We start from the raw sequence: 57,671 nt of genomic DNA, 5'->3' as shown, positions 1-57,671 counted from the left end.
CGTCGCGGCGCCGGCCGGCCGCTCACGTTCGGCGCGCGCGGATCGGGGCTCATATAGAGGGCCGTGCCGTTCGCGCGCATGTTGTTGAGCGCCGAGCCCGAGCCGCCCGAACCACTTGAACCACCTGAACCACTGGACCCCGCCGCACCGGTGCCATAACCCGGGCTCGCCGCGGCCCTGACGCCGGGCATCGAATTGGGCCTCAAGCCGACCCCGCCGCCCATCGAGGTGCCGCCCATCGTAGCCGCGCCGCCGCTGTTGTTGCTACCGGGCGCCGTCGTGCCCGTGCCCGTACCCGCGGCGCCGCCCGGCGGCCCCGACTGCTGCGCACTCACCATGACGGGCGCGGCCGTCATCAGCAGCGCGGCCATCAGCCCCGCCCGCACGCCGCCATTCGCTTCAGGTTTCATCGCTTGCTCCCGCCTCGTCCGCCCACCGCGCCGACGCCGAACCGGCGCCCCGCTCCCACATTCTGAGCCGATCGCCGGCCCGCTGCAGCAGCACGTTACCGGGCTGCGCACGGAGCATACCCGTGCGCGTTATGATCGTTCGTCACGCCAGAACGGCCGATCGCGCACGATGGAGCACGCCTACATCCACCTCTTGCATCTGCTCGCGGGCCACTCGTCGTGGATGCTCGCGGTCGTGTTTCTCGCGGCGTTCCTCGAAGCGATCGCGGTCATCGGCACCTTCATTCCCGGCAGCACCGCGATGTTTCTCGCCGGCGCGCTGACCGGCACCGGTTCGCTCAGTCTCGGCTGGGTGTTTCTGTGGGCGATCCTCGGCGCGGTCGCCGGCGACGGCATGAGCTTCTGGATCGGCGCGCGCTACAAGGAACGCATCGTCAATCTGTGGCCGTTCCGCACTCACCCCGAGGTCCTCGACGCGGGCCAGCGCTTCTTCGTCAAACACGGCACCAAGAGCGTCGTGCTCGCGCGCTTCATCGGTCCGTTGCGGGCGATCGTGCCGGTCGTCGCCGGCATGATGGACATGCCGCCGCTGCGCTTCTACGCGGTCAACGTGCTGTCGGCGCTGCTGTGGGCGCCCGCCCATATCCTGCCCGGCGTGGTGTTCGGCGCGTCGGTGCTGCTCGCGGGCGCGGTGTCGTTCCGGCTGGTCGTGATCATCGCGATGCTGGTGTGCATCGTCTGGCTCAGCTTTCGCGGCGCCGGCTTTCTGGTCGCGCATGCGAACGCGTGGTCGAGCGCGGCCGGCCGCCGGCTCGGCGACTGGGCGTGCCGGCATCCGGGACCGCTCGGCCGGATCGCGCGGCGGATGCTCGACCCCGACACCCCCGACGCGACCCATATCCTCGTCACGTCGCTGATCGTGCTGGTGGCCGGCGCGCTGTTCTTCGGAGTACTGGAGGACGTGGTCAGCGGCGACCCGCTGACCGCCGTCGATCTGTCGGTCTATCACTTCATGCAATCGGTGCGCACGCCGTGGAGCGACACCGTACTGGCCAGTCTGGCGACGCTCGGCAGCGGCCTCACGCTGACCGCGCTGGTCGTCACCGTCGCGCTGTGGATGGTGTGGGAGCGGCGCTGGCACACGATCGGCTACTGGCTCGCGGCGGTCGCGTTCTCGCAGTTGCTGATCGCCGGCCTGCAACTCGCGATGCGCCGCGCGCCGCCCAACGAGCTGATGACGAGTCACTACGTATTCCCAAGCAATCACGTCGCCGCGACGGTGGTCGTCTACGGCTTTCTCGCGTTTCTGCTCGCGCGCCGGGTCGGCAAACTCGAAGGCGTGCTGGTCGCCGGCGCGAGCATCATCGTCGTGATCGTGGTCGCGCTCGCCGGCGTGTCGTTCGGCCGCTACTGGGTGTCCGACGCGATCGGCGGCGCCGCGCTCGCCTACGCGTGGGTCGCGATCGTCGCGCTGACCGCGATCTGGCGGCATCCGCGCCCGCCGCCGCAGCGCCGCTTCATGCCGCTGGTGGTGGGCGCGGTGGTGCTGACGAGCGTCGGCGTGCAGCTCGGCGTCGCGCGGCCCGCGCCGCCGGACCGAACGGCGCGTCCGGCGCCGGTGCGCTTCACCCAGGCGCAGTGGCAGCAGTCGGAATGGCGCCGCCTGCCGTGCTATCGCTCGGACATGGGCGGCGACCGCAAGGAGCCGTTCACGCTCCAATGGGCCGGCGAACCGGCGGCGCTGCGCGGCCAGCTGCTCGCGCAGGGCTGGGTCGAGGGCACCGACGTGTCCGCGCACAGCCTGCTGTCGCTGGCTTCGCCCGACGTCGCCGCGGTCGCGCTGCCGGTGCTGCCGAAGCTGAACAACGGCGTGCCGTCGACGCTGGTTTTCATGCGGCCCGGCGACTCGCGCGAGGAACGTTACGTGCTGCGCTTCTGGCCGAGCGGCTATACGGTCGACACCGGCAACGCGAACGCACCGCTATGGATCGGCGCGTTCGCGCACGAGCGGCTGACGCGGCCGTCGTGGCCGCTGAACCTGCTGCGGATCGACCGGCGCATCAGCCCGGTCGATCTGAGCGCCAGGGCGGGCGCCGGGCTCAACGCGACGCTGGTCGGCCAGGTGGATTGCGATGGCGTGCCGGTCTCGCTGCTGGTGTCGCCGCCGGACTGAGCGAGCGACGCGCGCCGGCGGCGCCGCGCCGAAACCCGGCTCAACTCAAACCCGACTCATACCAACCCGACTCATACCAACCCGACGATTCGACAAGGAGACATCCGTGGCCCGCTATTCGACCGAACAGCTCGATGAATTCGCAACGACCTTCGAGCGCGACGGCATGGTGATATTGCGCGGGCATCTACCGCGACAGACGCTGCTCGCGTGGCGCGACGCGTTCGCGCCGTTGCTGCAACAGCGGATCGCCGCGAACGCGACCGCCGTGCGCGGCGAACAGCGCCACTACATCACGCTGCCGTTCGCCGGCGTGTTCGCCGATCAGGCGATCTTCTGCGATCCCGACATTCTCGGCATCGTCGAACGCGTGGCCGGCGACGACCCGGTGATGTGCCAGCTCGCCACCGATACGCCGTTGCAAGGCTCGACCTGGCAGGAGGTTCACCGCGACACCCCGGCACTGTTCGACGGCGAAGCCGAAACGCCGTCGTTCCAGCTCGCGGTCAACTTTCCGTTGTGCGACGTCACGCTCGAGAACGGCCCGTTCGAAACCACGCTCGGCACCCACCGGCTGCGCGCGGACGACGCGCTGCAGGCGTGGCGCGACGGCCGCGCGCCGCTCCACGCAATCACGATGGAACTGGGCGACGTGATGATCCGCGACGTGCGGGCACTGCATCGCGGCACCCCGAACCGCACCGACGAGCCGCGGCCGATGGTTGTGATCGGCTATAGCCGCAGCTGGTACTTCCGGCCCGAGGTGCGGATCGACGTGCCCAATGGCGTCTATGACCAATTGAGCGCGCGCGCCAAACGGCTGCTGCGCCATATGCCGCGCGTCGCCGAACCCGATGGCGGCGCGACACCCGAGCAATACCGCAAGTTTGCTTATTGAAAGCCAGGTTATCCCGATTGCGCGACTCCGGAATACCAATTAAGAATTACCGATTGCGATTCGGAGAAGCGCCATACGGGGAATTACTTATCCCGTTTCCCATATAAAAGCGCTTGCCACGCCAATTCGCCGTTGTGACATTTAAACCTTCGTTGCGCCAATGCAACGAAGAAAACCCTTCCCGTCACGTTTGCCCTGCTATTTACGCGGATAACGTCGCTAATTCTTTTTCCCACTCGCAATTTGCAATTGCGCTGGCAGAATGGGCGAAACCATCAGCCGGTAATCGCGCTGCATGGCGATTGCCATACCGAAACGCGTCGGCCCCGTTATCTGTTTCCCAGTCGCATGCTTTAACGCTGTCTTCCCGTTGCGACCTGAATTCGTAGACCAAGAGGAGCTCCGTGTGCGGAATCGATTGATGTCTGGCGTAAAGAACGACCGCAAGTCCGCAGTAAGCAGCCCCCGCTCGCGTGTTTCCAGTTTGTCTCCCCGCCCGTTGTCGAAACGGCTCCCCAGTCTGTCGCTCTGCGTGAGCGCGCTGCTGCTCGGCGGCTATTGCGCGTCCAGCGTGGCCGGCGTGTCGGTGTTGCGGCCGCCGCGCGAAGCGTCGTCCAGCAATCCGCTCGAAGTGACGATCGTCTATTCCGGCGATCAGCCCGGCGGCACCGAAGTGGACGTGCCCGCGCAACTGAACATCGCGCTCAGCAATCCCGATCAGCTCCCGCAACCGCTCGCGCTGACGCGCGAGAGCGGCGCGCCCGAGCATCTGAAGCTCGCCGCGGGCGAACTGAAGGCGGTGCGCTATACCGGCGAATGGCCCAAATGGGCGCGCGGCGCGATGAAGATCGACGTGCCGGCGCTCGACGTGTCGCCCTCCTTCGTGATGATCACGCGGCCGGGCAAGGGCAGCGCGGTCGCGTCGGCTGAAGGCACTGCCGGCACCGCGGGCGCGGCGGGCACCGCGAGCGCCGCGGCCGAGGGGTCGTCGACGAGCCTGATCGCGACGTCGCCGGCGCCGGCCCGGCCGGATTTGCCGACGCCGCAACTGAACAGCTTCCTGAGCCGCTTCTCCTCCTACGATCCGATGTATTTCGCCGACGGCTCGAACGGCGAGAACCTCGCGAAATTCCAGCTGAGCTTCAAGTTCCGCATGGTCACGCCGGACGATCCGCGCTCGCGCGGCTTCCTCGACAATCTGTACTTCGCCTATACGCAGACCTCGCTGTGGGATCTGGGCACCTATTCCGCGCCGTTCCGCGACACCAGCTACATGCCGGCGATGATCTACCACCTCGACGACACTGGCTGGAAAAGCAAATGGTGGAGCAAGATGGGTCTGACGGCCGGCTACGAACACGAATCGAATGGCCGCGACGGTCCCGAGTCGCGCGGGGTCGACACCCTGTTCGTGAAGCCGATCTGGGAATTCGGCGACCTGAACGCGAACCACCTGACCATCGCGCCGAAGATCTACTACTACACGCACATTGCCGGCGAGAATCACGACATCACCGACTATCGCGGCTATGTAGACCTGCTGATCAAATACGGCAGCTACGAAGGCTGGCAACTCGCCACCACGCTGCGCAAAGGGACGAAGGGCGGCAAAGGCAGCCTCGATACACAGTTCACCTATCCATTGGCGAAGCTGATCAATAGCCGTTGGGGCGGGTTCCTGTGGGTCGGCTTCTTCACCGGTTATGGAGAAGACATTCTCGACTACAACCAGCACCGCTGGATTGCACGGATCGGCTATAGCATTGCGCGTTAATTCGAAGTTCTCCTGGCATGCAAACAAAGGGCCGCGCGACATTCGCGCGGCCCTTTGTCTATTGGGCGCCCGCCAATTGAACGCCCACGCGTTCACTCCCCGGCGGCGCTCCTCGACTTAAACGCGCGGTGAAGTCTGTGTGGACGAACAGACGGGCACGTTGGCGCGCTTTTCTCTAGAGTTGAAGGGTCGCCGGTCAATCAGGACCGGCCACGCCGCGCGCTGACTGTTTCCAGCGTCATCCCAAAACCAAGGAAAAGACCAATGAAAACCGCTCTCCTTCAAGACACGTCGACCGTTTCAAACGAGCCTACCCGTCTTTTAGTGCCTCGAAATAGTGCACCCCTCACGCTCAGACACGAAATCCACCCGGACGAGATCCGCGACAACCTGCCGGCCCGCCAAGGCGGCGTCGGCTTCCTGTTTCATGCGACCGACTGGGAAACCCTTTCATTTTCTTTTCACAACGTGCGCGAACGCGACGAATCGTTCGAAGAAGAACTGTGGAATACGAAACCCTTTATCGCGTCGCCGATCTTTTCGGGCTCGCAGGTGATCGGCGCCAATATCGCGTGTCCGGTGCCGCTCGAAATGTGGCTCGGCAGCGCGCGCGGCATCAAGCGCTTTCGCGAGAAGCAATTTTTTCCGGCTCTCGAATTAGCCAGAAAAGCCGGCCTGAACATGGTCGCGATGGGCGCGTCCACGCCTTACGCGTGCAATTACGGCGCACTGCCGCGACCGGTCAAACCGCCTCATATCACGACCGGCCACGCGGCCACCGCGGCGATGCTCAAAGACTGGGCAATGCACTGCTGCGAGCAACTCGACCTCGAGTTCGGCAACACCAAACTCGCGCTGTTCGGCGCGGCGGGCCGGCTCGGCACCACGGTCGCCAAGTACCTGCTCTATAAGGACGCGCCGCGCGAACTCGTGCTGATCGACCTGCCCGACAAACTGAATCTGCTGATCGATCAGGCGAACGAACTGCTTGCGTCGGACCTGCTCGGCAAATCGAAAGTATCGGTGCATACGTTCAGCCCGGATACGCCGTTGCCGGAATTCGACGGCGCGATTCTCGCGAGCAGCACCAGCGTGCCCTACCTCACCGCCGCCGATCTGAAACGCGCGCAGTTCTGGATCGACGATTCGCATCCGCGCGCGGCCAGCGTCGAAGCGGAACTCGCGTCGCGCGGACATACGCTCTATATTGAATGCTTCGCGCGCGGCCCCGCCGGACTCGATACCGCATTCCCGTTCAGGCTGCCGTCCACCCGCGACTGCTACACCTGTTTCGCCGAAGGCTATTCGGCATGGCACGAGGGAATTGCATCGGATTTCATCATCGGCAGTCCGCCTGTATGGTCCGTCTCTTATACTCATGGTCTCCTGAAGAAGTACGGTTTTTCGGTCGGTCCATTCCACGGCAAGAACGGCGAACCGATCCGCGACGAAGGGCTGGAAACCCAGAAATCCAATACGCATGAAATGATGGGGTCCTGATGAAAACGGAGGCCTGATGGCGATATCGCGCGACACGCTGCGGGATATGCTGGAAAGAAGCAGGTTTGCAATTCGATGGGGAGGCGCACTCGGCCTCCTGTGTCACCCCATCTATTACGTCATCTGGACCTACGTTCTTCCGCAGCCGTACGACAATCTGTGGCTACGGCTCAGCGCGGCGGCGGTGTGCATTCCGCTGCTGTTCCAGGCGCGCTGGCCGAAACGCTATAACCACTACCTGCTGATCTACTGGCATTGCTGCCTGATCTACGTGCTGCCGTTCGTCTGCACGTTCCTCACCGTCAGAAACGGTTTCTCCACCATGTGGATGATGACCGAGGTGATGATGATCTTTATTCTGGCGCTGTGTATCGACAGCCCGTGGCTGCTGATGGCCTGCATCGGCGTCGGCGTGTTTGCCGGCGGCTTCGCGGCGGTGCTCAGCGCGTCGGAGCCGATCGTGCTCAGCGCGGACGACAAATCGAATCTCGCGCTGCTGCCGGTGGTCGTGCTGTGCAGCATGGCGTTCAGTCACGCAATCAGCAAAGGCCGCATCTTCGTCGAAAAGAATCGCGCGCTGCAGGCACTCGCCGGCTCGATCGCGCACGAGATGCGCAACCCGTTGAGCCAGTTGCGCCACGTGCTCGACCGCGTCGAGGAAGCACTGCCGGCGACCACCGAACCGGGCGCCGCGCCCACGCTCAGCGAAGGCACCACGTCGCTGCTCTACAACCACGTCGCGCAAGGTCAGTTGTCGATCGAGCGCGGGCTGCGCATCATCGCGATGACGCTCGACGAAGTCAGCGCCAAATCGATCCGCGCCGACAGCCTCGGCTATCTGCACGCGGGCGCCACCACTCGCAAGGCGCTCGACGAATACGGCTTCGACAACGACAAGGAACGCGCGAAAGTGAGCCTCGTCATCAAGCGCGATTTCGCGTTCCGGGGCGACGAAACGGTCTATCTGTTCACGCTGTTCAATCTGATCAAGAACGCGCTCTATCACATCGCGCCGCATCCGCAGGCGACGCTGACGCTCACTGTCGATCACGGCGCGGTCAGCGTGCGCGACACCGGCCCGGGCATCGCGCCGGAGATCGTCCAGCATCTGTTCGAGCCGTTTCGCACGGCCGGCAATTCGAGCGGCACCGGCCTCGGGCTCGCGTATTGCCAGCGGACGATGCGCGCGTTCGGCGGCAGCATCGACTGCCAGTCGGAACTCGGCAAATTCACCGAGTTCACGCTGCGCTTTCCGCCGGTCTCGGCCGATGAACTCGCGCAGCACGAACGCCGCCTGTTCGAACGCGCGATGCCCGCGTTCAAAGGCAAGCGCGTGCTGGTGGTCGACGACGACAACACGCTGCGGGCCCGCACCCGCCACGTGCTGACCAAGGCCGGCGCGTACGTGAGCGAGGCGGCCAGCGGCGAACTCGCGCTCGCGACGCTGCGGCGCGCGACGCCGTACGACCTCGTGCTGATGGACATCAGCATGCCGGAGCTCGACGGCTATGCGACCACCGAGCGGATCCGCGCGGAGCGCGACAACCCGAACCGCAACGTGCTGATCGTCGCGTACACCGCCGAGCCCGGCAACGCGGTGCGGCTGCGCGCGCGGCGCGCGGGCATGGACGAGATCATCAGCAAGGCGTCGAACGTGCAGGAACTGATCACCGCGGTGCAGACGCTGTTCGAAAACGGTGCGCGCCACGATCCGGACGGCCAGCACGACGGCTTCGTCGGCAAGACAATCGTGATCGCCGACGACGACACCTACAGCCGGCTCGTCGCGAAGACCTATCTGGAGCGCTGCGGCGCGACCGTGCTGGAGGCCGAGCACGGCCAGGCGGTGCTGACCCGGCTGCGCGAAGACGGCTTTATCGCCGCGATCCTGATGGACGTGAACATGCCGGGGATGAACGGCATCGAGACCACCCGCGCAATCCGCGCGCGCAGCGATGCGTATGCGACGGTGCCGATCGTCGCGCTGACCAGTCATTCGGATGCCGAAGCAGTGCAGGCGTGCCTCGCGGCCGGGATGAACGAAGTGATGATCAAGCCGGTGCAGCCCGGGCCGCTGCATGCGTGTCTCGCGCGGCAGTTCGGTACGCGGAACGCCGCGGCAGTGGCGGCGGCCGGACATGTGGAGGCTGCGGTGGCGGCGGAGGCCGCGGTGGCAAAAGCGAGCGGCACGGCAAGCGTTGCTACAAGCGCGGCGACCGGCGCGGGCCTGGCCAAACAGGCGGATTTTGCGGTGACGCCGGTCGCGCTGGCCGGTTCGTCGGCAAGCACCTCCACCACCGCCCCCCTCACTTTCACCGACGACGACCTGCTCGACACCGATCACCTCGAAGAGCTGGCGACGCTCGATCTGCTCGACGAGTCGTTCGTCGACGGCATCGCGCAGATTCGCTCGCACACCGCGCGACTCGCGGCCGACAGCGCGGCGGCCGATATCAAGGCCGCGCACACCACGCTGCACGCGCTGCTAGGCGTGAGCGGCAATCTCGGCGCGCAGGCGCTGCATCGCTACGCGCGGCAGCTGTATCCGCGCGTCATTGCCGGCGAATGGCCGCAGCCAGGCGACTGGCTCGCGCAGCTCAGCGCGCTGAGCGCACGCTCGACCGACGCGCTGCAACGCTATTACTCGACGGCGAAGGCGCGCCGCGACCATCGCGATGCGCTGAGCGATTGAGCGATTGAGCGACGCTACAGAAGGTTTCTCGGCCCCGGAAAGCTCATCGTCACGGTGGTGCCCTCACCGGGCGTCGATTCGACGCCGAGCCGGCCGCCGAACGACTGCATGATCCGGTTGCAGAAGATCATCCCCATGCCGTGACCGCCGTTGCCCGCGTGCGTGGTGACCGGGTCCTGCAGCAGCCGCGCGTGGATTTCCGGCGCAATGCCGACGCCGTTGTCGCGCATGCGGATTTCCGGCTCGGCGCCGTCCACCACCTCTAGCCACAGCGACGGCGCGTTGACGTCGGCGAGCGCGCGCAGCGCATTCGACAGCAGCGAGGACAGCACCAGCGCGACGCAATTGGGCATCGTGCGCACGACGAAGTCGCCCTGCACGTCGACCTCGATCCAGTCGCGCTGCGCGCCGGCGAACGGATAGGTATCGAGCAGCGACGCGATCAGCCGCGTCGCCCGCACTTCGCGACCGCCCGCCTCCGCGGCCGACTGCTGGCCGCCGCTCTTGTGCACGGTCGCCCAGAACGACGACAGCAGCGTCAGGCAGAATTGCGCGTTGTTCAGCATCGAGCGCGCGGCCGCGCCGATGTCCTTCTGCCGCTCGGGATCGTACTCGGCGGCGACGTCGTTCTCGACCGAGCGCGCGAACAGCGAGATCGCCGCGAGCGGCGTGTTCAGTTCGTGGGCCAGAAAGCCGAGCGTTTCGCTCATCGCGAGCAGCCGCTGCTGACGGGTCTCGCGCTCCGCATAACGGGCGATCGCCAGTTGCAGCGCCTCGCGCACCTTGTCGGTACGCAGCGGCTTTTCGAGGATGCGGAACACGTCGCCGGTATTGACCGTTTGCAGCAGCATGTCCTTGTCCGCATACGCGGTCACGAGGATGCGCACGATTTGCGGATACTCGTGCGCGACCTGGCGCAGCAGATCGTCGCCGTCGCGGCCGGGCATCCGGAAATCGGTCACCAGCACGGCGATTTCGGCGCCGTGGCGGGCCAGGATTCCGATCGCCTCGTCGGCGCTTTGCGCGACGTGCACACGGTAGTCGGCGCGGATCGCGCGCGCGAAGTGATTGCGGGAGATCTCCTCGTCGTCGACGAACAGAACGGAAAACGGCGGCTGCGTGGTGTCGCTCATGGCATTTCCCGCGGATGGCGATAGGGACGGCGAGGACGGGGGCTGCGTCGATCATATACAAAGCCGCCGGATCGCGAAATTCGAGTTCCGGTAATCATTGCGCGTATACAGAAAGCGCGTACTACATTTTCACGTAGCGGCGCAGGTCGGCGCCCGCTATCGGAATCAACGCGTTGCCTCCCTTCCACGATTGCCTAAGTTATGAAACCAGGAAAGTTGGCTTGCTTATTTGGCAAATCGAAAACCGGATCATTGGTGTTACCTTGCAAGCCGCCGTCGCCAGGCGCGTACTCCCGCGGGTAACGCCCGAGGTCATTTGTCGAACAGCGGTAATGTTATTTCCGCTCCGCAAGAAACGAGTGAGCTGTCAGAAGATGCTTGGAAATCTCTCAGATCTGGACCTCAAGTCCGTCCGGATATTTTGTACGATCGTGGAAGCCGGCGGGTTCACATCGGCACAAACAGTACTGAACATGGGGCTGCCGCGACTGAGCGTGATCGTGCGCAATCTCGAGGTGCGGCTCGGCGCGAAACTCTGCCAGCGCGGCCGCCAGGGGTTTCAGGTAACGGAAGAAGGACTGGCGATTTACGAGGCCGCGCGCGCACTGTTTTCGGATGTGAGCCGCTTCCTGGATTGCGTGGGCGCGCTGCATGGTCAGCCCAAATCGAGGCTTGAAGTCGGCTTTGTGGACGCGCTCCTGTCGTTCCCCGGCGCGCCCACGGTCACGGCGCTGCAGCACTTCGTCAAAAACTCTCCGGACACGCATCTGACGGTGCATATCATGCCGCCCGGCGAACTCGAAAAGAACGTGCTGGAAGAGAAGCTGAATGTCGCTGTCGGCGCGTTTCATCATCGGCTGTCGGGGCTTGTCTATACGCCGGTCTTTTCCGAGGAACAGGCTCTTTACTGCGGCCGCGCGCACCCGCTATCGACCGCCGGCAGCGTCGGATTGATGGAGGCCATCGAAGCCGCGCCGTATGTGGAACGAGGCTATCTCGCGGAAAGTCAGAAGCCGCGTCACGTCAACCTGAACCGCTCCGCGACGACTTTTTCGATGGAGGGGACGCTGACCATGCTGTTGACAGGCAGCTACATCGGCTATCTGCCGACTCACTTCGCGAGGCAATGGGAAGAAGATGGACAACTGGTTGCGCTAATGCCGTCGGTGTTTCGCTACCACTCGCTTTTCCATGCGATTACCCGTCAGGGCAGACCGCTCGATGCGACCACCCAGTTAATGCTCGACAGCTTTCCGACGTCGACTGAGCAGGCGGAGAAGTCCGGCATTGCAAAAACCAGCGCGAGCTACATCGATTGAATTCGTTATCGACAAGCCGGTCGATTTCGCAATCGGCCATCAGCGCGCCATTGATACGGCGCTTGGCCTTCGCGGATGACTATCCCCTTTCCCGCCGCACATCGCCCTGATCGCCCGCTGCTGTATTTGGGGACCGCTCGTGACTAAGTTGTTGATATCATGCTTCGGTGGTGGCGCATGACAGGATCAACTACTGGAGGAGCCTTGTGATGTTGCGTCGCGTTCTGGTTTTGAGCCGTTACATCATGCTCATCCCTATCGTCGGGACTTTCCTGTGCTTCATCACGCTGACTATTTTCGAGTTGATCGCATTGGGTTCCAGCACGATCCATATGATCGCGAACGGCTCCTTTTCCGCCAAGTCGGTAAAAATACTGGCGGTCGGCATCGTCGAGGCCGTGGATGTATTTCTGATCGCGGTCGCCGTCTATATCACCAGCATCGGCCTCTACTCGCTATTCATCGACGACACCCCGTCGCTATTACCCAAATGGCTAAAGGTTGCCGACCTCGAGGATCTGAAAGGCAACCTGGTTAGCGTGGTGATCGCCGTGCTCGCGGTGTTATTCCTGCGCGAGGCCGTCGCATGGGACGGCACGCGCGAAATCGCCCCTTTCGGCGCGACTTTGGCGCTCGTCATCATCGCTCTCACGTTCTTTCTGATGAAAATCAATTCGAAGAAGTAAGGACCTGAAAAATGAAAGCGGCACGCGCAGCGCGCCGCCGCCGCCTTTACCTCGCCGACACGGCGCTGCTCCGTTGATCTTTACCGATCTGCACCGGTGTCTGCGAGCCGGCGATATCCACCCAGCCGCCGCCCATCGACTGATACACACTGATCACCTGGTTGATGCGAGCGGCCTGCAAACTGGCTAACGAAAGTTCCGCCGCGAACAGATCGTTTTCCGATACCAGTACTTCCAGATAGCCGATCAAACCATCTTCGAATTTGAGGTTGGAAAGTCGTGCATATTCTCTCAATGCATCGACACGCTCCTGCTGACTCGCAGTCTGCTCGCTGGTCTTCTGCGCGCCGGTCAATGCGTTGTTGGTATCGCTGAACGCACCCAGGATGGTCTGCCGATAGATCAGCTCCGCCTGGCGCTTCTGCGCTTCGGCCGACTGCACCTGACCTTCGATCGCGCCCGCGGTGAAGATCGGCCCGGTCACACCCGCCGCGATCGACCACAGCGCGGCGGGCCCGGAGAGGAAATCGCCAAACGCGGTACTCACCGAGCCAAGCGCGCCGGTCAACGAGATGGTCGGATAGTAGAGCGCCCGCGCGGCGCCCACGTTCGCGTTGGCGGCCACCAGGTTCTGTTCCGCCTGCAGAATATCCGGGCGCCGGCCGAGTAAGGTTGAAGGCAGATCCGACGGTATCGTGGGGAGCACGAGTTCGCTAATCGATTTGCCGCGCGGAATCGGGCCGGGATTCTGGCCGAGAAGAATTGAAATGCCGTTTTCCACTATCGCAATCTGCTGTTCGACGGCCGGAATCGTCGACTGTGCGAGCTTGTACTGCGAGCGCACCTGCGAAAGTTCGGTTTCCGAAACGAGCCCATCCCGATAGCGCAACTCGAAGATCCGCAGCGTTTCGGCAAAAATACGCGCGGTGGCCTGCGCGACTTCGAGTTGTCTGTCGAGGCCGCGCAGCGTGATATAGCTGGTCGCGACACCGGTCACCAGCGAAAGCACCACGCCGCGTTGCGCCTGTTCGCTGGCGAATACCTGCGCCTGCGCCGCTTCGCTCAGACGCCTGACCCGGCCGAACAGATCGACCTGCCACGCGGCGGACAGCGTGCCCTGATAGAGATTGAAGACGGGATCGAGGGCCGGCGAAAGCGGCGGCATTCCGACTTCGCTGGTGCGGCTGCGGCTCACATTCGCGCCATAGCCGATCTGCGGCAACCCCTGCGAGCGCGTAGTGCGCAGCAAACCGGCGAACTGATCGACGCGGGCCGCCGCGATACGGACGTCAAGATTGCCGCGCAGCGCCGATTGAATCAGATCGTTCAATACCGGATCCTGGAACTGCTCCCACCATGCGGTGTCGGCGACTTCTTCGGCCTGGGGCAAATCGATCCGCCAGGTGGCCGGCACCGACACTTCCGGGCGGCTGTAGTTCGGCCCGACGGTAAAGCAGCCGCCCACGCAAACCGTCGTGGCGGCAAGGATCGCAGCAAGCGTCAGCGTTCTCATCACGTACTCCAGTTCTCCGATTGCCGCGGTCGGTATGCACCGGATGTGTGGTTGTTTGCCTGGTACATTCCAGCTCGACATGATCAGGCCAACTGACTTACGCCGTTCCGTGGGCCGGCCCCGAAGACTGCGACGCCCGCCGGTCTTCTCCGCCGAACACCGCCATATACAGAGCGGGCAGGAACACCAGCGTCAGCAGGGTCGCCACCAGCAAGCCGCCCATGATCGCGAAGGCCATCGCCCCCCAGAACACGGTGGGCGCGATCGGAATCAGGCCGAGCACCGTCGAGATCGAAGTCAGAAACATCGGCCGTATCCGCGACGTACCCGATGCGACGACTGCTTCCAGCACCCCCATCCCTTCGTTGCGATAGGTCTCGATCTGCACGATCAGGATCAGTCCATTTTTCGCGATCATGCCGATCAGCGCGAGGATCCCGAGGATCGCGACGAAGCCGAGCGGCCGGTTGAAAACCAGCAGTGCGAGCACCACGCCGATCAGGCCCAACGGCATCACCGCCACCACCATCGCGAGCCGCTTGAAACTCACCAGCAGCACCATCATGCTGGCGAGCATCAGCACGATCATCAGCGGCACGACCGCAAATACCGACGCCTGCGAAATCGCGCTTTCCTCCGAGATACCGCCGGTCGCGACGTGGTAGCCCTTCGGCAATCTCGCATTCAGCTCGTCGATCTTCGGCGCCAGTGACGCGACCACGACGTCGGGCAGCACGCCGTGCATCATGTCGGCACGGACCGTGAGCGTCGGCACCCGGTTGCGGCGCCAGATGAGCGGCGCTTCCTGCTCTTCGGTAAAGGTCGCGAACTGGCTCAGCGCAACCATCCGGCCGCTCGGCGTCGGCACCTGCAAGGTACTCAGCGTTTGCAGCGTCAGCGGCCTTTCGTCCGACGCTCTCGCCACCACGTTGACCAGGTAGATGTCGTCACGAACCTGCGTGATCGGCGTACCGGTAATGATCGTGTTCATGATTCCCGCCAGCGCCCCGGTGCTGACGCCGAGCTGGCGCGCTTCATCCTGATTGATATGAATGCGGATCTGGCGGGCCGGCTCCATCCAGTCGAAGTTCACGTGGCGGGTACGCTCGTCCGCGCCGACGAGCGCGGCCAGCTCGAGCGCGGTCTTGCGCACCTGCGCCGGATCGGGACCGGACACGCGATACTGCAGCGGCCATCCGACCGGCGGCCCGAGTTCGAGCGGAGAGACGCGCGCCACGATGTCGGGAAACTGCTCGGCGAGAATCTTTTCCAGTCGCAATTGCAAGCGGTCGCGAGCCGGCAGATCTTTGGCGACCACGACGATCTGCGAAAAAAACGGATTGGGCAACTGGACATTCAACGTCAGAATGAAACGGATCGCGCCACGGCCCACGTAACTGCTGAAATGGTCGACATCGGGATCGCTCTTCAATAGCGCTTCGATCTTTTTGACCTGCGTTTCGGTCGCATGAATCGACGCGTTCTGCCGCAAGGTCAGATCGACGGTCAATTCGGGACGGTCGGAGGCGGGAAAGAACTGCCGCGGCACGAATCTGACGAGAAAGATCGACAGCACGAAGGCGAGTAGCGTGACGGCAATCGTGATCCATTTCAGTCGCAATGCGCCGCGCAGGAAGTCGCCGTAGGCTCGCACCATCTTGCCGGGTTTCGGTGGCGGCGTGCCCGGCTTCGGTGCTTTCAGGATCGCCTGACCGACCAGCGGCGAAAAGATCACCGCGCCGAACCACGACACCAGCAGCGAGATCGCGACCACCGCAAAGATCGAAAAGGTGTACTCGCCGGCCGAACTCTTCGCGAAGCCGATCGGCACGAAACTCGATATCGATACCAGCGTGCCGACCAGCATCGGCGCGGCCAGCGTTCGATAAGCGAAAGTCGCCGCCTGGTCTTTGGTGTCGCCGGCGGCGAGACGGTTGATCATCGCGTCGACCGTCGTCATCGCGTCGTCGACCAGCAGCGTCAACGCAATAATCAGTGCTCCCAACGACACCCGGTGCAGGTCGATATGCACGATGTCCATGATCGCGAATACGATCGCGAGCGTCAGCGGTATCGACAGCGCGACCACCGTCCCCGGACGGACGCCGAGACTCACGAAGCTGCACACCAGGATGATGATGATCGCTTGCCACAGCGACGCCATGAAGTCGTTGATCGCGACATCGACGGTATCGGCCTGATTGGCGACCAGAAATGGCTCGATGCCGACCGGCAGAGCGGCGGTCGCTTCGCCCATCGCCGCCTTCAGGTTATGGCCGAGCGCGAGAATATCGCCCGAATCGCGCATCGCAATTGCGAGACCGATGGCCGGTTTGCCGTTGACGCGAAACATCGGTTGCGGCGGATCGACGACGCCGCGCCGGACCGTTGCAATATCGCCGAGACGCACGATACGGCCACCGAGCACCAGGTTGACATTCTCGATGTCGCGCTCCGAATCGAATGCGCCGGTAATTCTGAAGAACACGCGCTCCTGGCCGGTTTGCAGTACGCCGGTCGGCATGATCACGTTTTGCGCGCGCAACGCGCCCACAATCGCCGAGTAGTCCAGACGCAGGCCGGCCAGACGGCTGGTCGAAAACTCGATAAAGATCTGTTCGTCCTGCGCACCGAGCACCTCGATCTTCGAGACGTCCGGCACCTGCAGCAAACGCGAGCGAATCGCTTCGACGTGATCGCGCAATTCGCGCATGCTGAAACCGTCGGACGTGAATCCGTAGATGATCCCGTATGTGTCGCCGAAATCGTCGTTGAAAAACGGCCCGACCGTTCCGGCCGGCAGCGTGCGCTGCATATCGGCGATGTTCTTGCGCACCTGATACCAGATGTCCTGCACTTCGGAAGGCGGCGTGGACTGCAGCAGATCGACGAAAATCGTCGTCTGTCCGGCGGTCGTATAACTGCGTACCCGGTCGAGATGCCGCGTCTCCTGCAGCGTGCGCTCGAGCCGCTCGGTCACCTGCGAAAGCGTGTCGTCGACCGTCGCTCCCGGCCATGCCGCCGACACGACCATCGTGCGGAACGTAAACACCGGATCCTCGGCACGTCCCAACTGGAAGAACGACAGTGTTCCCGCCAGCAGAGCGGCGAGCATCAGGAACACGACGAGGGGTCGCTTCGAAAGCGACCATTCTGAAAGATTCGGGCCAATCACCTCGGTGCCTCGGTCCAGTGAATTTTTTGTCCCGGCCGCAATGCCTGCGCGCCGGCTGTTACGACCATGTCACCTGGAGCCAGACCTTGCGATATCTGCACGCGGTCCTCGCCATAAGCCTGCAGTTCCACATTGCGCGTTGCGACCGTGCCGGTCTTCGCATCGACCACCCACACCGCGGGCTTGCCTCCGGGCTGGATCAACGCGCTCGACGGCACGCTGATCGCCGGTGGCCGCTCGAGCTTCATCTGACCGTTGACCGTGCTGCCCAGATGCATGCTGGCCGGAGGATCGATTAGCCGAACCCTGACCGCGAACGTCCCGGTCACCGGGTCGGCGCGCGGCGATACTTCGCGTACCCGGCCTCTGGCGGAAATAGCGGGGTTCGCCGCCAGCGTAACCACGATTTCGGGATTCGCCGGCGCGGCATCCTTGACCGCCAATGGCACATCGAATACCGCATCGACCGCTCCTTCGCGCGCGACCTGAACGATCATGCGACCTGCCGGGACGACTTCACCGGGTTCGGCGCCGACCGCCGTCACGACGCCGGCGACGTCCGCAACGAGGTCGGTATAACTCAGGCGGTTCTGTGCGATGTTCAGTAGCGATTGCGACGAATCGACTTGCGACTGGGTGACTTTCGCCATCGCCTGAGCCTGCTCGAACGACGCACGCGACACCGCGCGCTCCGCCAGCAGATCGCGCATCCGGTCGTACATCGTGCGCGCCTCCAGCGCACGCGCCTGCGCGCCGGCCAGTTGGGCCCGCGCGGACTGCAGACTGCTCTCCTCGTTCATCCGGTCCAGACGCGCGAGCAGCTGGCCGGCGCGGACCCGCTCTCCGACGTCGACAGCGCGGGAGATCATCCTGCCATCGATACGGAACGACTGATTGATCTCGGCCTGGGCGCGCAGATTTCCGGTCAGCGTGATGGTGGTCCCGGCAATTTGCTCAGTAATTCTGACGACCCGTACCGGGCGGATTTCTGCCACCTGCGCTTCTTCCGCCTTGCGACAACCCACCAGCAGCGCGGCGGCCGCCAGCGCACACAGCGTAATGGCCAAAGGAAAAGAAACAGCCCGACCTGTTGCAGAGTAAGCAAACACTGGCACTTTCCTCCGGATCGCGGCAGAGCTTGCCCGCACCCCTGGATACCTGAGATCACGCCGCGCAGCAGCTTTCCGCAGTGCGCGCGCACCCGCTATTTCCGCAACGAGAGAGCCTCCCTGTAGAAGGCGACTGGATACCTGATGGAATTGCCGCAACCACTGCCGTGCCGCGTGCGAACACGGTCCGCCTCGCACGGCAAGCCTGTGTGCATCGGGGTTGAAGCGAGACGCCCACCGTTGATCTTTTGCTCGACATCGGCCATCGGTTTCTCCGCTTTATCTGGAACTTCACTTTTGCGAGAGAGCACCCACACCTGCATCGCGTATCGACGTTATCAATCAAGCCCCTATTACTTATGATTCTCGTTAAGTATTAGGAATTCCTTTCGATATGCTTATTCATATCCGCGGCGGCAAATTACCCCAAAACATCTTTCACATGCCGATGACAATTATGTAGTGCAATTTTCGCGCGATGTCTACAACGACTTACTGATTAAACGAAAACCGACATCGAAATACACCGATGGCATGGACATTGCCTATTTTTTTGTTAAAAAATAGTCTCTTTTGAGACACACACATCCCGCTATCCCGAGCAATTTACTTTTCCAACGGCGCATGTGTAAATCGAACTCAACGCAATAGATTGATTAAAGTACCCTTGCAGCGCCCACTGCTCCTGATGGAGAATTCGAAGCACTGGCCGCAACGACACCGAAAGACATAAACATGGTGTTTTCCGCGTGCCCGCATGAGAGCACCTTCACGTAAGGTGGTCAACGCGGCGAGCGTGGCCGCATAGGGCGATCAATACGATAGTGACAAAGTCACTGTCTCGCGTAGACGAGGTCTTGCACACAATGTCCGTGACTTCCGCAGAGACTGTCGAGATACGTTTGGAGCGGGCCGTGCAGCTGTTCGATAATCACGACCCCTACCCGTTCAGGGAGCGCGGACTCGATCAGGCCGCGGAAGCGTACATCGTCGATAAAGCCGAAAGCATCTCCGCCCGCGAGCCGCTGCGGATCGTGCTGCATCTGCCCGGGCGAGAGATCGATTCACAGGCGGCCGCTCATCTCGGCGAAGCGATAGCCAGTCATTTTCGCGAACGCGCCGATGCCGAACAGCGCGCATTGCGCAAATTGTTTCGTGATGGCCGGCGCTCTCTGGCGATTGGACTCGTCGTGCTCGGCGTGTGCCTGCTCGGCGGTTCGCTGGTTGAAAGCTATCCGGGTTACCGGTCTCCGAAGCTTATCGCCGAAGGCTTGATGATCTTCGGCTGGGTCGCGAACTGGCGGCCGATGGAGATATTTCTCTATGACTGGTGGCCGATCGTGCGGCAGAGAAACATCTATCGGCGACTTGCCGACGCGCATGTGCTCGTACAGCCGGCGCAATAGGCTCGCGCCTTTCTGAACGACATAGCCGGCGGCGATGCGGGCACGACGGACTGTACGTGCTCCCTCTCCGTACGCGCGTGCAAATCGCGTCTCGCGCTATCTGGAGAACTAATGAAACTGAGCGACTACACCGACTACTCGCTGCGCGTGCTGCTGTACGTGGCGGTGCGCGGCGCCGGCACGTCGAAGATCAAGGACATTGCCGCCGCGTACGGCATCTCCAAAAATCATCTGATGAAAATCGTTCAGCAACTCGGCGATCAGGGCTGGATCGAAACCGTGCGCGGCCGCAACGGCGGCTTAAGGCTCGCCAGCCGGACGCTCGGCTTGACGATTGGCGACGTGGTGCGGCTCACCGAAGGCGATTTCGCGCTGGCACCCTGTGTGCCGGACCGGCATGGCAACAGGCGCGTCTGCGTGATCGCCGCGCATTGCGGTTTGCTGCGCGCGCTGGAGGCGGCGCACCGCGCGTTTCTCGATGAACTCGACCGCCACACGGTGGGCGAACTCTCGCAACCGCAAAATTCGCTCGCCGAATTGCTCGGCGTCGGCGTCTATATATCGCTAGTGGTTGTCGCCACGGCGCCGGAGCCGAAACCGCGATCCGCGGCGCCGCGACCGGCCGCCTGATGGTCGCCGCACAACCCGCCGTGAAGCCGGCGTGAAGCCGCCGCGAGCACCCTGACCCTGTCATTTTCCTTTCGCACACCGATAGATCACCCACATTCGCAGTAGTGCCTTCAGCCATATCGTCAAATTCCGATATATGATTCGTCCCGTAGCGATGCAAGCGCGCGCACGCCGTCCGGCGTTCCGCGCCGGTTGTCGAATCACCTTGAAACCATCCAGATGACGCCCGATTTCGACGCGATCCACAAAGCGCTGGCCAACCCGGTACGCCGCGAGATTCTCGCGTGGCTGCGCGAGCCGCAGCAGCATTTCGCCGACCAGGAACTGCCGCTCGACCACGGCGTATGCGCGGGCAAGATCGACGCGCGCTGCGGCCTGTCGCAGTCCACCGTGTCCGCGCACCTCGCCGCGCTGCAGCGCGCGGGGCTCGTCACGTCGAAACGGGTCGGCCAATGGGTGTTTTTCAAGCGCAACGAGCCCGTGATTCAGGCGTTCCTCGAACACATGAACACGCAGCTCTGAGCACCGCATTCGCATCGCCGCGCTTCCTTTTTCACGCAGTCTTTTGAGGCCCCGGGCCCGGCCCGCCGCCAAAGGTGAACTCTCATGCCGACTCTTTTCGATCCGCTGCAAATTGGCGATCTCACGTTGCCGAACCGCATCATCATGGCGCCGCTCACGCGTCAGCGCGCTGAAGAAATCCGCGTGCCGAACGCACTGATGGCCAGCTACTACGCCGAACGCGCAAGCGCCGGCCTGATCCTCAGCGAAGCAACCTCGGTCACGCCGCAGGGCGTCGGCTACGCGGAAACGCCGGGTATCTGGTCGCAGGAGCAGGTCGAAGGCTGGAAGCTCGTCACGAAGGCCGTGCACGACGCGGGTGGCCTGATCTTCCTGCAACTGTGGCACGTCGGCCGTATTTCCGATCCGGTGTTCCTGAACGGCGACCTGCCGGTCGCGCCGAGCGCGATCGCGGCAGGCGGTCACGTGAGCCTCGTGCGTCCGGAGCGTCCGTTCGTGACGCCGCGCGCGCTCGAACTCGATGAAATCGCCGGTGTCGTCGAAGCGTTCCGCAAGGGCGCGGAAAACGCGAAAGCCGCGGGCTTCGACGGTGTCGAAATTCACGGCGCGAACGGCTATCTGCTCGACCAGTTCCTGCAGGACAGCACCAACAAGCGCACCGACGCATACGGCGGCCCGATCGAAAACCGCGCGCGTCTGCTGCTCGAAATCACCGATGCGTGCATCGGCGTGTGGGGTGCCAACCGCGTCGGCGTCCATCTCGCGCCGCGCCGCGACGCGCACACGATGGGCGATTCGAATCCGGCCGAAACGTTCGGCTATGTCGCCCGCGAACTCGGCAAGCGCAAGATCGCGTTCATCGCGGCGCGCGAAGCGCTCGGCGACGACCGCCTCGGCCCGCAGCTGAAAGAAGCGTTCGGCGGCCCGTATATCGCGAACGAGAAGTTCACCAAGGAAAGCGCGCAACAGGTGCTCGACGCCGGTGAAGCGGATGCGGTCGCGTGGGGTCAGCTGTATATCGCGAATCCGGATCTGGTGCGCCGCTTCGCTGAAGATGCGCCGTTGAACAAGCCGAATCCGTCGACGTACTACGCACGCGGCGAAGTCGGCTACACCGATTATCCGGCTCTGGAAGCGGTGTAATTAGCAGCGCTCGAGCTTGAACCTGCCTGACCTGACGGGCGTGACCGCAGTTCGCTGCGGTCACGCCCGCAGTGCTTTTGCGGCGCGCGATTCGCGCCCGCCGTCAAGCCAGCTCGCGCAGCATGAACACCCGCTTCGATTCGTCGAGCCCACGCGCGATATGCGCGTCGCGCCGCGCGAGCAATGCCGCGTCGAGTTCGTCGACCGCCAGATCGCGAAAGCCGAGCCGCCGGTAATACGGCGCATTCCAAGGCACCTCGCGATACGTCGACAACACGAGTTGCATCAGTTGCCGCGAGCGCGCGAGCCTGGCGACCTCGTCGAGCAACGCCGCGCCGATGCGCCGGCCCGCGTGCGAAGTCAGCACGTCGAGTTCCTGCACATAGATACGGGTGGGCTGCGGCTCGAACATCACGAAGCCGGCGCAACGCTGTTCAGCATCGAGCGCGACGACGATCTCGCGCGCGGCGATCTTGCGTTCGACGAGTTCGAGCGCCATCGGCGGCGCATCGGCAATGCCGGTCATGCCGACGCCGGCAAAGCGCAAACCCGCTTCGAATTCGATCGCGCGAATGGTGTGCGCATCGGGCGGCACGGCGAAACGCAAGCTCACGGCAGGTTCGGCAGACATCGTGGAGTCCTGAAGAGATCGCCCGATCTTGACATCCCGGGCACCGGTTCGACAAGCACCCGCGTGCGCGCCGGATACGTCGCGCACGCGCGAAATCACTGAATGTCGGCGTGCGGGGCTACACTCGTGAAACTCTCAACCCGCCCCAATCGCCTCCCCGATGAATCTGATGAACCTGCTGCAGATCGCGCTGCACCTCGACCAGCATCTGAGCGCGCTGATCCTGCAATTCGGCACCGGCATCTACCTGCTGCTGTTCGTCGTCGTGTTCGTCGAATACGCGTTTCTGCCGCTGTTCTTCCTGCCCGGCGATCCGCTGATCTTCATCTGCGGCGCGCTCGCCGCGACCGGCGCATTGAACATCTGGATCGTCGCGCCGTCGCTGTTCGTTGCGACGATCGGCGGCAGCATCGTCGGCTATGCGATCGGCCATGCTTTCGGCGACAAGGTCTCCACGCGCAACTACTACTGGCTGAACCGCAACGCGCTGCGTCGCGCGCATGAATTCAGCGAGGCACGCGGGCGCCTGACCTTCCTGCTGTCGCCGTTCATCGCGGTCGTGCGCACGTTCGCGCCGTTCGCCGCCGGCGTGTCGCGGATGACCTTCTCGCGCTTCGTGTCGTACGTCAGCGCGGGCGCGGCGCTGTGGGTCGTGTCGCTGATGGCGGCCGGCTACCTGTTCGGCAACGCGCCGGTGCTGCGCGACCATCTGAGTTCGCTGGTGGTGCTCGGCTTCGTGCTCGGCGGCCTGTTGCTCGCCGGCGGCGCCGCATGGCGGCTGTTCCAGCGCCGCCGCATGCGGGCTCGCTGAAGCCGCCGCGCCGCTGCGCGGCCGGCCGCAAACTTGACTTCGGCGAGATATGAAGGTAACCTTCGCATCACCTCGCAGCACAAGTTTCCGCACAACCTCCGCCACAACCTCCGCATGAGCAAGCCCCCTCCCCCAGTCACGCCCGAAGCGCTGCACTCGCTCGCCGAAGATCTGCGCGTGCTGGCGGGCAAGCTGCGCCGGCGTCTGCGCGAAGAATCGCATGTCGGCGATTTCACGCCGTCGCAGGTGCAGGTGCTCAATCTGCTGGAACGCGAAGGACCGGCCACCGTCACCGCGCTGGCGCGCAGCCTGGGGATGCGCCCGCAATCGATGGGCGAAACGCTCGCGGTGCTCAAAGCCGCCGGCCTCGTCAGCGGCGCGCCCGATCCGAACGACGGGCGGCAAACGGTTCTCTCGCTGACTCCCACTTTTCGCAAGAAGGTCAAGGCTAGCCGCGCGGCGCGCGAAGACTGGCTATATCGCACGATCCAGACGCGCTTTACCCCGACCGAACAGCACCAACTCGCGACGGGCGTCGATCTACTCAAACGTCTCGTCGATTTGTAACTCGCGATTCGCATCACGCGTCTCGCCACTCGCAGGAGCAAGAACATGGCACTCACCACTCTCGACGCAAAGACCGCTCTGGTCGTCATCGATCTGCAACACGGCATCGTCGCGTTGCCGACCGCCCCCCATCCGAGCAATGAAATCGTCGAACGTTCGGTCGTGCTGCTCGACGCGTTCCGCCGTCATGGCCTGCCGGTCGTGCTGGTGAACGTCGCCGCGGGCGCACCGGGCCGCACCGATCAGGGCGCCCACGGCGGCGAATTCCCGGCCGAGTTCGTGCAGCTGGTGCCGGAACTGAAGCAGCAGCCGTCGGACCATCTGGTCACCAAGCGCACGTGGGGCGCGTTCACCAACACCGACCTCGCCGCATGGCTGCAACAGCAAGGCGTCACGCAAATCGTGCTGTGCGGCATCGCGACCAGCATCGGCGTCGAGTCGACCGCGCGTTTCGCGAGCGAGCACGGCTTGAACGTCACGCTGGCGACCGACGCGATGAGCGACCTGAACGCCGACGCGCACGTCAACAGCATCACGCGCATCTTCCCGCGTCTGGGCGAGACCGGCACCGTGCAGCAAGTGCTCGACCTGCTCGAAAAAACCCGCGCCTGATAAGCGCGTACCGAGGCGGGCGCCCTGCCCGCCTTGTGGCCCACCCCGCGCTGAGGAAAATCCCGCCGTGAGTTCCACGTTCCGTTCGCTGCGCACTTTCAATTACCGTGTCTGGGCGAGCGGCGCGATCGTCTCGAACATCGGCACGTGGATGCAGCGCACCGCGCAGGACTGGCTGGTGCTGACCGGCCTCACGCATCACAACGCGACGGCGGTGGGCATCGTGATGTCGCTGCAATTCGGGCCGCAGATGCTGTTGCTGCCGCTCACCGGCTACGCGGCCGATCACTTCGACCGCCGCAAGCTGCTGTTCGCGACCCAGGCGGCAATGGGCACGCTGGCACTCGCGTTAGGTCTGCTGACGATCAGCGGACTCGTGCAGCTATGGCAGGTCTACGTGTTCGCGGGCCTGCTCGGCTGCGTGACCGCATTCGATTCCCCGGCCCGCCAGACCTTCGTGTCCGACCTCGTCGGCGAACGCGATCTGGCCAACGCGGTCGCGCTCAACTCCACGTCGTTCAACGCCGCGCGCATGCTCGGGCCGGCGGTCGCCGGTCTGCTGATCGCATCGGTCGGAAGCGGCTGGGTGTTTCTGATCAATGCGCTGTCGTTCGTCGCGGTGCTCGGCGCGCTGCGCATGCTGCGGCTCGACGAACTGCATATCAAACCGCGCGCGGTGCGCTCGCGCGGCAGCTTCGTCGAAGGCTTCAAATATGTATGGACGCGCCCCGATCTGAAAGCGGCGCTGTTGATGCTGTTCCTGATCGGCACGTTCGGCCTGAATTTCCCGATCTTCATCTCGACGATGTCGGTCACCGCGTTTCATGCGGGCGCGAGCGAGTACGGCGTGCTCAGCTCGACGATGGCAATCGGCTCGGTCACCGGCGCACTGCTCGCGGCGCGCCGCGCGCGCCCCACCATGACCTTGCTGCTCAGCGCCGCCGCGATGTTCGGCGTCGGTTGCGCGGCGGCCGCGGCGATGCCGAACTATCTGCTGTTCGGCATCGTGCTGGTGGTGATCGGCGTATCGACGCAGACCTTCACGACCTCGACCAACAGCCTCGTACAACTGACCACCGAGCCGGCGATGCGCGGCCGCGTGATCGCGATCCTGCTGGCGCTGTCGCTCGGCGGCACGCCGCTCGGCGCGCCGGTGGTCGGCTGGGTCGCCGACAATTTCGGTCCGCGCTGGGCGCTCGGGGTCGGCGCGGCGTCGGGCGTCGGCGCGGCGCTGGTCGGCCTCGTCTATCTGATGCGTTACCGGCAATTGCGTTTCTACCTGGAAGGCTGGCGCCCGCGTTACAGCATCGACGACCCGCGCCCGGTCAGCGTCGCGCTTGTTCCGGATTCCGTAACAACGGTGCAGCGCAGCGCGCTGGACGAAGCGGAAGAAAATACCGCGTCGAGCGTTTGAGCGGCGTGTGAGCGGCGTGTGAGCGAACCGCGCCGCCGCGCGCGCCTCGCTCAGAAGCCGCCGACCCCGCGCGTAACCAGCGCATACGGGCCGCTCGTCAACTGCTCGCGGAGAAACTCGATACACACCTGGATGCGCGCCGACGAAGACAGCCGCTCGGCCGTCACCGCCCACACGTCGGCGGACTGCTGATAGTCCGGCAGCACCCGCACCAGTTCGCCCGCGCGCAGACTTTCGGCAACATCCCAGATCGACACCATCACGATCCCGTAACCGTCCTTCGCCCATTGCACGACGATGTCGCTCAGATTCGACGCGACCGTGCCGGTCACCTTCACGCTCTTCTCGCCGTCCGGTCCGCTCAGCCGCCACACGCCGAAGCGGTCGTCGCGGCCGCGAAACAACAGGCAGTCGTGGCCGCTCAGATCCGCCAGTTCAGCGGGCGCGCCGCGCCGCTCCAGATAGGCGGGCGACGCGCACAGAATCCGCGCGCTCTCCACCATCTTGTGCTTGATCAGATGCGGCTCCAGCACTTCGCCGACCCGCACGTCGATATCGAAGTTCTCGCCGACCACGTCCGCGCGCCGGTCCAGCAGTTCGAGCCAGATTTCCAGACGCGGATGGCGCTCGCGCAGCAGCGCGAGAATCGGCGACACGTGTTTGCGGCCGAGCCGCAGGCTGGTGCTGATGCGCAGCTGCCCGCTCAGCTCGGTGCGGCGATCCGCGAACGCGTCGGCCATCCCCTGCACGTCGTCGAGGATTTTCTGCGCCCACTGCAAAGCGGCCTCGCCGTCGCTGGTCACGCTGACGCGCCGCGTGGTGCGCTGAAACAGCTTCACGCCGAGCCCGGCTTCGAGCATCGCGATGCGCTTGCTGACATGCGACGGCGATAACCCCATCTCGGTCGACGCGGCGACGAAACTGCCGCGCCGCGCGATATGGCAGAACAGCTGCAGATCGCGCAGGAACGATTCATTGTTGGCTGTCAGCGCATTCTGATTTTGCATCTGGACGCATTGTGTCGGCTTATAACTCTATTACCCTAGCGGCAACGGATGGGTTGAGCAATGCTCGGGACAGCCAAACAATGGTTAACCCGTAGCGGCGCCGGCAAGTTTCACGCCGCTTCGATCCTGCCGAATAGCGAGGCAATGCGACAACCGTGCCCAGGAAAATCCTGGCTTGCGCTATACCGTTTAAAGCGCGCCAATGAGTCAGCCATAGAAGCTGACAAAAACACATTCAATTCAGGAGGCGATATGCAAACCAATGCATCGTTGGCCGGCGGGCATAGCTCGCAGGCTCGCAAGGCAACCGCCAGCGGCTGGATCGGCTCGGCGCTCGAGTACTACGACTTCTTCATCTACGCGCAAGCCGCCGCGCTGATCTTCCCGCAGTTGTTCTTCCCGTCCGGCAATCCGAAAATCGCGATCGTCGCATCGCTCGCGACCTACGGCGTCGGCTACGTCGCGCGGCCGATCGGCGCGCTGGTGCTCGGCCACTGGGGCGACACCCACGGCCGCAAGAACGTATTGCTGGTCTGCATGTTCCTGATGGGTATTTCGACGATGGCCGTCGGCCTGTTGCCGACCTACCACCAGATCGGCTTCCTCGCACCGGTACTGCTGGTGATCCTGCGGCTGATCCAGGGCTTCGCGGTGGCCGGCGAAATTTCCGGCGCCAGTTCGATGATTCTCGAACACGCGCCATTCGGACGACGCGGCTATTACGCGAGCTTCACGCTGCAAGGCGTGCAGGCCGGCCAGATTCTCGCCGCCGCGGTGTTCCTGCCGCTCGCCTATTACATGGACGACGCGTCGTTCAATTCGTGGGGCTGGCGCATTCCGTTCCTGCTCAGCGCGGTCGTGCTGATCGCCGGCTTCATCATCCGTCGCGAAGTCGAGGAAACCCCCGCGTTCGAGAAGGAAGATTCGAGCGGCGGCGTGCCGCGCTCGCCGATCGTCGAAGCGTTCAAGTACAACTGGCGCGACATGATCCGCGTCGTGCTGTGCTCGCTGATGAACGTGATCCCGGTCGTCGCGACGATTTTCGGCGCCGCGTACGCGGTCCAGCCGGCCTACGGCATCGGCTTTTCAAAGAGCCTGTATCTGTGGATTCCGGTGATCGGCAATATCGTCGCGGTGCTGGTGATTCCGTTCGTCGGCAATCTGTCCGACCGGATCGGCCGGCGTCTGCCGATCATCGTCGGCGCGCTCGGCGCCGGGCTGCTGTCGTTCGGCTATCTGTACGCGATCAGCATCCACAACGTGCCGCTCGCGCTGGTGATGTCAATCCTGATGTGGGGCGTCATCTATCAGGGCTACAACGCGATCTTCCCGAGCTTCTACCCGGAACTGTTCCCGACCCGTTCGCGCGTCTCGGCGATGGCGATCGGCCAGAACATCGGCACCACGATCACCGCGCTGCTGCCGGCACTGTTCGCGTTCGTCGCGCCGCCGGGATCGAACAACGTGCCGCTGACGATCGGCGCGATCACCTTCGCGATCACGATCATCTGCGCGGTCTCCGCGTGGAGCGCGCGTGAGAACTTCCGCGTCAGGCTCAGCGATCTGGGCGAACCGGGCGCGACGCCGATGGATAAGGACAGCTACGAGGCGATGCGCGCGGAAAGCATGGCCCAGGGCAAGAAGGCCATCGCTTGATGCGAATTTAATCGCGCAGTTAAGCACGGATTCATCCAGCCATTTCAATCAGGACTTCAGAGGAACCGAGTCATGAACAGCACCCGGATTGCCGTGGCCGGCGCCGGTTACATCGGCCGCGCGCATATGGCGGTCGCACAAGGCAGCGACACCTGCACGCTGGCGGCGATCGTCGATCCGTCGCCGGCGGCCGTCGCGATCGCCAACGAAGCGCGCGTGCCGTTGTACCGCACGCTCGACGAACTGCTCGAACGCGACCGCCCGGACGGCGTGATTCTCGCGACGCCGAACCAGCTGCACGTCGAACACGCGTCGCGCTGCCTCGCGGCGCGGGTGCCGACGCTGCTCGAAAAGCCGATCGCGCCAAGCGTCGACGAAGCCGAACTGCTGGCCGCCGAAGCACGGCGCAGCGGCGTGCCGCTGCTGATCGGCCATCACCGCGCGCATAGCCCGATCATGGCGCGCGCCCGTCAGCTGATCGACGAAGGCCGGCTCGGCAAGCTGGTCGCGGTGATGGGCAGCGCGGTGTTCTTCAAGCCCGACGAGTACTTCGCCGACGCCGACTGGCGGCGTCAGCCGGGCGGCGGTCCAATCCTGCTGAACATGATTCACGAGGTGCACAACCTGCGCATGCTGTGCGGCGAGATCGTCGCTGTACAGGCGATCGCATCGCACGCGACGCGCGGCTTCGCGGTCGAGGACACGGTCGCGATCAATCTGCGTTTCGCGAACGGCGCGCTCGGCAGCTTCATGCTGTCCGACACCGCCGCGAGCGCGCGCAGCTGGGAGCAGACCGCGCGCGAAAACCACGCGTACCCGACCTATCCGGACGAGGACTGCTACGTGATCGCCGGCACTTTCGGCTCGCTCGCGGTGCCGACCATGCGCCTGAAAACCTACGCGAACGCAGCCGACCGCTCGTGGTGGAAACCGTTCGACGTCAGCGTCGCCGACATGACGCGCGACGATCCGCTGAAACGCCAGATCGAACATTTCGTGCGCGTGATTCACGGCAAGGAGCCGCCGCTCGTCAGCGCCGAGGACGGTCTGCAGAATCTGCGCATTACCGAGGCGATCGTCGAGGCGGCCCGCACCGGCACGCTGGTCGACACCACGCGGACGGCCGAAGCGACGCTACACTAGCGGGCGACGCACGTCACCTCGATAGCTCCGAACCATTTACCAGAGTACTCAATGAAAACCTTCGTCATGCTGCACGGTATCAACCACAACATGTTCGGCAAGCGCGATCCCGCGCAATACGGGACGATCACGCTCGCCGAAATCGACGACCGCCTGCGCGCGCTCGGCGACGAACTCGGCGTGCGGGTCGAGAGCTTTCAGACCAATAACGAAGGCGAGATGTGCGAGCGCATCCATCAGGCGTTCACCGACAACGCGGCCGGCGTGATGATCAACGCGGGCGCATGGACCCACTACAGCTACGGAATTCGCGACGCGCTCGCGATCCTGACGGTGCCGGTCGTCGAGATTCACATGTCGAACATTCACGCGCGCGAGGCGTTCCGGCATCAGTCGGTGTTCGCGGAGATCGTCAAAGGACAGATTTGCGGGTTCGGCGTGGACAGCTATCTGCTCGGCTTGCGCGCGGCGGTGTCGGCGGCCGCGGCTTGATCCGGTAACAACAGTAGCAACAGCAGCGCGCCGCGCCCGCGGCGCGCGTTCGGGCATTCAGGCGTTTTGAGTTTCAGACGCTCAACGCCACGCTTCGGTCAACTCGTTCGCCAGCACCATCTTCTGGCGCACGACTTCGACGAAACCCGCATCGATACCCGGCTGCGATTTGAGAAATTTCAACGCGGCCGAATGCACCGCGCGCAACGCGCCGCCGTCGATGCCGGTCATTCGCGCGGCACCACGGCGCGTTTCTTCGAGCAGATCGCGCGCGCTGCCGAACTCCGGCGTGAGCCCGCACTGCGCGGCGAATTGCGCGCGCAGTCCCGCCGCATATTCACGCGAGGTGCCGAGCCGGTCCATATCGACCAGCAGATCGACGCCCTCGCCCATCCGCAACGCACACAGAATCCACAACGCGATGAACGCGCGATACGCGTTATCGCTATCCACCGTGCGCGCGTACTGCTCGCAGCCGAGCGCATACGCGTCCTCGGTCGTCGGCGCGAGCGGCGGCAGGCGCACGCCGCACACGCCGAGCGCTTCGCGCACCAGCGGATCGCTCTGATTCAGGCCGAGCACGCGAAACGGCGCGGCGACGAAAAACGCGTTGCTCCACTGCTGCCGCAATTGCCAGCCCGACGCGAACTGCGACGCCGGGTTGCGCAATACGCCGACGTGTAGCCCTTCCGCGAACGCGCGCTTCAGCCACGGCAGGCGGCCGCCGGTCCGGCAGAACTTGAACACCGGCACCCGCTGCTGCGCCGCCGTGTGCTCGCACAGCGAGCGTAGATAGCTCTGCAACGCGGGGAAAGTCGCATCGGGCTCGCGCGTGAAACGATCGATGCTGAAGCGCCGGTCGTAGCCGGCCACGCCGCGCGCGCCGTCGCGCAGAAACGGCCGGTATTCGTCGAAGTACGGCGCGGCGAGCGGCGGATGGCCGGAGGTCAGCGTCGGTCGCGAAGCGGCTACGTCGGCGAGATTCAGATCGGCGAGCACGTTGCTGAGCGGCTCGTAAAAGCCGGCCGCGCGCTCCAGTTCGCGCAGCCGCGACCACACCCAGGTGCCCGCGCTGCGCCAACCGGTATGCAGAAAAACCGCCTGTTTCAGCGGGGAACTGGAACTCGCGGCGGGCGTGGCCGACGCGGCCGACGGCTGAGGAGGCAACGACATAGGTATCTTCTTTCAATGATCGCGACGATCGCGATGTTGGAACCGGCGCGGCGCCGGGCCGGCGCAAAACCGGAAACATAAGCGGAAGCGCCACTTTACCCCGCGGCCACGCGCGACGCATTATGCTGCGAAACTCCATCCTCCTGCGCCCACCACCCTCGCCCCCATGAACGACTCGGCCGATCTCCGCTTCCTGCTCACGCTGCGCGCCAGCGGCAGCCTGCTCGCCGCCGCGCGCAAGCTCGCGCTGTCGCCGTCGGCGGTCACGCAGCGTTTGCAGCAACTGGAAAAGAAACTCGGCGCGCAGCTCGTCAATCGCAGCGCGCGCCGCCTGCAATTCACCGACGAAGGCCTGCTGCTATGCGAGCGCGGCGCCGCGCTGATCGAGCAGTTCGACGCGCTGTTCGACGACCTGCAAACGCGCCGCGGCGGCCTCGTCGGCACGCTGAAGATCAATGCGCCGCTCGGCTTCGGGCGCCGCCATCTGGCGCCGCTGATCGGCGAATTCCAGCAACGCAATCCCGACATCGACGTCGCGCTCACGCTATCGGACCGGCCGCTGACCGATACGCTCGATCGTTTCGATATCGTCGTCCATATCGGCGAGCTGCCGCTGTCGAACCTGGTCGGCTATACGATCGCGCCGAACGCGCGCTTCGTGTGCGCGGCGCCGTCGCTGGTCAAACGGCTCGGTCTGCCCGATTCGCCCGATGCGTTGAGCGCGCTGCCGTGCATCGTGCTGCGCGAGAACAACGAGGACGTGTCGCTATGGCAGTTCAGCAAGGGCCGCACGCGCCGCAGCGTACGGGTGGCCGCGCATCTGAGCTGCAACGACGGCGACGTGATCCGCCAATGGGCATGCGAAGCACGCGGCGTGATCCTGCGCTCCGAATGGGACGTCGCCGACGATCTGGCCAGCGGCAAACTCGTGCGCCTGCTGCCCGGCTGGAAAGCGCCGGATGCGAACGTGATCGCGCTGACCCACCAGCGCACCGGCCTGCCCGCGCGCACGCGTCATTTCATGCGGTATCTGCAGAGCTACTTCAGGCCGGCGCCGCCGTGGCGGCGATGATTCAGTCAAACTGAATCTATGAATCGATCTGGCTAAACGGCGAGGACGCAACGGACTTCTATAATCGGAGCATCGTCAATAGCCGGTCAACTCGCAATCATGAGTTCCACTTCCTTCCAGGTACCAGCATGAAACTCGAACAGATCGACACCCCGGCCGCGCTGATCGACATCGCGCGGATGCAGAAGAACATCGCACGCATGCAGGCGCGGATGAACACGCTCGGCGTCGCGTTCCGCCCGCACGTGAAGACCACCAAATCGATCGACGTGGTGCGCGCGCAGCTCGCGGCCGGCGCGCGCGGCATCACCGTGTCGACCCTGAAGGAGGCCGAAGCGTTTTTCGCGGCCGGCGTCACCGACATCCTGTACGCGGTCGGCATCGTGCCGTCGAAGCTGCCGCGCGCGCTCGCGCTGCGCCGCCAGGGCTGCGATCTGAAACTGGTGGTCGACAATCCGACCGCCGCGGCGGCGCTCGTGGCGTTCGGCGACCAGCACGGCGAACGCTTCGATGCATGGATCGAAATCGATACCGATGGCCATCGTTCCGGGATTCAGCCTGAACAGCAGACACTGCTCGACGTCGGCCGGATCCTGCACGAGAACGGCGTGAAGGTCGGCGGCGTGATGACTCATGCGGGGTCGAGCTACGAATTGAACACGCCCGAAGCGCTCGCGGCGCTGGCCGAACAGGAACGCGCGGGCTGCGTGCGCGCGGCCGAGCGACTGCGCGCGGCAGGCATCGCGTGCCCGGCGGTCAGCGTCGGCTCGACACCGACCGCCCTCGCCGCGCGGGATCTGGAAGGCGTGACCGAAGTGCGGGCCGGCGTCTACGTGCTGTTCGATCTGGTGATGCACAACGTCGGCGTGTGCACGCTCGACGACATCGCGCTCAGCGTATTGACGACCGTGATCGGTCATCAGGAAGACAAGGGCTGGGCGATTCTCGACGCGGGCTGGATGGCGCTGAGCCGCGACCGCGGCACGTCGCGGCAGGGCCATGATTTCGGCTATGGGCAGCCGTGTTTGCTGAACGGCACGTTGTTGCCGGGCTATGTGGTGAGCGGCGCGAATCAGGAGCACGGGATTCTCGCGGCGGTCGCGGACGGTGCGCCCGCCGGCGATATCGCGCAGCGCTTTCCGATCGGCATGAAACTGCGCATCCTGCCCAATCACGCGTGCGCGACCGGCGCGCAATTTCCCGAGTATCACGCGGTGGCCGCCGACGGCAGCAGCGTCGAATGGCAGCGCTTTTACGGCTGGTAAACCGCTGCGCCATTAACGCGGCGCGAGCGGTCCGGCGTGACCGCCAAGCCGCTTGCGTCACTCATCGTCTTCCGACAACCCCGCCAGCAGATCGTCGACCGCGCGATACACGCGCTCGACGATCTCCGGTCCGACCTTGCGCTCGAGCTCGCGGTAATGCGCCTCGAGATCCTTCGAAATCACCCGCACCAGTTCGACGCTCGTGTCCGTCAGCGACACCAGCACGCGGCGCTGATCTTCGGCGAATCGCTCCTTCGTCACCAGCTCCATCCCCTCCATCCGCGCGAGCACGCCGGCCATGCTCGGGCTCGAAATCGTGCAGATATCGGAGATCTGACGCGGCTCCATCGGGCCGTGTTCGTTCAGTGCGCGGATCACCCGCCATTGCTGCTCGGTGAGCCCATGCGCGGTGATCAGCGGACGGAAACGCTCCATCATTTTTTCGCGTGCGCGCAGCAACAACATGGGCAGATTTCGGTGCAAAACTCGGGTAGACGCAGCGGACATATTGGCAAGAAAGGTGGAAGCGAACGTCGATTAAGGGAAAACCCGCGATTCATCGACAGCCTATTGACCGTGAATCATATCAAGCGCAATACTACTAACATATTAGTGTTTTCGCGGGATTCATCTCGCCACGAGGCCGACCCTCCATGTTTGTCCTTGCCGATCATCTGTTGCACCCCGAAGGCGATCCGTTGCCGCGCGACGTGGACGCGAACGCCGCGGCCGCGCTGCTGGCGCGCGGCGTCGCGTGTCGCGCGCCGGTTACCGGCGCCGTGTACGGCACCTTGCTGAACGACCGTGCGGCGCTCGCCGCGTTGGGCGACGCGGTCAATGCGCCGCCGTACAAGGCGCCGCCGCAAGCGCCGGTGCTGTATCTGAAGCCGCGCAATACGCTGGCCGGACACCGCGCGCAAGTGGTCGTGCCGGATGACGCGTTAGGCGTCGAGGTCGGCGCGTCGCTTGGCATCGTGATCGGCCGCACCGCGTCGCGTGTGGGCGTCGCGCAGGCCGCTCAATACATTGCCGGCTATACGCTGGTCGCCGATCTGAGCATCCCGCATACCCATGTATATCGCCCGAACGTACGGCTGCGGGCACGCGACGGCTTCTGCGTGATCGGCCCGGCACTCGTCGCCGCGCGCCACGTCGCGACGCCGGATGCGCTGGACATTCATGTGTCGCTGAACGGCGCCGAAAGCTTCAGCGGCAGTACCGCTTCTTCAGTGCGCAACGTCGCGCAATTGCTGGCCGACGTCACCGACTTCATGACGCTCAATGCCGGCGACGTGCTGACGCTCGGCGTGCGCCACGGCTCGCCGGTCGCGCATATCGGCGACAGCGCGAACCTGTCGATCGGCAATCTGCCGCCGCTGAGCATGTCGTTCGTCGGCGCAAGCCAAACCAACCCTCGAACCAAGACTCAAATTAACGGAGAACCGTCATGATGCGCGGCCGCGTTGCCTATGCGGGAGCGATCCACGAAGCGACTCCGCACGAACACGGCGTGCGTCTCGCCGACGGCCGCGTATGCGGTGAAAACGAAGTGGTCTGGCTCGCGCCGCTCGAAGTCGGCACGATCTTCGCGCTCGGTCTGAACTACGCGGAACACGCGAAAGAACTGCAATTCGGCAAACAGGAAGAACCGCTGGTGTTCATGAAAGGACCCGGCACGGTGATCGGTCATCGCGGCTTCACGCGCCGCCCCTTTGACGTCACGTTCATGCACTACGAGTGCGAGCTGGCGGTCGTGATCGGCCGCGGCGCGCAGAACGTCACGCGCGAAAACGCGATGCAGCACGTGGCCGGCTACATGATCGCGAACGACTACGCGATTCGCGATTATCTGGAGAACTACTACCGCCCGAACCTGCGCGTGAAGAATCGCGACGGCGGCACGGTGCTGGGACCGTGGTTCGTCGACGCGGCAGATATTGCCGACGTCACGCAACTCGAATTGCGCACGTTCGTAAACGGCACGCTCCAGCAGCGCGGCAACACGCGCGACCTCGTCACCGACATCCCCGCGCTGATCGAATATCTGAGCAGCTTCATGACGCTCGCGCCCGGCGACGTGATCCTGACCGGCACGCCCGAAGGGATCGTCAACGTCAATGCGGGCGACGAAGTCGTCTGCGAAATCGACGGCCTCGGCCGTCTCGTCAACACGATCGCGTCGGACGCGGACTTCGGTCGCGCCTGATTCACAGGACCACGCTCACAGCACCACGCAAGCGCACACGCAAAGGACAACGCAATGCCGATCGACCATCTGATCAACGGCGAGGCCCACGCCTCGAACGAGTACTTCGAAACCGTCAATCCGGCCACTCAGGAAGTGCTCGGCGAAGTCGCGCGCGGCGGCGAAAAGGAAGTGGACGCAGCCGTGCAGGCGGCGAAACAGGCGTTCCCCGCGTGGGCCGCCAAACCCGCCGCCGAACGCGCGAAGCTGATCCGCAAGCTCGGCGAGCTGATCGCCAAGCACGTGCCGGAAATTTCGGAAACCGAAACGAAGGACACCGGCCAGACGATCTCGCAGACGCGCAAGCAACTGGTGCCGCGCGCGGCCGACAACTTCAGCTACTTCGCCGAGATGTGCACGCGGGTGGACGGCCACACCTATCCGACCGACTCGCACCTGAACTACACGCTGTTTCATCCGGTCGGCGTATGCGCGCTGATCTCGCCGTGGAACGTGCCGTTCATGACGGCGACATGGAAGGTCGCGCCCTGCCTCGCGTTCGGCAACACCGCGGTGCTGAAGATGAGCGAGCTGTCGCCGCTGACCGCGTCGATGCTCGGCCAACTCGCGCTCGAAGCGGGCATTCCGGCCGGCGTGCTGAACGTCGTGCACGGCTACGGCAAGGAAACCGGCGAACCGCTGGTCGCGCATCGCGACGTGCACGCGGTGTCGTTCACCGGCTCGACCGCGACCGGCAACCGCATCGTGCAGAGCGCCGGGCTGAAGAAGTTTTCGATGGAACTGGGCGGCAAATCGCCGTTCGTGATCTTCGACGACGCCGACTTCGAACGCGCGCTCGACGCCGCGGTGTTCATGATCTTCTCGAACAACGGCGAGCGCTGCACCGCGGGCTCGCGCATCCTCGTGCAGCGCTCGATTTACACGCGTTTTGCCGAGCGTTTCATCGAGCGCGCGAAGCGGCTGACGGTCGGCGATCCGCTCGCCGACAGCACGATCGTCGGCCCGATGATCAGCCAGGGGCATCTCGCGAAAGTGCGCAGCTATATCGAACTGGGGCCGAAGGAAGGCGCGACGCTCGCGTGCGGCGGGCTCGATCTGCCGGATCTGCCCGACGCGATGCGCAAAGGCAACTTCGTCGCGCCGACCGTGTTCGTCGACGTCGACAACCGGATGCGCATCGCGCAGGAAGAGATCTTCGGACCGGTCGCGTGCCTGATTCCGTTCGACGACGAAGCCGACGCGATCCGTCAGGCCAACGATATTTCGTACGGCCTCTCCAGCTATATCTGGACCGAGAACACCGGCCGCGCGCTGCGTGTCGCTGCCGCCGTCGAAGCGGGGATGTGCTTCGTCAACAGCCAGAACGTGCGCGATCTGCGTCAGCCGTTCGGCGGCACGAAGGCGTCGGGTGTCGGGCGTGAAGGCGGTACCTGGAGCTACGAAGTGTTCCTCGAACCGAAGAACGTGTGCGTGTCGCTCGGCTCGCATCATATTCCGCGCTGGGGCGTGTAAAACCGGCGAGCCGCCGGATCGACAGAGGAGACACGCAATGGGCAAACTCGCGTTAGCAGCAAAAGTCACTCACGTACCGTCGTTGTACCTGTCGGAACTCGACGGTCCGCACAAAGGCTGCCGTCAACCCGCGATCGACGGCCATCACGAAATCGGCCGGCGCTGCCGCGAACTCGGCGTCGATACGATCGTCGTGTTCGACGTGCACTGGCTCGTGAACAGCGAATACCACATCAATTGCGCGCCGCATTTCGAAGGCGTGTACACCAGCAACGAGCTGCCGCATTTCATCAACAACATGCCGTACGCGTACCCCGGCAACGTCGGGCTCGGCGAGCTGATCGCCGAAGTCGCGAACGAAATGGGCGTGAAAAGCCGCGCGCACAGCAAGACCACGCTCGAACTCGAATACGGCACGCCGGTGCCGATGCGCTATATGAACAGCGACCAGCATTTCAAGGCGGTTTCGGTGGCCGGCTGGTGCATGTGGCACGACCTCGAAACCAGCGCGCGCTTCGGCCTCGCGGTGCGCAAGGCGATCGAGGAACGCTACGACGGCACCGTCGCGATTCTCGCGAGCGGCTCGCTCAGCCATCACTTCGCGAACAACGGCACCGCCGAGCAATACATGCACAAGGTGTGGAGCCCGCTGCTCGAACAGATGGACCGCAGCGTCGTGCGCATGTGGGAAAACGGCGACTGGAAAACCTTCTGCGAAATGCTGCCGCTCTACAACGAGAAATGCTGGGGCGAAGGCGGGATGCACGATACCGCGATGCTGCTCGGCGCACTCGGCTGGGACCGCTACGACGGCAAGGTCGAAGTCGTCACACCTTATTTCGGCAGTTCCGGCACCGGCCAGATCAATGCGATCTTCCCGGTCACGCCGCTGCCCGTCTGATTACGGAGAACCTCTGATGCCGCACCTGACACTCGAATACAGCGCGAATCTCGCGGACGCCCAACGGATCGGCGAACTGTGCAGCGAACTCGCGCAATGCATCGACGCGCAACGCGATAACGGCGAACGCGTGTTTCCGCTCGGCGGGATTCGCGTGCGCGCGCTGCGCTGCGAACAGTACTGCATCGCCGACGGCCGGCCCGACGCCGCGTTTCTGCACGCGAACTTCAAGATCGCGGCGGGCCGCTCCGACGCGGTGAAGAAAGCTGCCGGCGACGCGCTGTTCGCGGTGCTCAAGCAGCGCTTTGCCGCGGAGTTCGAGCGCCAGGGGCTCGCGTTGTCGATGGAAATCAGCGAGTTCAGCGACGCGGGCACGTGGAAACACAACAACCTGCATGCACGCCTGAAAGGCTGAGTACTCAATCATGCTAGACGAACAGATCATCCGCGAACTCGCCGCGCAACTCGATCACGCCGAGAAGACCCGCACGCAGCTGCGCCATTTTTCCGCGCAGTATCCGCAGATGACCGTGCAGGACGGTTATGCGATCCAACGCGAGTGGGTCAAGCTGAAGCTCGCCGAAGGCCACGTGATCAAGGGCAGAAAGATCGGCCTGACCTCGCGCGCGATGCAGCGCTCGTCGCAGATCGACGAACCCGATTACGCGCCGCTGCTCGACAGCATGTTCATCGACAACGGCCAGGACATTCGCGCCGACCGCTTCATCGCGCCGCGCGTCGAAGTGGAACTTGCGTTCGTGCTGGCCAAGCCGCTGAAAGGCCCCGGCGTCACGCTGTTCGACGTGCTCGACGCGACCGCTTACGTGACCCCGGCGGTGGAAATTATCGATGCGCGCATCGAGCAGTTCGATCGCGACACCCGCGCGCCGCGCAAGGTCTACGACACGATCTCCGATTTCGCCGCGAATGCCGGCGTGGTGCTCGGCGGCCAGCCGGTGCGGCCGCTCGACGTCGATCTGCGCTGGGTCGGCGCGCTGCTGTACAAGAACGGCGCGGTCGAGGAAAGCGGACTGGCGGCGGCGGTGCTCAATCATCCGGCCACCGGCGTCGCGTGGCTCGCCAACAAGATTGCTCCGTACGACGAAATGTTGAACGCGAACGACGTGATCCTGAGCGGCTCGTTCACCAGCCCGATCCCCGCGCGCGCCGGCGATACGTTCCACGTCGACTATGGGCCGCTCGGCGGCATCGGTTTGAACTTCATCTGAGTGACTCGACATGTCCCTGCCGCACAACCCGTTCAAACGCGCGCTCGCCGAGGGCAAGCCGCAATTCGGCCTGTGGGCCGCGCTCGCCGACGCCTACGTGACCGAGCTGCTGGCGACCGCCGGCTTCGACTGGCTGCTGATCGACAACGAGCACGCGCCGAACGACGTGCGCAGCACGCTCGCGCAATTGCAGGCGGTGGCCGCGTATCCGTCGCATCCGGTCGTGCGGCCGGTGCGCAGCGACGCCGCGCTGATCAAGCAGCTGCTCGATATCGGCGCGCAGACGCTGCTGCTGCCGATGATCGACACCGCCGCGCAAGCGGCCGACTCGGTCGCGGCGACCCGCTATCCGCCGCACGGAATTCGCGGTGTGGGCAGCGCGCTCGCGCGGGCGTCGCGCTGGAATCGCGTGCCCGACTATCTGACTACCGCGGCCTCTGAACTGTGCGTGATCGTGCAGGCCGAGACCGTGCAGAGTCTCGACAATCTCGCGGAAATCGCGCGCGTGGACGGCGTCGATGCGGTGTTTTTCGGGCCGTCGGATCTGAGCGCGTCGATGGGTCTGCTCGGCAAACCGGGCGATGCGCGGGTGCGCGACGCGATTCGTAGCGGCATCGCGACGGTGCGCGAAGCGGGCAAAGCGGCGGGCGTGCTCGCGCCCGATCCGGTTCTGGCGCGCGAGTACCTGGCGGCCGGCGCGAGCTTCGTCGCGGTCGGCACCGATACCGGTCTGCTGAGCCGCGCGGCCGCGGATCTGGCCGCGTCGTTCAAGGACACGCCGGCGAGCGCCGCGCCGGTCAAGGGCGGGTACTAGACCCGTCCCCCACTCCCTACTCCCGCCCCGGCCACGGCAACCCGCACGCCGACCAGTCCAGCTCGACGCCGATCACGCACCGCTCGGTGCCGAGCTGCTCGGCCAGCGTCACCGCGATACAAGGCCGCCCGCTCGCGAGCGAAAGATAAGGATTACTGGTGACCGCCTCGCCGGGCAGCAGCACCGCGTTGCGGAAATACGGCCGATGATCCCAGCGCGCGTCGCGCGGATTCGCGACCGGCTGCAACGACGCCGCATCCTCGCTCCATGCCGGGCCTTGCAGTTCGCGGCCGATCTGCCGGCCGCTCGCATCGAGGATGAAGCAGCTGATGCAGCGCGCGAAGGCCGCGAGCGTCGCCAGCGCGGCGTCCATCGCGATGCCGGCGCGCAGTTCGTCGGCCGCGCGCCGCAGTTCGAGCCGGTACGGCTCCAGTTCCGATTCGAACAGCGCGTGCTGATGCGCGCGGCCTTGCGCGATCACGTCGAACGCGTCGTCGATCTGGCGGTGCACCGACTCCGGCGGCGCGATCGCGCGCGCGGGCCGGCCGAGCAGATAGCCCTGCGCGAAATCCACATTCGATTCGACCGCCAGAATCAGTTCCGCGTCGGTCTCGACGCCCTCGACCACCACCAGCATCCCCGCCTGATGCAGCAGCGACACGAGCTTCGGCAGGATCGGCCGCTGCGTGCCGTGGGTCGTCGCGCGAATCAGTTCGCCGTCGAGCTTCACGAGGTCCGGACGAATCCGCAGCAGGCGGTCGAGGTTCGACTGGCCCGCGCCGAAATCGTCGACCGCGATCAGGAAACCGTGCTGCCGATAAAGCCCGGCCGCGCGCGACATCTCGTCGACGCTGCCGCCGTGCGATTCGAGAATCTCCAGGATCACGCGCTCAGGCTCGAGTCCGGCGCCGCGCACGATCTCCGTCAACCGGTCCGCGTAGCCGTCGGCAATGAAGGTGGCCGGCAGGATGTTGAGGAACAGCCACGCATCGGCGGGCAGCGCGTGGCGCGCATTGCCCAGATGCACCGCGTGGCTCGCGCGATCGAGCGCGCCTTCGTCGCTGGCCGGTTGCGGCGCGAATAGCGTCGCCGGCGGCACCAGCGAGCCGTCGTCGCGCTCGCCGCGCAACAGCGCCTCGAAGCCGACCTGCTTCTGATGCGACAGGCTGTATAGCGGCTGGAAGTGCGAAATCAGCGTGAAGTCGTTCCAGATGTGGCGAGCGGGACTGGGGGCTTCAGCAACCGCTGCGGCATTAGCGGCATTAGCTGCACCAGCGGCCTCAGCGGCCTCAGCGGCCTCAGCGGCCTCAGCGGCCTCAGCAGCCGCAGCAGTCCCAGCAGTCCCAGCAGTCCCAGCAGTCCCAGCAGCGCCAGCAGTCCCAGCAGCGCCAGCAGTCCCAGCAGCGCCAGCAGTCCCAGCAGCCCCAGCAGTCCCAGCAGTCCCAGCAGTCCCAGCAGTCCCAGCAGTCCCAGCAGTCCCAGCAGCCCCAACCGCTCCACCACCCAGCCCACCGTGTGCGGCGCAACCACCCTCGCGCACCACGCGCGTCCCATCCACCGCCAACGCGCGCTCCGCGCAAACCCGGTTACGCCCCGACTGCTTCGCGCGCAGCAGCGCTTCGTCCGCACGATCGAGCAGCACCATGAAGCTCTCGCCCGGGCGATGCTCGGCGACCCCGAAGCTCGCGCTCAGATTGCCGTCCGGCCGTTCGACGCCGGCGATCCCCGCGCGCAGCCGCTCGGCAATTCGCAGCGCGCCGGCAAGGTCGGCATCGAGCAGCAGCGCGAACTCCTCGCCGCCGATCCGGCTCACGCACTGCCCCGCGCCGACTTCGTCCATCAGCACCTGCGCGACCCGGAACAGCGCATGGTCGCCGACCGCATGACCGAAGCGGTCGTTCAGCGACTTGAAGTTGTCGATGTCGAGAAAGATCGCACTGAGACTCGCGCGCGGCGCCGGCGCGCCGAGCCGTTCCTCCGCGCGCTTGACGAACGCGCGGCGGTTTTGCAGGCCGGTCAGCGGATCGGTCGCGGCGAGCTGCGCGAGCTGGCTCTCCAGCAGAAAGTGATCGCGGCGAAACCGGTAAAAGCCGAAATGAAACACCGCCGAGGCCGGCGCGCCGATCGCGACGACCCACGTCCACACCGCGGCATCGACCTCGTGGCTGCGCGCATTGCCGAGCAGCAGCCCGATCGCGAACGCATAGAACAGCACGCTGCCGGTGAGGAAATGCGCGGGTGTGAGCCACAGCGGTCCCGCGCAGATCGGGATCACGACCAGCGCGGGCAGCAGCCACAGCAACGGATGCGCGACCCCGCTCGCATTGAGCACCAGGCCGCCGGTCAACACCAGCAGATAGGCGACGCCGAGCGCGCCGAAGCTCAGCGGCGAACGCGCGCGCGGCAGCGCCAGCACCAGCAGCGCGAGCACCAGCGCGCACAGCAGCCGGTAGCCGAGCGGCGCGGCCGGCCCGGAGACCTGAGTGCGCGCCGCCACCATGCACAGGAACGCGATCACCGTGAAGGCCATCGTCACGATGGAGACCGGTCGCTGATGTTCGAGCGAGCGCTGGTGAAAGCGCTCGCGCAAACCGGGCTCGGGGGGCTGCATGGGGATGGCAGACATAAAGGGCAATCAGGCTGGGTTCCGGTTACTCCGCCAGTGGTTATCGGCAAACATCCGACAAAAGTTAATGGGGGATTGCCCGGCTGCGGCCGCGCGCGGCCATCGCCTGCTTGCACCGCAGGCGCGCATTTCCAATCCGTTTGAATCGAACGGTATTGGCGGGACGCCGCGCATTGCAGGCACGGCTTCGCTCGCATGCTTCGCAGATTTTTATTCGGCAAATACCGGAAGCGCGCGAGAAGCGGAGAAGATCGCCGTGAACAAAACGGCCACTCGGTCAATCACGCGATTAATACGCATGACATACAAAGCTCGTTTACCGGACTTGCCGGCGCGCCCGCGCAGCGCCCTACGTTCCGTAAGAATCCGCAAGTTTTGCCGGGCCACGCGCGCTTTTATCGATGCGGCGCGCGCCGCTATTTAGATCGCGCATAAAAGAGTAGGCGCGCTACCGGATTGTCCGTTAATACACCTATAGCCACGCGAGCGGTTTCCGCCATGCATAGCGAAAAACCGTTTCAATACAAGCGAGTCAGAAAAAATTACGTAATTCCGTGTCGTTTCCGCACATCGACTCACGTATAACCTGACCAATCGAAAGTGGCTAAAAGTTAGTGTCTTAAGTAGACTTCCTACGAAGTGTGAGCGACAGACTGGACAATGCGGTAGAAATGACGTAAGCGCGTCATAATTCGCCGCGCTACTTTTAATTCTTACTGGCTGCCGTACCGCCGCGGCGGACTGGACGGTCATCATTTCCGGAAACCATGGTCCCCATTCTCGACTACCTGCTCGAACGCCAGATCTCGCCGCAATGGCGCGGCATGTTGAGCGCGCTGGCCAGCGAGTTCGAAGCGCAGATCGGTCGTGACGAACTGCGCCAGTTGATGCAGCGCGTCGGGGTCCGCTTCGCGGCCGCGCATCCGCTGCCCGCGTGCGGGTCAACGGCCGAACTCCAGCAGGCGTTGAACTACTACTGGCGCGCGATGGATTGGGGCTATGTCGAACTCGCGGACGAAGCCGAGTCGCTGCGCATCGTGCACTATTGCGCGCCGCTGCCGGCGTTCGGCGAAACGGCGCTCGCGTGGACGCCGGCGTTTCTCGAGGGCGTCTATCAGAGCTGGCTGAGCGCGTTGGGCGCGCAGGGTTTGTCGGTCGTGCAGACGAGCGGGTTCGGCGACGACAGCGCGCTCGAATTCCGCCTCGGCCGACATCCGGCTTAACTTCCGATAGCGACCGATAGACGAGCGAATTGGGCAAGGCCGCGGCGCCGCTCGGGCAGCGCGGCATCGCGGATGCATCACAGGGCGGCGGGCGGCAGCGGGTCACGCTGACGAAGAAGGATGGCGGGAGTGCCGGGCGCGGCAAGGCAGCGACGCCCGCGCAACCGCCAGGTTGGATCAGGGATAGCAGTTCATATAAATAGCACCCCGGCGAGTCCGAGCGGGGCACTGCAAAGCAGGTACAAGACGGCGGCATCATGAGTTCATCGAGCGACATCGAAAAACTGTTCGATCAGTTTGGCGGCGACGCCAACGCGTATCAGGAGATCGGCCGCGAAAACGACGCGCGCAGCGCGCGCACCCGTTGGCCGTTGCTCGTCACGCTGGATCTGACCCAGCCGGCGATTCCGGAAATCGGCCAGCCCGGCGAGAGCCGCCCGCAGCCGGCGAGCGCCGCGCCGGCGCCCGCAGCGCAGAAGGACACGACTCCGCAGGACGTTTCGTCGGTCACGCGCGCGAAGTCGCAGCTGTTCACGCGCTCGCACCGGCGCGATATTCCGCCGGTGCAGCCGGTCGCCGAGAAGCCGGTCACGCCGGCCGGCGCGTCGCGCTTCAACACGCTCGAAGGACTCGATGAAGCGACCGCGCGCGCGGCCGCGGCTGAAGCCGCGCTCGCGCAGCAGGCGGCGCAGCGCGCGGCGGTTGCTCCCGGTGCGGTTGCCGCGCCGGCTGCGGCGTTCGCCGCTGCGCCGGCCGGTGCGCAGATTCCGCCGGCGACTGCTTCGGCCGCCGCGCCCGCTTTTGCGCCCGCGGCCAACACCACGCCGCTGTTCCCCGCGAGCACGGCTGCGTTCGCCGCCGTGCCGGCCGTCAACGCCGCGGCGATTCCGCCGCTAGCGACGTCCGGCTTCGCCGCAGCACCGATCCCGCCAGTCGCCGCGCAGGCTTTCGCTTTCGCTGCACCGCATCCGGCAAGTCCGGCGCCGTTTGCGCCGATCCCGCCGATCCCGTCCGTGCCGCCCGCCGCGCCTGCCGCAGCCAGCGCCCCGGCATGGGCACGCGTCCCCACGCCGAGCTACCCCGCGGACCTGAGCCATCCCGCACCCGCCGCGCCGCTGACGACTGCACATGCAGCGCACCCGGCTTACGCGACGCAGCCCACTCACTCGCCCTCGTGGCCGGCCGGGCAAGCTCAGCAAACCGCTCAGCTCTCGCAATCCTGGCAGGCCACGCAAGCTCCACAACCCGCGCAGCCAACGCAATCCTGGCCCGCCACGCAAGCTCCACGATCCGCGCAAGCGCCGCACCCCACCCAACCCGGTTCGATCCTCGGCAAACTCTTCGCCGCGCCGAACCCTTCCGCGCCACCGCAAGCGCGCAACGCCGAACCCGCGCCGCTGCAATCGGTGTTCGAGCGCCTGCGCGGCACCCCCGCGCCCACCGCCAGCCACATGCCAACACCGGCAACCCCGGCAGCACCCGCCGCCCCCACCTCCCGCGGCGGCTTCGCGCCGTGGCTCACCAACGGTTCGCGTCGCTCATGAAAGTCATCGCCGTGGTGTCCGCCAAAGGCGGGGTCGGCAAGACCACCCTCGCCGCCAATCTCGCGTCCGTGCTGGCCAATAGCGGCCGCCGCGTGATCGCGCTCGACCTCGACCCGCAGAACGCGCTGCGTCTGCACTTCGGCGTGCCGCTCGACAGCATCGACGGTCTGTCGCGCGCGACGCTGTCCGGCAACCCGTGGCAATCGGTGATGTTCGACGGCATCGACGGCGTGACCGTGCTGCCGTACGGCGCGGTGCTCGAAGACGACCGGCGCCGCTTCGAGGCCTATCTCGACCAGCATCCGCAGTGGCTCGCGCACGTGCTGCAGAACCTGCGGCTCGAGCCGTCCGACATCGTGATCGTCGATACCCCGCCCGGCTCGTCGGTCTATGTGCGCGCCGCGCTGACCGCCGCGACCTTCGCGCTGAACATCGTGCTGGCCGACGCCGCGTCGTACGCGGCGATCCCGCAGATGGAGCGGATGATCGACAGCTACGCGGCGCCGCGCCCCGAGTTCGGCGGCGTCGGCTACGTGGTCAACCAGATCGACCAGTCGCGCCAGCTGACCAAGGACGTGCTGAAGGTGCTGCGTCAGATGCTGGCCGGCCGGGTGTTCCCCGGCGTGATCCATCTCGACGAAGGCGTCAGCGAAGCGCTCGCCTGCGAAACCACGCTGATTCACTACGACCCGCTGAGCCAGGCCGCCGCCGACTTCCGCGCGTGCGGCGCATGGCTCACCACGGCGCTCGACGCGATCGCCGTGCCGCCGAGGAACGTCGCATGAGCAGCCCAGCCTCTTCGCGCGAGCCCGAGGGCGGCGAGTCCTCGCGCTTCGCGCGCTTCATCGACGCGCGTTTCTGGAACAGCCGCATCGTCACCGGGCTCGTCACGCTGCTTGCGCTGTACACGCTGTACTTCGTGTTCACGGTGCCGCTCGGTTTCATGCAGCAGCTGATCTTCGCGACCTGCTGCTTCGTGCTCGCGCTGCTGTTCCGGCGCATCCAGGGCCGTTACGCGACGATGGTGATGATCATGCTGTCGATGGTCGCGTCGGGCCGCTACATGTACTGGCGCCTGACCGAGACCACTTACTGGGAACATCCGCTCGACGCCGCGTGGGGTCTGCTGCTGGTGTCCGCCGAGGTCTACTCGACGCTGGTGCTGATGCTCGGCTACTTCCAGACCGCGTGGCCGCTCAAGCGCAAGCCGCTGCCGCTGCCCGCCGATCGCGACGCGTGGCCGAGCGTCGACGTGTTCATTCCGACCTACAACGAGCCGCTGTCGGTCGTGAAGCCGACTATCTACGCGGCGCTCGCGCTCGACTACCCGGCCGATAAACTGTCGATCCACGTGCTCGACGACGGCCGCCGTCCGGAGTTCAAGGCGTTCTGCGAGGAAGTCGGCGTCAACTGGACGATTCGGACTCACAACCGTCACGCGAAAGCCGGCAACATCAACGAAGCGCTGAAGATCACCGGCGGCGAGTACATCGCGATCTTCGACTGCGATCACATCCCGACCCGCTCGTTCCTGCAGATCGGCCTCGGCTGGTTCCTGCGCGACAAGCTGCTGTCGATGCTGCAAACCCCGCACCACTTCTTCAACGCCGACCCGTTCGAACGCAATCTGGGCACCTTCCGCAAGGTGCCGAACGAGGGCGAGCTGTTCTACGGCCTCGTGCAGGACGGCAACGATCTGTGGAACGCCACGTTCTTCTGCGGCTCGTGCGCGCTGTTGCGCCGGAGCATGGTCGAGGAGATCGGCGGGATCGCGGTCGAGACCGTGACCGAAGATGCGCACACCGCGCTGAAGCTGCACCGGCTCGGCTACACCACCGCGTATCTGGCGATTCCGCAGGCCGCCGGCCTCGCGACCGAAAGCCTGTCCGGCCACATCGGCCAGCGGATCCGCTGGGCCCGCGGGATGACGCAGATTTTCCGGATCGACAATCCGCTCACCGGCAAGGGCCTGAAGCTCGGCCAGCGGCTGTGCTATCTGAACGCGATGATGCACTTCTTCTACGGGGTGCCGCGACTGGTGTTTCTGACCGCGCCGCTGTCGTTCCTGTTCTTCGGCGCACACGTGATCGAGGCGGCCGCCAGCACGATCGCGATCTACGCGCTGCCGCACATGATGCACGCGAGCATCACCAACTCGCGGATGCAGCGGCTGTTCCGCCATTCGTTCTGGGCCGAGGTGTACGAATCGGTGCTGGCCTCGTACATCACCGCGCCGACGCTGCTCGCGCTGATCAACCCGAAGCTCGGCAAATTCAACGTGACGGCCAAGGGCGGCCAGATCGAAAAGAACTACTTCGACTGGTCGATCTCGCGGCCGTATCTGTTCCTGCTGCTGCTGAACCTGCTCGGCTTTCTCGCCGGACTCGTGCACATCTATCTGAACTACCACGTGCGCAGCATCGTCGAGACCACCGTGCTGAACCTCGCGTGGACCGGCTACAACATGCTGATCCTCGGCGCCAGCGTGGCCGCCGCCAGCGAGCGCCGGCAGATCCGCGCGGTGCACCGGGTCGCGATGAAGATGCCGGTGATGCTGAAGTTCTCGACCGGCCGCACGCTCGCGTGCGAAACCATCGACTACTCGGAAGGCGGCGTCGGCGTCGCGCTGCCCGCCGGCATCGAGGTGCCGATGCACGAGCGCGTGGCCGTGTCGCTGTTTCGCGGCGACGAGGAATTCGCGTTCCCGGCCACCGTCAGCTTTACCGCGCCGGGCCGGGTCGGCCTGCGCTTCGGCTCGATGAGCCGCGAGCAGGAGTACGAGTTCGTCAAGACCACCTTCGCGCGCGCCGATGCGTGGACCGGCTGGGCCGAGGGCCGCGAGCAGGACACCCCGCTGCGCGGTCTGTCGCACGTGCTGAAGGTCGGCGCGCGCGGTATCGGCGGGCTGTTCGAGCATCTGTACGACGACTTGCGCAGTTCGATCAAAAGCCGTCCGGCGGACGTCAAGAAGCTAAAAACCAAAGACTGATCTATGGGCAACAGGATCGCGAACGACAATCTCGAACGCCCGGCTCACGGGCGCAGCCGTAACGAATCACTGCCGCAGTCCGGCGCCGGCGCTGGCGCTAGCGCCGACGCCGGCCGCGGCGCGCGGGCCGCCCGGCGTCCGTGGCACGCGCGGCGCTCGCTCCACGCGCGGCCGCTGATGCGCGGCCTCGCCTGCTGGCTCGCGTTGCAGACCGCGCTGGCCGCGCCGCTCGCGGCGTTCGCGCCGCTGGCGGTGGCCGCGAACGCGGCGTCGGCGGCGGCGCCGGGCACCGCGGCGAAGCCCGCGACGGGCGCGGCAGCAACCGCTTCCGCCGCGCAAACCCCGCAGACCGCGACCGGCGTCGGCAACGTGCCGCCGCCGAGCCCCGCCGTGCAGTTCGATGCCAACGCGATCGCCCAGGGCGCGCTCGCGACGCCGACCCCGGCGCTCGCCGCGTCGTCGGTGAAGGCGCTCGGCATGCGCACGCCGACCACCGCCGATCCGGGCACCCCGGTGCCGGGCGGGCGTCGTCAGACCCTCACGTTCGCCGACTTCGGCGCGCTCGATCCGCTGCAGCTGCGCGGCGTCGACGGACAGAACGGCATCGCGTTCTCGGTGCGTAACGACGAGGTGGTGACCGCCGCGACGCTGCATCTGATCTACAGCTATTCGCCCGCGCTGCTGCCGCAGCTATCGCAACTGAAAGTGCTGCTCAACGGCGAGGTCGCCGCGACGCTGCCGGTGCCGCACGAACAGGCCGGCATGCTGGTCGCGCGCGACATCTCGATCGACCCGCGCTTCATCACCGACTTCAACCACCTGAACCTGCAGCTGATCGGCCATTACACGACCGGCTGCGAGGACCCGTCGAACTCCGCGCTGTGGGCGACCATCAGCAACGCCAGTTCGCTCGATCTGACCTATGCGTCGCTCGCCGCCAAGCCCGAGCTGGCCGCGCTGCCGAAGCCGTTCTTCGACCGCCGCGACGTGCGCCGCCTCGAACTGCCGTTCGTGTTCGCGCAGAAGCCGGGCAACGGCACGCTGGAGGCCGCCGGCATGGTCGCGTCGTGGTTCGGCGCGCTGGCCGGCTTTCGCGGCGCGCTGTTTCCCGCGCAACTCGACAGCCCGCCGTTGACCGGCAACGCGGTGGTGTTCGCGACCAGCGAGCAGCACCCGGCCGGCGTCACGCTGCCGGAGATCACCGGCCCGACCGTCGCGGTGGTCGAGCGCGAACCGGCCGCGCACGGCAAGCTGCTGCTGGTGCTCGGGCGCACCGAGGCCGAGCTGAAGACCGCGGCGAAATCGCTGGGCATCGGTCACAGCACGCTGTCCGGCGCCAGCGCGACGATTACTACGTTGAACGAACTGACGCCGCGCGTGCCGTACGACGCGCCGAACTGGCTGCCGACCAACCGCCCGGTGCGCTTCGGCGAGCTCGCCGATCCGAAGGACCTGACCGTGTTCGGCTACGACGCCGACGCGGTGCGCATCAACATGCGCGTGCCGCCCGACCTGTTCATGTGGCACAGCCGCGGCGCGCCGATCGACCTGCGCTACCGCTATACGGTGCGGCCGGTGCGCGACCGCTCGTCGCTGAACGTCAGCGTCAACAACGGCTTCGTGCAGGCGCTGCCGATTCCGTCGCGCACGACCTCGGTGCTCGAACTGAGCCGCTACATCAGCCTCGTGATGCCCGACGGCACCGCCGACGCGCAGCGCAACGTCCGCATCCCGCCGCTGCTGCTGACGCCGCGCACCCAGCTGCGGCTGCACTTCTACTACGACATCCCGAACACCGGCGAATGCACGGGCCGGCTGCTGCAGAACGTGGTCGGCGCGATCGATCCGAATTCGACCATCGACCTGTCCTCGTTCCCGCACTACATGGCGCTGCCCGACCTCGCCGCGTTCGCCAACAGCGGCTTCCCGTTCACGCGCATGGCCGACCTGTCGGAAACCGCGGTGGTGCTGCCGAACGACGCCGGTCCGGGCGAGTACAGCATGTATCTGCTGACGATGGGCCGGATGGGCGAATCGACCGGCTATCCGGTGACCGGCGTGACCGTCACCAACGCGGCCGACGTCGATCGCTACGCCGACAAGGACCTGATCGTGCTGGGCGCGCCCGGCAAGCAGCCGCTGCTGCAGCGCTGGGCCAAGTCGATGCCGTTCTCCAGCAACGGCGACGCGCACACGTTCCAGCTCACCGACCTCGTGTTCAAGCTGCAGGACTGGTGGCATGGCGAACGCGGGGTCGAGCGCTCGCCCGCGCGCGCCGATCTGACGATGGTCAGCTCGACCGGCGCGGCGCTCCTGACCGGCTTCGAGTCGCCGCTGCAAAAAGGCCGCAGCGCGGTCGCGCTGGTCAGCGCGGCCGGCCAGTCGGACGCGGATCTGGCCGGCGCGCTGCTCGACGCCGACGTGCTGCCGAAGATTCAAGGCGCGATGGCGGTGGTCCACGGCCGCGAGGTGACCATCACGTCGAATGGCACGGCTTACTTTGTCGGCCGTCTGTCGCCGCAGGAATATCTGCGCTGGGCGCTGTCCTCGCACCCGCTGCTGCTGCTGTTCGGCGGCGTGCTCGCCGCGCTGCTGATCGCGGGCCTGTGCTACCGGACGCTGCGCGCGCTCGCCGCGCGTCGCCTGAAGGAATGACGGACCAAAGACTGATAGAACGGATATGACTCGTATGCGGTTTCGGATCAACAGAAAGACCCGCCTCGCGTTCGCGCTCGGCCTCGCGGCGGCGGCCCTCGGCGCAGGCGCCGCGAACAGCGCGCAGGCGGCGCCCGGCGCCGGCTGCGGCGACTGGAGCGCGTATCGCAGCTTCATCGCGCGCTTCATGCAGGCCGACGGCCGGGTGATCGATTTCTCGACGCCGACCCAGCAAAGCACCTCGGAAGGTCAGTCGTACGCAATGTTTTTCGCGCTGGTCGCGAACGACCGCGCGAGCTTCGACAAACTGCTCGCGTGGACCCGCTCGAACCTGGCCGGCAACCAGTTCGACGCGCAAAAAATGCGGCTGCCCGCGTGGCAATGGGGCAAGAAACCGGACGGCTCGTTCGGCGTGCTCGACCCGAATTCGGCGTCGGACTCCGATCTGTGGATCGCTTACGATCTGCTCGAAGCCGGCCGCCTGTGGCACAACCCGGCCTATACGCAACTCGGCCGCAGCCTCGCCGCGCGCATCGCCGCCGACGAAGTCGTCACGCTGCCGGGGCTCGGGCCGATGCTGCTGCCCGGCCCGCAGGGCTTTCGCAACGGCACCGTCACGCGCCTGAATCCGAGCTATCTGCCGCTGCCGCTGCTCCGCGCCCTCGCGCACGACGCGCCGGACGGGCCGTGGGGCAAGCTCGCCGACACCACCTACCAGTTCGTGCGCACCGTGTCGCCGCAAGGCTTCGCGCCCGACTGGGCGGCGTGGCAGAGCGGCCAGTTCGTGGTCGATCCGAAGAACGGCGACGTCGGCAGCTACGACGCGATCCGCGTCTATCTGTGGGCCGGCCTGACCGCCCCCGCCGATCCGCTCGCGAAATCGTGGCTCGGCGCGCTCGGCGGGATGCGCACGAAGGTCGCGCAGAACGGCTTCCCGCCCGAGAAGGTGTCGTCGACCACCGGCGCGTCGAGCGGCGAAGGCCCGCTCAGCTACTGGGGCGCGCTCGCCCCTTACTTCAAGGCGCTCGGCGACGAGCACAGCCTCGGTCTTGCGCGCAGCCGGCTCGCCGCGCTCGACGTCGAGGTGCCGGGCCGCGACCCGGTTTATTACGATCGTGTGCTGGGACTGTTCGGCACGGGGTTTATCGACGGCCGCTACCGCTTCGATGAAGCCGGCCGTCTCGTGCCCGCCTGGAGGAATGCATGCGATTGAACGCACTCGCGCTGTCGTTGCGCGTGGCACTGTCGGCCGGCGCGCTGTGCGCGATCGCCGCGGCCGCGCCCGATGCGCTCGCGCAGGCGGCCAGGGATCCGCTCGCAGTCCTGATCGATCAGGGCAAGTACTGGCAGTCGCATCAGCGCGGCGACCTCGCCGAGCAGGCATGGCGCAAGGTGCTCGGCATCGATCCGAAGCAGCCCGACGCGCTGTTCGGGATGGGCATGGTGCTGGCCGACCGCAAGGACGGCGCCGGCGCGCAGCAGTATTTCGCGCAGTTGAAAGAGGCCGCGCCGAACTATCCGCGGCTCGACGAACTGGGCCGCCGGCTCGGCCAGACCAGCCCGCGCGATCAGACCATCAACGACGCGCGGCGGCTCGCGCAAAGCGGCCAGAGCGCGAGCGCGGTGCAGCAGTATCAGCGCGCGCTGGCCGGCAAGCCGGCCACCCCGGAATTGCAGCTGGAGTACTTCCAGGCGCTGTCGGCGACCCCGCAGGGCTGGGACGAAGCGCGCCGCGGCCTCGAACAGCTGGCGCGCGAGAACCCCAACGATCCGCGCTACGCGCTCGCGTACGCGCAGCATCTGACCTATCGCGACGTCACGCGGCGCGACGGCATCGCGCGTCTGCAGAAACTCGCGGGCGACAGCACGAGCGGCGCGGCCGCGAAAAAGAGCTGGCGCCAGGCGCTGCTGTGGCTCGACGCGCGGCCGTCCGATGCGCCGCTCTACGAGGCATATCTGCAAAGCGCCGGCGACGACGCGGCCGTGAAGGCGCGCTTCGATTCGATGGTGCAGCAGGACAGCGCGGCGCGTTCGCGCGCGCAGGAAAACGCCGCGGTCGACGCGCGCGGCCGGGTGGTCGCCGAAGGCTTCGCGGCACTCGACCGCAACGACGCGGTGACCGCGCGGGCAAGGTTCTCGTCGGTGCTGGCGAGCAATCCTAACGATCCCGACGCGCTCGGCGGGATGGGCATCGCCGCGTTGAAGCAGGAGCGCTTCGCGGAGGCGCGCAACTACCTGGAGCGCGCGTCGCGCAGCGGCAGTCCGGCGCGCTGGAAGACCGCGCTCGACAGCGCGACCTACTGGACCTACACCAGCGACGCGATCGGCGCGCGCAGCAACGGCGAGTTCGCGAAGGCGAAGTCGCTGTTCGAACGCGCGATCGCGCTCAATCCGTCCGACGTGACCGCGCAGGTGCTGCTCGGCGAAATGCTGCTGCAGAACCACGACCCGGCCGGCGCCGAACAGGCGTACCGGATGGCGCTGCGCCGCCAGGCCGACAACCCCGACGCGATCCGCGGCCTCGTCGGCGCGCTGGCCGCGCAGGGCCGCGGCGAAGAAGCGTTGCAGTTCGCCAATCAGCTGAATGCCGCGCAGCAGGCGAAGGTCGGCGGCGTCGACCGCTTGCGCGGCGATGCGCAGGCCGCGCAGGCGCGCGCGGCCGAAGCGCGCGGCGATCTCGGCACCGCGCGCAGCCTGTTCGAGGACGCGCTGCTGAACAAGCCCGACGACCCGTGGCTGCGCCTCGACCTCGCGCGCATCTACGTGCGCCAGGGCGCGGTCGCGAACGCGCGCAGCATGATGGACGGGCTGCTCGCCGCGCATCCGGAGATGACCGACGCGCTGTATGCGAGCGCGTTGCTGTCGGCGGAAACCCAGGACTGGGCGACCGGTCTCGCGCAGCTCGAACGGATTCCGGTCGCGCAGCGCACCACCTCGATGACGACCCTGCAGCATCGGCTGTGGGTGCATCGCCAGGCCGAACTGGCTACCCGGATGGCCAAAAACGGCCAGACCCAGCAGGCGCTCGCGACGCTGCGCGCGGCCGAGCCGGTGGCCGGCACCAGCCCCGAGCTGATCGGCGTGCTCGCCGGCGCGTACCAGCAGGCCGGCGACCCGACCCGCGCGCTCGGCCTCGTGCGCAGCGCGATGAGCGCGGCGCCGGGCAACACCGACCTGCTGCTGCAATACGCGGGGATTCTGTCGGCGACCGGTCAGCAGGACGAACTCGGCATGGTGATGCGGCGCCTGCAGGCGATGCAGCTGACGCCGCAGCAGCGCACCGATTTCGCCAACCTGAATCTCGGCATCGTGGTGCGCCAGGCCGATCTGGTGCGCCAGCGCGGCGATCTCGCCAGCGCGTACGAAGTGATCGCGCCGTGGCTCGCGGCGATGCCCGACAACCCCGACCTGCAAGCCGCGCTCGGCCGCATGTATTCGAGCGCCGGCGACGACCGCAACGCGCTCGCGAGCTACCGGGTCGCATTGCAGCGCCGCCCCGACGATCTGAACCTCGTGCAGGCCGGGATTTCCGCGGCGGCCGCGACCAGACAGTTCGGTTATGCCGAAACGCTCGCGCAGCAGGCGCTCCAGCAGGCGCCGGACGATCCGGGCGTGCTGGCGACCGTGGGCCGCATGTATCGCGCGCAGGGCAAGCTGTCGCTCGCGTCGACCTATCTGCAACGCTCGCTGATCGCGGCCAATACGCCGGTGCAGCCGAACGCGCCGCGCAACGGCGCGGCCGCCAATGTGCCGCGCGGCTGGGAAACGGCGATGCGCCAGATCGGCGCGACGCCGCTGCCCGGCACCAATCCCTTCGAAGGCAAGACGGCGATCGCCACTCCGGGCAGCGCCGACACCGCCACGCGCTCCGCGCTTCCGTTCCTGAATTCGCAGTCCTCCACGCCGACGCAGACCGTGCCGAACTATCCGCCGCCTACCCCGCCCGCGCCGTACGTCGCACCCTATGTCGCGCCTTATACGGCGCCCCCGCAGGCGTATCCGAATCCGGCGCCCGTCGCCGCTCCGTATAACGCGCCGCGCTCCGATGCCGGGACGAGCGGCTATGGTCAGGAGAGCTACGGGTCGAGCCAGTCGGGCGCGCCGTTGCAGCCGTATCCGGGTCAGGGGCCGGCGCAGATGCAGTCGTCGCAGGCGCAATCGTTGCCGGTGCAGCAGCAGCAGGCGTATCCGCAACAGCAGCCGTATGCGCAGCAACCGGCGTATCCGCAGCAGGCTTATCCGCAGCAGCAACAGGCATACGGGCAGCCGGCGTACGGGCAACCGGCGCCCTACGGCGCGCAGGACGGTTATGCGGCCACGCCGTGGCCGATGTCGCCGGCCTCGCGCGACGCGCAGGCCAACGCGGGCTCGAGCGCGCCGCTGCCGTACGGCGCGACCCGCTCGACGACGAACCGCGCCAGCACCGCGAAGAAAAGCAGCACGAAAACGAGCCGCGCCGCACCGGTCTATGCGCAACAGCAACAGCAGCCGTATCCGCAACAGCAGGCTTATCCGCAACAGCCGTATCAACCGTATCCGCAACAGCAGGCTTATCCGCAACAGCCGTATCAACCGTATCCGCAGCAGCAGCCGTATCCGAACCAGGGCTACTACGCGCAGCAGCCCTACATTCCGCAGCCGCCGACCGGCTACGCGCAGCCGTACTACCCACCGGGCAGCGACGCGCAGAACCGCCGTCCGGCCAACGTCGCGAACGCACAGACGCTCGGCGTCGCCGAAGAACTCGCGCAGGTCAATCGCGAGCAGTCGAGCACGGTGTCAGGCGGGCTGGTGTTCCGCAATCGCGCGGGCGAGGATGGGCTGTCGTCGGTGACCGATATCGAGGCGCCGATCCAGGGGCGCATCAAGGCGGGCAACGGTCACGTGGTGGTGACCGCGACGCCGGTCACGCTCGATGCCGGCACCGCGTCGAGCAGCACGTCGACGCTCGCGCGCTTCGGCGCGGGCATCTCGACGCCGGAGTCGTCGCATGCGGCGGTCGCCAACACCAACAACTACGGCAGCCAGACCGCGAGCGGCGTGGGGCTGTCGGTCGGCTACGAGAGCCGCAGCATCAGCGGCGATATCGGCGTGACGCCGATCGGCTTTCGCGAACAGAACATCGTCGGCGGCGCGCAATACGACGGCGCGATCACCGACAAGGTCTCGTACTCGCTCGCGGTCGCGCGCCGCGCGGTGACCGATAGTTTGCTGTCCTACGCGGGCGCGCGCGATGCGGGCGCCGGCCTCGAATGGGGCGGCGTCACGTCGAACGGCGCACGCGCCGCGCTGACGTGGGACGACGGCACCAGCGGCCTGTATGTGAATGCGTCGTACCAGCATTACATGGGCACCAACGTGCAGAGCAACAACGCGATCAAGGGCGGCGGCGGCGTCTATACGCGCCTGCTGAAGGACGCCGACCAGACGCTGACGATCGGCGTGAACACCACGCTGATGGGCTACAACCGCAACCTGTCGTATTTCACGTACGGCCAGGGCGGCTACTTCAGCCCGCAGCAGTACGTGATCCTGAATCTGCCGGTCGAATGGTCGGGCCGCGCGGGCCTGTTTACGTATGACGTGAAAGGCTCGATCGGGGTCCAGCATTACCGCGAGGATCCGTCGAACTACTTCCCGACCGATCCGACCCGGCAAAGCAACGCGGTGCTGGCCACGCAAAACGTCAGCGGCGTGCAGGCCGATCAGGTCTACCCGGGCCAGAGCAAGACCGGCGTGTCGTACTCGCTCAGCGCAACCGGCGAATACCAGCTCGCGCCGCAGCTCGCGTTCGGGGCAACCGCATCGCTAGGTAATGCTTATCAATATCGCGAGTGGCTCGCGGCGGTGTATGTGCGCTACAGCTTCAGCAAACAGACCGGCTTGCAACCGTTCCCGCCGGTGCCGTTGCAGTCGCAGTATCTGTCGCTGTCGAACTGAGTTCGCGGCGATCGGCGAGGTGCGCGCCGGCGGTTCGACGCCGGCGCGCATCACGCCGCTCGCGGCAAGCATGCCGCGCGCCTGACCGGCTGGAACAGGCGCTTCT

General features: G+C 65.6%; 45 protein-coding genes (1 of these 45 only partly in view). 35 read left to right on the top strand and 10 right to left on the bottom strand.

From position 1 onward, the window contains the following. Positions 1 to 410 carry the 5' portion of a hypothetical protein gene (locus tag BTH42_RS25005; protein WP_075303849.1) on the bottom strand. 4 nt of this gene lie to the left of the window's left edge, so 410 of the gene's 414 nt are visible here — the first part of the coding sequence; it begins with the start codon at positions 408 to 410; its stop codon lies beyond the left edge, outside the window. Positions 411 to 579: 169 nt separating this feature from the next. On the opposite strand from BTH42_RS25005, the gene BTH42_RS25000 reads away from it, so the two are divergent. The 5 genes from BTH42_RS25000 (at position 580) to BTH42_RS24980 (ending at position 9,447) form a co-directional block, all read left to right on the top strand. Next, positions 580 to 2,583 (top strand): bifunctional DedA family/phosphatase PAP2 family protein, encoded by a 2,004-nt coding sequence (locus BTH42_RS25000; RefSeq protein WP_075303848.1) that lies wholly within the window; start codon positions 580 to 582, stop codon positions 2,581 to 2,583. A gap of 106 nt (positions 2,584 to 2,689) precedes the next feature. After that, complete coding sequence (locus BTH42_RS24995; RefSeq protein ID WP_256702240.1) at positions 2,690 to 3,481, top strand: phytanoyl-CoA dioxygenase family protein; 792 nt, start codon at positions 2,690 to 2,692, stop codon at positions 3,479 to 3,481. Between the two features lie 532 nt (positions 3,482 to 4,013). Continuing rightward, the gene (locus BTH42_RS24990) at positions 4,014 to 5,255 is read left to right on the top strand and encodes a phospholipase A (protein ID WP_075303847.1); all 1,242 of its coding nucleotides are present in this window, start codon (positions 4,014 to 4,016) and stop codon (positions 5,253 to 5,255) included. Positions 5,256 to 5,519: 264 nt separating this feature from the next. Continuing rightward, the gene (locus BTH42_RS24985) at positions 5,520 to 6,755 is read left to right on the top strand and encodes a hypothetical protein (RefSeq protein WP_075303846.1); all 1,236 of its coding nucleotides are present in this window, start codon (positions 5,520 to 5,522) and stop codon (positions 6,753 to 6,755) included. A gap of 16 nt (positions 6,756 to 6,771) precedes the next feature. Next, the gene (locus tag BTH42_RS24980) at positions 6,772 to 9,447 is read left to right on the top strand and encodes a hybrid sensor histidine kinase/response regulator (RefSeq protein ID WP_075303845.1); all 2,676 of its coding nucleotides are present in this window, start codon (positions 6,772 to 6,774) and stop codon (positions 9,445 to 9,447) included. 14 nt (positions 9,448 to 9,461) lie between these two features. Here the strand turns inward: BTH42_RS24980 and BTH42_RS24975 are convergent, their stop codons facing one another. After that, positions 9,462 to 10,580: a hybrid sensor histidine kinase/response regulator gene (locus BTH42_RS24975; protein WP_075303844.1), complete on the bottom strand. Its 1,119-nt coding sequence runs from the start codon at positions 10,578 to 10,580 to the stop codon at positions 9,462 to 9,464. A 221-nt stretch (positions 10,581 to 10,801) separates the two neighbouring features. Between BTH42_RS24975 and BTH42_RS24970 the strand changes: the two genes are divergently transcribed. Both BTH42_RS24970 and BTH42_RS24965 read left to right on the top strand, forming a co-directional pair. Continuing rightward, positions 10,802 to 11,899, top strand: a complete 1,098-nt coding sequence (locus tag BTH42_RS24970) for a LysR family transcriptional regulator (RefSeq protein ID WP_143752197.1) — start codon at positions 10,802 to 10,804, stop codon at positions 11,897 to 11,899. 209 nt (positions 11,900 to 12,108) lie between these two features. Continuing rightward, entirely contained in the window at positions 12,109 to 12,585 is a 477-nt protein-coding gene (locus BTH42_RS24965) for a YqhA family protein (protein ID WP_075303842.1), read from the top strand. Positions 12,586 to 12,631: 46 nt separating this feature from the next. On the opposite strand, the gene BTH42_RS24960 is transcribed toward BTH42_RS24965, so the two are convergent. The 3 genes from BTH42_RS24960 to BTH42_RS24950 all read right to left on the bottom strand — a co-directional run bounded on the left by BTH42_RS24960 (position 12,632) and on the right by BTH42_RS24950 (position 18,382). Further along, positions 12,632 to 14,098 carry an efflux transporter outer membrane subunit gene (locus BTH42_RS24960; protein ID WP_075303841.1) on the bottom strand — a complete coding sequence of 489 codons (1,467 nt, stop codon included), beginning with the start codon at positions 14,096 to 14,098 and terminating at the stop codon, positions 12,632 to 12,634. A gap of 97 nt (positions 14,099 to 14,195) precedes the next feature. Next, a complete protein-coding gene (locus tag BTH42_RS24955) occupies positions 14,196 to 17,273 on the bottom strand; it encodes an efflux RND transporter permease subunit (protein WP_075303840.1) in 3,078 nt (1,025 codons plus the stop codon). After that, positions 17,270 to 18,382, bottom strand: a complete 1,113-nt coding sequence (locus BTH42_RS24950) for an efflux RND transporter periplasmic adaptor subunit (protein WP_075303839.1) — start codon at positions 18,380 to 18,382, stop codon at positions 17,270 to 17,272. Before BTH42_RS24950 ends, BTH42_RS24955 begins: the two co-directional genes overlap by 4 nt. Positions 18,383 to 19,248: 866 nt before the next feature. On the opposite strand from BTH42_RS24950, the gene BTH42_RS24945 reads away from it, so the two are divergent. From BTH42_RS24945 to BTH42_RS24930, 4 genes are all read left to right on the top strand, one after another. Continuing rightward, on the top strand, positions 19,249 to 19,788 hold the full coding sequence (locus BTH42_RS24945; RefSeq protein ID WP_075303838.1) for a hypothetical protein: 540 nt from the start codon (positions 19,249 to 19,251) through the stop codon (positions 19,786 to 19,788). Between the two features lie 111 nt (positions 19,789 to 19,899). Continuing rightward, a complete protein-coding gene (locus BTH42_RS24940; protein WP_075303837.1) occupies positions 19,900 to 20,418 on the top strand; it encodes an Rrf2 family transcriptional regulator in 519 nt (172 codons plus the stop codon). Positions 20,419 to 20,637: 219 nt separating this feature from the next. After that, a complete protein-coding gene (locus BTH42_RS24935) occupies positions 20,638 to 20,940 on the top strand; it encodes a helix-turn-helix transcriptional regulator (protein WP_075303836.1) in 303 nt (100 codons plus the stop codon). A gap of 84 nt (positions 20,941 to 21,024) precedes the next feature. Then, a complete protein-coding gene (locus tag BTH42_RS24930) occupies positions 21,025 to 22,083 on the top strand; it encodes an alkene reductase (RefSeq protein ID WP_075303835.1) in 1,059 nt (352 codons plus the stop codon). Between the two features lie 103 nt (positions 22,084 to 22,186). Here BTH42_RS24930 and BTH42_RS24925 read toward each other — a convergent pair whose 3' ends face one another. Next, a complete protein-coding gene (locus BTH42_RS24925; RefSeq protein WP_075303834.1) occupies positions 22,187 to 22,714 on the bottom strand; it encodes a GNAT family N-acetyltransferase in 528 nt (175 codons plus the stop codon). 160 nt (positions 22,715 to 22,874) lie between these two features. Here BTH42_RS24925 and BTH42_RS24920 point away from each other — a divergent pair, with 160 nt between their 5' ends. The 4 genes from BTH42_RS24920 to BTH42_RS24905 all read left to right on the top strand — a co-directional run bounded on the left by BTH42_RS24920 (position 22,875) and on the right by BTH42_RS24905 (position 26,118). Next, a complete protein-coding gene (locus BTH42_RS24920; protein WP_075303833.1) occupies positions 22,875 to 23,525 on the top strand; it encodes a VTT domain-containing protein in 651 nt (216 codons plus the stop codon). Between the two features lie 114 nt (positions 23,526 to 23,639). After that, positions 23,640 to 24,092, top strand: a complete 453-nt coding sequence (locus tag BTH42_RS24915; protein WP_075303832.1) for a MarR family winged helix-turn-helix transcriptional regulator — start codon at positions 23,640 to 23,642, stop codon at positions 24,090 to 24,092. Between the two features lie 45 nt (positions 24,093 to 24,137). After that, the gene (locus BTH42_RS24910; protein WP_075303831.1) at positions 24,138 to 24,704 is read left to right on the top strand and encodes an isochorismatase family protein; all 567 of its coding nucleotides are present in this window, start codon (positions 24,138 to 24,140) and stop codon (positions 24,702 to 24,704) included. Positions 24,705 to 24,771: 67 nt separating this feature from the next. Beyond that, positions 24,772 to 26,118, top strand: coding sequence for an MFS transporter (locus BTH42_RS24905; RefSeq protein ID WP_075303830.1), 1,347 nt, complete (start codon positions 24,772 to 24,774; stop codon positions 26,116 to 26,118). Between the two features lie 50 nt (positions 26,119 to 26,168). Here BTH42_RS24905 and BTH42_RS24900 read toward each other — a convergent pair whose 3' ends face one another. After that, complete coding sequence (locus BTH42_RS24900; protein WP_075303829.1) at positions 26,169 to 27,125, bottom strand: LysR family transcriptional regulator; 957 nt, start codon at positions 27,123 to 27,125, stop codon at positions 26,169 to 26,171. Positions 27,126 to 27,377: 252 nt separating this feature from the next. On the opposite strand from BTH42_RS24900, the gene BTH42_RS24895 reads away from it, so the two are divergent. The 3 genes from BTH42_RS24895 (at position 27,378) to aroQ (ending at position 30,416) form a co-directional block, all read left to right on the top strand. After that, positions 27,378 to 28,781 (top strand): MFS transporter, encoded by a 1,404-nt coding sequence (locus BTH42_RS24895; protein WP_075303828.1) that lies wholly within the window; start codon positions 27,378 to 27,380, stop codon positions 28,779 to 28,781. A 72-nt stretch (positions 28,782 to 28,853) separates the two neighbouring features. Next, positions 28,854 to 29,924 (top strand): Gfo/Idh/MocA family protein, encoded by a 1,071-nt coding sequence (locus tag BTH42_RS24890; protein WP_075303827.1) that lies wholly within the window; start codon positions 28,854 to 28,856, stop codon positions 29,922 to 29,924. Between the two features lie 51 nt (positions 29,925 to 29,975). Continuing rightward, the gene (gene aroQ / locus BTH42_RS24885; protein WP_075303826.1) at positions 29,976 to 30,416 is read left to right on the top strand and encodes a type II 3-dehydroquinate dehydratase; all 441 of its coding nucleotides are present in this window, start codon (positions 29,976 to 29,978) and stop codon (positions 30,414 to 30,416) included. An 81-nt stretch (positions 30,417 to 30,497) separates the two neighbouring features. On the opposite strand, the gene BTH42_RS24880 is transcribed toward aroQ, so the two are convergent. Beyond that, on the bottom strand, positions 30,498 to 31,589 hold the full coding sequence (locus tag BTH42_RS24880) for a hypothetical protein (RefSeq protein WP_075303825.1): 1,092 nt from the start codon (positions 31,587 to 31,589) through the stop codon (positions 30,498 to 30,500). A 166-nt stretch (positions 31,590 to 31,755) separates the two neighbouring features. Here BTH42_RS24880 and BTH42_RS24875 point away from each other — a divergent pair, with 166 nt between their 5' ends. Both BTH42_RS24875 and BTH42_RS24870 read left to right on the top strand, forming a co-directional pair. Continuing rightward, on the top strand, positions 31,756 to 32,661 hold the full coding sequence (locus BTH42_RS24875; RefSeq protein WP_075303824.1) for a LysR substrate-binding domain-containing protein: 906 nt from the start codon (positions 31,756 to 31,758) through the stop codon (positions 32,659 to 32,661). Positions 32,662 to 32,789: 128 nt separating this feature from the next. After that, positions 32,790 to 33,926, top strand: coding sequence for a DSD1 family PLP-dependent enzyme (locus BTH42_RS24870; RefSeq protein WP_075303823.1), 1,137 nt, complete (start codon positions 32,790 to 32,792; stop codon positions 33,924 to 33,926). Positions 33,927 to 33,983: 57 nt separating this feature from the next. Here the strand turns inward: BTH42_RS24870 and hpaR are convergent, their stop codons facing one another. Further along, complete coding sequence (hpaR, locus tag BTH42_RS24865; protein WP_075303822.1) at positions 33,984 to 34,391, bottom strand: homoprotocatechuate degradation operon regulator HpaR; 408 nt, start codon at positions 34,389 to 34,391, stop codon at positions 33,984 to 33,986. A gap of 188 nt (positions 34,392 to 34,579) precedes the next feature. On the opposite strand from hpaR, the gene BTH42_RS24860 reads away from it, so the two are divergent. Genes BTH42_RS24860 through hpaI form a run of 7 tightly spaced genes read left to right on the top strand, consistent with a single transcriptional unit; the run spans position 34,580 to position 40,588 of the window. Continuing rightward, a complete protein-coding gene (locus BTH42_RS24860) occupies positions 34,580 to 35,377 on the top strand; it encodes a fumarylacetoacetate hydrolase family protein (RefSeq protein ID WP_075303821.1) in 798 nt (265 codons plus the stop codon). Next, positions 35,374 to 36,132 carry a fumarylacetoacetate hydrolase family protein gene (locus tag BTH42_RS24855; protein ID WP_075303820.1) on the top strand — a complete coding sequence of 253 codons (759 nt, stop codon included), beginning with the start codon at positions 35,374 to 35,376 and terminating at the stop codon, positions 36,130 to 36,132. The genes BTH42_RS24860 and BTH42_RS24855 overlap by 4 nt, the downstream gene beginning before the upstream one ends. Before the next feature lie 54 nt (positions 36,133 to 36,186). After that, positions 36,187 to 37,644: a 5-carboxymethyl-2-hydroxymuconate semialdehyde dehydrogenase gene (gene hpaE / locus BTH42_RS24850; protein WP_075303819.1), complete on the top strand. Its 1,458-nt coding sequence runs from the start codon at positions 36,187 to 36,189 to the stop codon at positions 37,642 to 37,644. Between the two features lie 37 nt (positions 37,645 to 37,681). Continuing rightward, positions 37,682 to 38,545 (top strand): 3,4-dihydroxyphenylacetate 2,3-dioxygenase, encoded by an 864-nt coding sequence (gene hpaD, locus BTH42_RS24845; protein WP_075303818.1) that lies wholly within the window; start codon positions 37,682 to 37,684, stop codon positions 38,543 to 38,545. A gap of 16 nt (positions 38,546 to 38,561) precedes the next feature. Further along, positions 38,562 to 38,960: a 5-carboxymethyl-2-hydroxymuconate Delta-isomerase gene (locus tag BTH42_RS24840; protein ID WP_075303817.1), complete on the top strand. Its 399-nt coding sequence runs from the start codon at positions 38,562 to 38,564 to the stop codon at positions 38,958 to 38,960. A 10-nt stretch (positions 38,961 to 38,970) separates the two neighbouring features. Next, entirely contained in the window at positions 38,971 to 39,774 is an 804-nt protein-coding gene (gene hpaH, locus BTH42_RS24835) for a 2-oxo-hept-4-ene-1,7-dioate hydratase (protein WP_075303816.1), read from the top strand. A 10-nt stretch (positions 39,775 to 39,784) separates the two neighbouring features. Next, positions 39,785 to 40,588 carry a 4-hydroxy-2-oxoheptanedioate aldolase gene (gene hpaI / locus BTH42_RS24830; protein ID WP_075303815.1) on the top strand — a complete coding sequence of 268 codons (804 nt, stop codon included), beginning with the start codon at positions 39,785 to 39,787 and terminating at the stop codon, positions 40,586 to 40,588. A gap of 16 nt (positions 40,589 to 40,604) precedes the next feature. Here hpaI and BTH42_RS36125 read toward each other — a convergent pair whose 3' ends face one another. Then, complete coding sequence (locus BTH42_RS36125; RefSeq protein ID WP_178392237.1) at positions 40,605 to 43,214, bottom strand: bifunctional diguanylate cyclase/phosphodiesterase; 2,610 nt, start codon at positions 43,212 to 43,214, stop codon at positions 40,605 to 40,607. Between BTH42_RS36125 and BTH42_RS34975 the strand changes: the two genes are divergently transcribed. The 8 genes from BTH42_RS34975 (at position 43,198) to BTH42_RS24780 (ending at position 57,565) form a co-directional block, all read left to right on the top strand. Then, positions 43,198 to 43,638 carry a hypothetical protein gene (locus BTH42_RS34975; protein ID WP_143752196.1) on the top strand — a complete coding sequence of 147 codons (441 nt, stop codon included), beginning with the start codon at positions 43,198 to 43,200 and terminating at the stop codon, positions 43,636 to 43,638. The two genes, BTH42_RS36125 and BTH42_RS34975, sit on opposite strands and share 17 nt — an antisense overlap. Positions 43,639 to 43,981: 343 nt before the next feature. Further along, positions 43,982 to 44,437 carry a cellulose biosynthesis protein BcsD gene (gene bcsD, locus BTH42_RS24810; protein WP_075303814.1) on the top strand — a complete coding sequence of 152 codons (456 nt, stop codon included), beginning with the start codon at positions 43,982 to 43,984 and terminating at the stop codon, positions 44,435 to 44,437. Positions 44,438 to 44,694: 257 nt separating this feature from the next. After that, on the top strand, positions 44,695 to 45,981 hold the full coding sequence (gene bcsP / locus BTH42_RS24805) for a cellulose biosynthesis protein BcsP (protein WP_075303813.1): 1,287 nt from the start codon (positions 44,695 to 44,697) through the stop codon (positions 45,979 to 45,981). After that, positions 45,978 to 46,766 (top strand): cellulose biosynthesis protein BcsQ, encoded by a 789-nt coding sequence (bcsQ, locus tag BTH42_RS24800; RefSeq protein ID WP_075303812.1) that lies wholly within the window; start codon positions 45,978 to 45,980, stop codon positions 46,764 to 46,766. Before bcsP ends, bcsQ begins: the two co-directional genes overlap by 4 nt. Next, positions 46,763 to 48,970, top strand: a complete 2,208-nt coding sequence (gene bcsA / locus BTH42_RS24795; protein WP_075303811.1) for a UDP-forming cellulose synthase catalytic subunit — start codon at positions 46,763 to 46,765, stop codon at positions 48,968 to 48,970. Before bcsQ ends, bcsA begins: the two co-directional genes overlap by 4 nt. Before the next feature lie 3 nt (positions 48,971 to 48,973). Then, positions 48,974 to 51,625: a cellulose biosynthesis cyclic di-GMP-binding regulatory protein BcsB gene (bcsB, locus tag BTH42_RS24790; RefSeq protein WP_075303810.1), complete on the top strand. Its 2,652-nt coding sequence runs from the start codon at positions 48,974 to 48,976 to the stop codon at positions 51,623 to 51,625. A gap of 34 nt (positions 51,626 to 51,659) precedes the next feature. Then, on the top strand, positions 51,660 to 52,838 hold the full coding sequence (bcsZ, locus tag BTH42_RS24785) for a cellulose synthase complex periplasmic endoglucanase BcsZ (RefSeq protein WP_075303809.1): 1,179 nt from the start codon (positions 51,660 to 51,662) through the stop codon (positions 52,836 to 52,838). Then, a complete protein-coding gene (locus tag BTH42_RS24780) occupies positions 52,829 to 57,565 on the top strand; it encodes a cellulose biosynthesis protein BcsC (RefSeq protein ID WP_075303808.1) in 4,737 nt (1,578 codons plus the stop codon). The genes bcsZ and BTH42_RS24780 overlap by 10 nt, the downstream gene beginning before the upstream one ends. Positions 57,566 to 57,671: the final 106 nt, after the last annotated feature.

Source organism: Burkholderia sp. SRS-W-2-2016, from assembly GCF_001931485.1.
Classification (GTDB): domain Bacteria; phylum Pseudomonadota; class Gammaproteobacteria; order Burkholderiales; family Burkholderiaceae; genus Paraburkholderia.
Note: the sequence above shows the minus strand (reverse complement) of the source record. Positions and strands in the feature narration are given on the sequence as shown.

What these genes read in the sequence shown, in the direction of transcription:
- BTH42_RS24940 (WP_075303837.1), top strand. Translation starts at nt 19,900, where the DNA reads ATGAAACTGAGCGACTACACCGACTACTCGCTGCGCGTGCTGCTGTAC.
- BTH42_RS24925 (WP_075303834.1), bottom strand. Translation starts at nt 22,714, where the DNA reads ATGTCTGCCGAACCTGCCGTGAGCTTGCGTTTCGCCGTGCCGCCCGAT.
- BTH42_RS36125 (WP_178392237.1), bottom strand. Translation starts at nt 43,214, where the DNA reads ATGTCTGCCATCCCCATGCAGCCCCCCGAGCCCGGTTTGCGCGAGCGC.
- BTH42_RS24985 (WP_075303846.1), top strand. Translation starts at nt 5,520, where the DNA reads ATGAAAACCGCTCTCCTTCAAGACACGTCGACCGTTTCAAACGAGCCT.
- hpaH (WP_075303816.1), top strand. Translation starts at nt 38,971, where the DNA reads ATGCTAGACGAACAGATCATCCGCGAACTCGCCGCGCAACTCGATCAC.
- BTH42_RS24875 (WP_075303824.1), top strand. Translation starts at nt 31,756, where the DNA reads ATGAACGACTCGGCCGATCTCCGCTTCCTGCTCACGCTGCGCGCCAGC.
- BTH42_RS24935 (WP_075303836.1), top strand. Translation starts at nt 20,638, where the DNA reads ATGACGCCCGATTTCGACGCGATCCACAAAGCGCTGGCCAACCCGGTA.
- bcsP (WP_075303813.1), top strand. Translation starts at nt 44,695, where the DNA reads ATGAGTTCATCGAGCGACATCGAAAAACTGTTCGATCAGTTTGGCGGC.
- BTH42_RS24780 (WP_075303808.1), top strand. Translation starts at nt 52,829, where the DNA reads ATGCGATTGAACGCACTCGCGCTGTCGTTGCGCGTGGCACTGTCGGCC.
- BTH42_RS24965 (WP_075303842.1), top strand. Translation starts at nt 12,109, where the DNA reads ATGTTGCGTCGCGTTCTGGTTTTGAGCCGTTACATCATGCTCATCCCT.
- hpaI (WP_075303815.1), top strand. Translation starts at nt 39,785, where the DNA reads ATGTCCCTGCCGCACAACCCGTTCAAACGCGCGCTCGCCGAGGGCAAG.
- BTH42_RS24975 (WP_075303844.1), bottom strand. Translation starts at nt 10,580, where the DNA reads ATGAGCGACACCACGCAGCCGCCGTTTTCCGTTCTGTTCGTCGACGAC.
- BTH42_RS24920 (WP_075303833.1), top strand. Translation starts at nt 22,875, where the DNA reads ATGAATCTGATGAACCTGCTGCAGATCGCGCTGCACCTCGACCAGCAT.
- bcsB (WP_075303810.1), top strand. Translation starts at nt 48,974, where the DNA reads ATGGGCAACAGGATCGCGAACGACAATCTCGAACGCCCGGCTCACGGG.
- BTH42_RS24945 (WP_075303838.1), top strand. Translation starts at nt 19,249, where the DNA reads ATGTCCGTGACTTCCGCAGAGACTGTCGAGATACGTTTGGAGCGGGCC.
- hpaE (WP_075303819.1), top strand. Translation starts at nt 36,187, where the DNA reads ATGCCGATCGACCATCTGATCAACGGCGAGGCCCACGCCTCGAACGAG.
- BTH42_RS24840 (WP_075303817.1), top strand. Translation starts at nt 38,562, where the DNA reads ATGCCGCACCTGACACTCGAATACAGCGCGAATCTCGCGGACGCCCAA.
- BTH42_RS24980 (WP_075303845.1), top strand. Translation starts at nt 6,772, where the DNA reads ATGGCGATATCGCGCGACACGCTGCGGGATATGCTGGAAAGAAGCAGG.
- bcsD (WP_075303814.1), top strand. Translation starts at nt 43,982, where the DNA reads ATGGTCCCCATTCTCGACTACCTGCTCGAACGCCAGATCTCGCCGCAA.
- BTH42_RS24960 (WP_075303841.1), bottom strand. Translation starts at nt 14,098, where the DNA reads ATGAGAACGCTGACGCTTGCTGCGATCCTTGCCGCCACGACGGTTTGC.
- BTH42_RS24890 (WP_075303827.1), top strand. Translation starts at nt 28,854, where the DNA reads ATGAACAGCACCCGGATTGCCGTGGCCGGCGCCGGTTACATCGGCCGC.
- BTH42_RS34975 (WP_143752196.1), top strand. Translation starts at nt 43,198, where the DNA reads ATGGGGATGGCAGACATAAAGGGCAATCAGGCTGGGTTCCGGTTACTC.
- BTH42_RS24895 (WP_075303828.1), top strand. Translation starts at nt 27,378, where the DNA reads ATGCAAACCAATGCATCGTTGGCCGGCGGGCATAGCTCGCAGGCTCGC.
- aroQ (WP_075303826.1), top strand. Translation starts at nt 29,976, where the DNA reads ATGAAAACCTTCGTCATGCTGCACGGTATCAACCACAACATGTTCGGC.
- hpaD (WP_075303818.1), top strand. Translation starts at nt 37,682, where the DNA reads ATGGGCAAACTCGCGTTAGCAGCAAAAGTCACTCACGTACCGTCGTTG.
- bcsA (WP_075303811.1), top strand. Translation starts at nt 46,763, where the DNA reads ATGAGCAGCCCAGCCTCTTCGCGCGAGCCCGAGGGCGGCGAGTCCTCG.
- BTH42_RS24930 (WP_075303835.1), top strand. Translation starts at nt 21,025, where the DNA reads ATGCCGACTCTTTTCGATCCGCTGCAAATTGGCGATCTCACGTTGCCG.
- BTH42_RS24910 (WP_075303831.1), top strand. Translation starts at nt 24,138, where the DNA reads ATGGCACTCACCACTCTCGACGCAAAGACCGCTCTGGTCGTCATCGAT.
- hpaR (WP_075303822.1), bottom strand. Translation starts at nt 34,391, where the DNA reads ATGTTGTTGCTGCGCGCACGCGAAAAAATGATGGAGCGTTTCCGTCCG.
- BTH42_RS24880 (WP_075303825.1), bottom strand. Translation starts at nt 31,589, where the DNA reads ATGTCGTTGCCTCCTCAGCCGTCGGCCGCGTCGGCCACGCCCGCCGCG.
- BTH42_RS24870 (WP_075303823.1), top strand. Translation starts at nt 32,790, where the DNA reads ATGAAACTCGAACAGATCGACACCCCGGCCGCGCTGATCGACATCGCG.
- BTH42_RS24860 (WP_075303821.1), top strand. Translation starts at nt 34,580, where the DNA reads ATGTTTGTCCTTGCCGATCATCTGTTGCACCCCGAAGGCGATCCGTTG.
- bcsZ (WP_075303809.1), top strand. Translation starts at nt 51,660, where the DNA reads ATGCGGTTTCGGATCAACAGAAAGACCCGCCTCGCGTTCGCGCTCGGC.
- BTH42_RS25000 (WP_075303848.1), top strand. Translation starts at nt 580, where the DNA reads ATGGAGCACGCCTACATCCACCTCTTGCATCTGCTCGCGGGCCACTCG.
- bcsQ (WP_075303812.1), top strand. Translation starts at nt 45,978, where the DNA reads ATGAAAGTCATCGCCGTGGTGTCCGCCAAAGGCGGGGTCGGCAAGACC.
- BTH42_RS24915 (WP_075303832.1), top strand. Translation starts at nt 23,640, where the DNA reads ATGAGCAAGCCCCCTCCCCCAGTCACGCCCGAAGCGCTGCACTCGCTC.
- BTH42_RS24900 (WP_075303829.1), bottom strand. Translation starts at nt 27,125, where the DNA reads ATGCAAAATCAGAATGCGCTGACAGCCAACAATGAATCGTTCCTGCGC.
- BTH42_RS24855 (WP_075303820.1), top strand. Translation starts at nt 35,374, where the DNA reads ATGATGCGCGGCCGCGTTGCCTATGCGGGAGCGATCCACGAAGCGACT.